The 57671-nt window shown below is 54.5% G+C and carries 54 protein-coding genes (2 of these 54 cut by a window edge); 32 read left to right on the top strand and 22 right to left on the bottom strand.

Annotated features, from left to right (window positions below; genetic code table 11):
* The 5 genes in view from pilQ to H2508_RS12550 are tightly spaced (at most 18 nt apart) and all read right to left on the bottom strand, a layout consistent with a single transcriptional unit that may run on beyond the window.
* Positions 1-1086 carry the 5' portion of a type IV pilus secretin PilQ gene (gene pilQ, locus H2508_RS12570; RefSeq protein WP_182174279.1) on the bottom strand. Its footprint begins 1077 nt before the window's first position, so the window shows 1086 of its 2163 coding nt (coding positions 1-1086); it begins with the start codon at positions 1084-1086; its stop codon lies beyond the left edge, outside the window.
* A gap of 18 nt (positions 1087-1104) precedes the next feature.
* Complete coding sequence (locus H2508_RS12565) at positions 1105-1638, bottom strand: pilus assembly protein PilP (RefSeq protein ID WP_182174276.1); 534 nt, start codon at positions 1636-1638, stop codon at positions 1105-1107.
* Between the two features lies 1 nt (position 1639).
* The gene (locus H2508_RS12560; RefSeq protein WP_182174274.1) at positions 1640-2254 is read right to left on the bottom strand and encodes a type IV pilus inner membrane component PilO; all 615 of its coding nucleotides are present in this window, start codon (positions 2252-2254) and stop codon (positions 1640-1642) included.
* 3 nt (positions 2255-2257) lie between these two features.
* Positions 2258-2824 carry a PilN domain-containing protein gene (locus H2508_RS12555; protein WP_182174271.1) on the bottom strand — a complete coding sequence of 189 codons (567 nt, stop codon included), beginning with the start codon at positions 2822-2824 and terminating at the stop codon, positions 2258-2260.
* Positions 2824-3888 (bottom strand): pilus assembly protein PilM, encoded by a 1065-nt coding sequence (locus tag H2508_RS12550; RefSeq protein ID WP_182174268.1) that lies wholly within the window; start codon positions 3886-3888, stop codon positions 2824-2826. The genes H2508_RS12555 and H2508_RS12550 overlap by 1 nt, the downstream gene beginning before the upstream one ends.
* A gap of 177 nt (positions 3889-4065) precedes the next feature.
* On the opposite strand from H2508_RS12550, the gene H2508_RS12545 reads away from it, so the two are divergent.
* Positions 4066-6513, top strand: a complete 2448-nt coding sequence (locus H2508_RS12545) for a penicillin-binding protein 1A (protein WP_182174265.1) — start codon at positions 4066-4068, stop codon at positions 6511-6513.
* Positions 6514-6568: 55 nt separating this feature from the next.
* Here H2508_RS12545 and H2508_RS12540 read toward each other — a convergent pair whose 3' ends face one another.
* Both H2508_RS12540 and rpmE read right to left on the bottom strand, forming a co-directional pair.
* Positions 6569-7819, bottom strand: a complete 1251-nt coding sequence (locus H2508_RS12540) for a malic enzyme-like NAD(P)-binding protein (protein ID WP_182174262.1) — start codon at positions 7817-7819, stop codon at positions 6569-6571.
* Between the two features lie 314 nt (positions 7820-8133).
* A complete protein-coding gene (gene rpmE / locus H2508_RS12535; protein WP_182174259.1) occupies positions 8134-8349 on the bottom strand; it encodes a 50S ribosomal protein L31 in 216 nt (71 codons plus the stop codon).
* 199 nt (positions 8350-8548) lie between these two features.
* Here rpmE and H2508_RS12530 point away from each other — a divergent pair, with 199 nt between their 5' ends.
* From H2508_RS12530 to H2508_RS12460, 15 genes are all read left to right on the top strand, one after another.
* Positions 8549-10747 carry a primosomal protein N' gene (locus H2508_RS12530; protein WP_182174256.1) on the top strand — a complete coding sequence of 733 codons (2199 nt, stop codon included), beginning with the start codon at positions 8549-8551 and terminating at the stop codon, positions 10745-10747.
* 110 nt (positions 10748-10857) lie between these two features.
* On the top strand, positions 10858-12543 hold the full coding sequence (argS, locus tag H2508_RS12525) for an arginine--tRNA ligase (protein ID WP_182174253.1): 1686 nt from the start codon (positions 10858-10860) through the stop codon (positions 12541-12543).
* A 2-nt stretch (positions 12544-12545) separates the two neighbouring features.
* Positions 12546-13145 (top strand): SPOR domain-containing protein, encoded by a 600-nt coding sequence (locus H2508_RS12520; protein WP_182174250.1) that lies wholly within the window; start codon positions 12546-12548, stop codon positions 13143-13145.
* 75 nt (positions 13146-13220) lie between these two features.
* Positions 13221-13760, top strand: a complete 540-nt coding sequence (gene hslV / locus H2508_RS12515) for an ATP-dependent protease subunit HslV (protein WP_182174247.1) — start codon at positions 13221-13223, stop codon at positions 13758-13760.
* An 8-nt stretch (positions 13761-13768) separates the two neighbouring features.
* The gene (gene hslU, locus H2508_RS12510; protein ID WP_182174244.1) at positions 13769-15097 is read left to right on the top strand and encodes an ATP-dependent protease ATPase subunit HslU; all 1329 of its coding nucleotides are present in this window, start codon (positions 13769-13771) and stop codon (positions 15095-15097) included.
* Between the two features lie 3 nt (positions 15098-15100).
* Positions 15101-15493 carry a gamma-butyrobetaine hydroxylase-like domain-containing protein gene (locus H2508_RS12505; RefSeq protein ID WP_182174241.1) on the top strand — a complete coding sequence of 131 codons (393 nt, stop codon included), beginning with the start codon at positions 15101-15103 and terminating at the stop codon, positions 15491-15493.
* 115 nt (positions 15494-15608) lie between these two features.
* A complete protein-coding gene (ubiE, locus tag H2508_RS12500; protein WP_182174238.1) occupies positions 15609-16358 on the top strand; it encodes a bifunctional demethylmenaquinone methyltransferase/2-methoxy-6-polyprenyl-1,4-benzoquinol methylase UbiE in 750 nt (249 codons plus the stop codon).
* Position 16359: 1 nt separating this feature from the next.
* Positions 16360-16995, top strand: a complete 636-nt coding sequence (locus tag H2508_RS12495) for a ubiquinone biosynthesis accessory factor UbiJ (RefSeq protein WP_182174234.1) — start codon at positions 16360-16362, stop codon at positions 16993-16995.
* Positions 16992-18653, top strand: coding sequence for a ubiquinone biosynthesis regulatory protein kinase UbiB (gene ubiB / locus H2508_RS12490; protein WP_182174231.1), 1662 nt, complete (start codon positions 16992-16994; stop codon positions 18651-18653). The genes H2508_RS12495 and ubiB overlap by 4 nt, the downstream gene beginning before the upstream one ends.
* A 62-nt stretch (positions 18654-18715) precedes the next feature.
* Entirely contained in the window at positions 18716-19108 is a 393-nt protein-coding gene (gene hisI, locus H2508_RS12485; protein WP_182174228.1) for a phosphoribosyl-AMP cyclohydrolase, read from the top strand.
* Complete coding sequence (locus H2508_RS12480; protein WP_182174226.1) at positions 19105-19449, top strand: phosphoribosyl-ATP diphosphatase; 345 nt, start codon at positions 19105-19107, stop codon at positions 19447-19449. Before hisI ends, H2508_RS12480 begins: the two co-directional genes overlap by 4 nt.
* A gap of 50 nt (positions 19450-19499) precedes the next feature.
* Positions 19500-19733, top strand: a complete 234-nt coding sequence (gene tatA / locus H2508_RS12475; RefSeq protein ID WP_182174223.1) for a twin-arginine translocase TatA/TatE family subunit — start codon at positions 19500-19502, stop codon at positions 19731-19733.
* A 3-nt stretch (positions 19734-19736) separates the two neighbouring features.
* On the top strand, positions 19737-20075 hold the full coding sequence (gene tatB, locus H2508_RS12470; RefSeq protein ID WP_182174220.1) for a Sec-independent protein translocase protein TatB: 339 nt from the start codon (positions 19737-19739) through the stop codon (positions 20073-20075).
* Positions 20072-20815 carry a twin-arginine translocase subunit TatC gene (gene tatC, locus H2508_RS12465; protein WP_182174217.1) on the top strand — a complete coding sequence of 248 codons (744 nt, stop codon included), beginning with the start codon at positions 20072-20074 and terminating at the stop codon, positions 20813-20815. The genes tatB and tatC overlap by 4 nt, the downstream gene beginning before the upstream one ends.
* Positions 20812-22572, top strand: a complete 1761-nt coding sequence (locus H2508_RS12460) for an ABC transporter transmembrane domain-containing protein (RefSeq protein WP_182174214.1) — start codon at positions 20812-20814, stop codon at positions 22570-22572. The genes tatC and H2508_RS12460 overlap by 4 nt, the downstream gene beginning before the upstream one ends.
* A gap of 111 nt (positions 22573-22683) precedes the next feature.
* Here H2508_RS12460 and H2508_RS12455 read toward each other — a convergent pair whose 3' ends face one another.
* The 4 genes from H2508_RS12455 to H2508_RS12440 form a co-directional block, all read right to left on the bottom strand.
* Complete coding sequence (locus tag H2508_RS12455; protein ID WP_182174211.1) at positions 22684-24048, bottom strand: NAD(P)(+) transhydrogenase (Re/Si-specific) subunit beta; 1365 nt, start codon at positions 24046-24048, stop codon at positions 22684-22686.
* Positions 24049-24050: 2 nt separating this feature from the next.
* Positions 24051-24332, bottom strand: coding sequence for an NAD(P) transhydrogenase subunit alpha (locus H2508_RS12450; protein WP_182174208.1), 282 nt, complete (start codon positions 24330-24332; stop codon positions 24051-24053).
* Position 24333: 1 nt separating this feature from the next.
* A complete protein-coding gene (locus H2508_RS12445) occupies positions 24334-25476 on the bottom strand; it encodes a Re/Si-specific NAD(P)(+) transhydrogenase subunit alpha (protein ID WP_182174205.1) in 1143 nt (380 codons plus the stop codon).
* Between the two features lie 439 nt (positions 25477-25915).
* Positions 25916-27088, bottom strand: a complete 1173-nt coding sequence (locus tag H2508_RS12440) for a PQQ-dependent sugar dehydrogenase (RefSeq protein WP_182174202.1) — start codon at positions 27086-27088, stop codon at positions 25916-25918.
* A gap of 169 nt (positions 27089-27257) precedes the next feature.
* Here H2508_RS12440 and nhaC point away from each other — a divergent pair, with 169 nt between their 5' ends.
* Positions 27258-28727, top strand: coding sequence for a Na+/H+ antiporter NhaC (gene nhaC / locus H2508_RS12435; RefSeq protein WP_182174199.1), 1470 nt, complete (start codon positions 27258-27260; stop codon positions 28725-28727).
* The gene (locus H2508_RS12430; RefSeq protein ID WP_182174196.1) at positions 28724-29173 is read left to right on the top strand and encodes an acyl-CoA thioesterase; all 450 of its coding nucleotides are present in this window, start codon (positions 28724-28726) and stop codon (positions 29171-29173) included. Before nhaC ends, H2508_RS12430 begins: the two co-directional genes overlap by 4 nt.
* A gap of 19 nt (positions 29174-29192) precedes the next feature.
* Here the strand turns inward: H2508_RS12430 and epmA are convergent, their stop codons facing one another.
* From epmA to serB, 3 genes are all read right to left on the bottom strand, one after another.
* Positions 29193-30152 (bottom strand): EF-P lysine aminoacylase EpmA, encoded by a 960-nt coding sequence (gene epmA / locus H2508_RS12425; RefSeq protein WP_182174193.1) that lies wholly within the window; start codon positions 30150-30152, stop codon positions 29193-29195.
* A gap of 3 nt (positions 30153-30155) precedes the next feature.
* The gene (gene efp, locus H2508_RS12420) at positions 30156-30728 is read right to left on the bottom strand and encodes an elongation factor P (protein WP_182174189.1); all 573 of its coding nucleotides are present in this window, start codon (positions 30726-30728) and stop codon (positions 30156-30158) included.
* 159 nt (positions 30729-30887) lie between these two features.
* The gene (gene serB / locus H2508_RS12415; RefSeq protein ID WP_182174186.1) at positions 30888-32105 is read right to left on the bottom strand and encodes a phosphoserine phosphatase SerB; all 1218 of its coding nucleotides are present in this window, start codon (positions 32103-32105) and stop codon (positions 30888-30890) included.
* Between the two features lie 216 nt (positions 32106-32321).
* Between serB and H2508_RS12410 the strand changes: the two genes are divergently transcribed.
* On the top strand, positions 32322-33494 hold the full coding sequence (locus H2508_RS12410) for a hypothetical protein (RefSeq protein WP_182174183.1): 1173 nt from the start codon (positions 32322-32324) through the stop codon (positions 33492-33494).
* 56 nt (positions 33495-33550) lie between these two features.
* Here H2508_RS12410 and parC read toward each other — a convergent pair whose 3' ends face one another.
* The gene (gene parC / locus H2508_RS12405) at positions 33551-35809 is read right to left on the bottom strand and encodes a DNA topoisomerase IV subunit A (protein WP_182174180.1); all 2259 of its coding nucleotides are present in this window, start codon (positions 35807-35809) and stop codon (positions 33551-33553) included.
* A gap of 351 nt (positions 35810-36160) precedes the next feature.
* Here parC and H2508_RS12400 point away from each other — a divergent pair, with 351 nt between their 5' ends.
* The gene (locus tag H2508_RS12400; RefSeq protein WP_182174177.1) at positions 36161-36643 is read left to right on the top strand and encodes an FKBP-type peptidyl-prolyl cis-trans isomerase; all 483 of its coding nucleotides are present in this window, start codon (positions 36161-36163) and stop codon (positions 36641-36643) included.
* Positions 36640-37098: a GNAT family N-acetyltransferase gene (locus H2508_RS12395; RefSeq protein WP_235965340.1), complete on the top strand. Its 459-nt coding sequence runs from the start codon at positions 36640-36642 to the stop codon at positions 37096-37098. Before H2508_RS12400 ends, H2508_RS12395 begins: the two co-directional genes overlap by 4 nt.
* 17 nt (positions 37099-37115) lie before the next feature.
* Here the strand turns inward: H2508_RS12395 and dtd are convergent, their stop codons facing one another.
* From dtd to thiI, 3 genes are all read right to left on the bottom strand, one after another.
* On the bottom strand, positions 37116-37559 hold the full coding sequence (gene dtd / locus H2508_RS12390) for a D-aminoacyl-tRNA deacylase (RefSeq protein WP_182174174.1): 444 nt from the start codon (positions 37557-37559) through the stop codon (positions 37116-37118).
* Between the two features lie 18 nt (positions 37560-37577).
* Positions 37578-39389 (bottom strand): translational GTPase TypA, encoded by a 1812-nt coding sequence (gene typA / locus H2508_RS12385; protein WP_182174171.1) that lies wholly within the window; start codon positions 39387-39389, stop codon positions 37578-37580.
* A 94-nt stretch (positions 39390-39483) separates the two neighbouring features.
* Positions 39484-40938 carry a tRNA uracil 4-sulfurtransferase ThiI gene (thiI, locus tag H2508_RS12380; RefSeq protein WP_182174168.1) on the bottom strand — a complete coding sequence of 485 codons (1455 nt, stop codon included), beginning with the start codon at positions 40936-40938 and terminating at the stop codon, positions 39484-39486.
* Positions 40939-41296: 358 nt separating this feature from the next.
* On the opposite strand from thiI, the gene glnA reads away from it, so the two are divergent.
* From glnA to trmL, 6 genes are all read left to right on the top strand, one after another.
* The gene (glnA, locus tag H2508_RS12375; RefSeq protein WP_182174165.1) at positions 41297-42703 is read left to right on the top strand and encodes a glutamate--ammonia ligase; all 1407 of its coding nucleotides are present in this window, start codon (positions 41297-41299) and stop codon (positions 42701-42703) included.
* Between the two features lie 92 nt (positions 42704-42795).
* Entirely contained in the window at positions 42796-43341 is a 546-nt protein-coding gene (locus H2508_RS15325) for a DUF4124 domain-containing protein (protein ID WP_182174162.1), read from the top strand.
* Between the two features lie 70 nt (positions 43342-43411).
* Positions 43412-43951, top strand: coding sequence for a DUF4124 domain-containing protein (locus tag H2508_RS12365; protein WP_182174159.1), 540 nt, complete (start codon positions 43412-43414; stop codon positions 43949-43951).
* Between the two features lie 66 nt (positions 43952-44017).
* The gene (gene glnL / locus H2508_RS12360; RefSeq protein WP_182174156.1) at positions 44018-45088 is read left to right on the top strand and encodes a nitrogen regulation protein NR(II); all 1071 of its coding nucleotides are present in this window, start codon (positions 44018-44020) and stop codon (positions 45086-45088) included.
* Positions 45072-46475 (top strand): nitrogen regulation protein NR(I), encoded by a 1404-nt coding sequence (gene glnG / locus H2508_RS12355; protein ID WP_182174153.1) that lies wholly within the window; start codon positions 45072-45074, stop codon positions 46473-46475. The genes glnL and glnG overlap by 17 nt, the downstream gene beginning before the upstream one ends.
* A 17-nt stretch (positions 46476-46492) precedes the next feature.
* Entirely contained in the window at positions 46493-46972 is a 480-nt protein-coding gene (gene trmL, locus H2508_RS12350) for a tRNA (uridine(34)/cytosine(34)/5-carboxymethylaminomethyluridine(34)-2'-O)-methyltransferase TrmL (RefSeq protein ID WP_182174150.1), read from the top strand.
* An 85-nt stretch (positions 46973-47057) separates the two neighbouring features.
* Here the strand turns inward: trmL and secB are convergent, their stop codons facing one another.
* From secB to H2508_RS12335, 3 genes are read right to left on the bottom strand one after another with little or no spacing between them, the layout of a single operon-like run.
* Positions 47058-47567 (bottom strand): protein-export chaperone SecB, encoded by a 510-nt coding sequence (secB, locus tag H2508_RS12345; RefSeq protein ID WP_182174147.1) that lies wholly within the window; start codon positions 47565-47567, stop codon positions 47058-47060.
* A gap of 47 nt (positions 47568-47614) precedes the next feature.
* Positions 47615-47878 (bottom strand): glutaredoxin 3, encoded by a 264-nt coding sequence (gene grxC / locus H2508_RS12340; protein WP_182174144.1) that lies wholly within the window; start codon positions 47876-47878, stop codon positions 47615-47617.
* Positions 47879-47893: 15 nt separating this feature from the next.
* On the bottom strand, positions 47894-48307 hold the full coding sequence (locus tag H2508_RS12335; protein ID WP_182174141.1) for a rhodanese-like domain-containing protein: 414 nt from the start codon (positions 48305-48307) through the stop codon (positions 47894-47896).
* Positions 48308-48554: 247 nt separating this feature from the next.
* Here H2508_RS12335 and gpmI point away from each other — a divergent pair, with 247 nt between their 5' ends.
* From gpmI to H2508_RS12310, 5 genes are all read left to right on the top strand, one after another.
* Positions 48555-50102 (top strand): 2,3-bisphosphoglycerate-independent phosphoglycerate mutase, encoded by a 1548-nt coding sequence (gene gpmI, locus H2508_RS12330; protein ID WP_182174138.1) that lies wholly within the window; start codon positions 48555-48557, stop codon positions 50100-50102.
* 43 nt (positions 50103-50145) lie between these two features.
* Positions 50146-51267: a murein hydrolase activator EnvC family protein gene (locus tag H2508_RS12325; RefSeq protein ID WP_182174135.1), complete on the top strand. Its 1122-nt coding sequence runs from the start codon at positions 50146-50148 to the stop codon at positions 51265-51267.
* A 99-nt stretch (positions 51268-51366) separates the two neighbouring features.
* Positions 51367-52680 (top strand): S41 family peptidase, encoded by a 1314-nt coding sequence (locus H2508_RS12320; protein ID WP_182174132.1) that lies wholly within the window; start codon positions 51367-51369, stop codon positions 52678-52680.
* Positions 52681-52952: 272 nt separating this feature from the next.
* Positions 52953-54080, top strand: coding sequence for an efflux RND transporter periplasmic adaptor subunit (locus H2508_RS12315; RefSeq protein WP_182174129.1), 1128 nt, complete (start codon positions 52953-52955; stop codon positions 54078-54080).
* 1 nt (position 54081) lies between these two features.
* Positions 54082-57198 carry an efflux RND transporter permease subunit gene (locus H2508_RS12310; protein WP_182174126.1) on the top strand — a complete coding sequence of 1039 codons (3117 nt, stop codon included), beginning with the start codon at positions 54082-54084 and terminating at the stop codon, positions 57196-57198.
* On the opposite strand, the gene hisF is transcribed toward H2508_RS12310, so the two are convergent.
* Positions 57195-57671, bottom strand: the 3' portion of a protein-coding gene (hisF, locus tag H2508_RS12305; RefSeq protein WP_182174123.1) for an imidazole glycerol phosphate synthase subunit HisF. The gene runs 297 nt beyond the window's last position; 477 of the gene's 774 nt are visible here — the last part of the coding sequence; its start codon lies off the right edge, out of view; its stop codon occupies positions 57195-57197. The two genes, H2508_RS12310 and hisF, sit on opposite strands and share 4 nt — an antisense overlap.

The following is a 57671-nucleotide window of genomic DNA, read 5'->3' as shown; positions in this document are numbered from 1 at the left end:
CACCATCAAGACGTTGCCAATCATACGCTTATCTAGGCCCTTGGTTTTCAGCACTAACTCTAGGGCCTGGTCCCAAGGCACGTTCTGCAAGCGCAGCGTAATACGGCCACTGACCGTATCACTGGCCACCAAGTTAAGCTCCGTAAAGTCCGCTATCAACTGCAGCACGGCGCGAATCTCAATATCTTGGAAGTTCAGCGAGATGCGCTCACCGACGTAGTTGAATTGGTCCCGGCGCTCCTCAACTTCTTTCTTGCTTAATGGCTTCACACTCAGCACATACTGACCATCTGTCTGATAAGCCAGATAATCCGACTCACCCTGGGTTTTCAGGGTCAGACTGGCACCGCGCTCACTGGTATTAACCACCAAGCTGGTGACCGGCGTAGCAAAATCAGTCACATCAAAGCGGCGCATTAAGTGCTCAGGTACCGAAGTATTGAGGAACTCGACTTTGATATCTCCGCGTTCGCTGAATACGTTCACATCCACAGCGGGATCTGTCAGCTGCAAGGTCAGCCGCCCTTCGCCATCGGCCGTGCGCTGGAATTGCAGGTCAGTGATTTGAGAGTCCACTCGCTGCACCTGTTCTACTTGAGTTGGCAGCCGAGTCGAGTCTGAGGTTTGCTTGACGTACTCCTCACCAGCGTCCTGCCCCACTACCAAATATAGGCTGTTGCCATCTACACGCGTTTCGTAGGGCACCAAGGTGACCAAATTGACCACCATGCGGGTGCGACCGCCAGACTCCAGTACCACCACCCCCGTGGCATTACCGTAGTTCAAGGTATAGCGCTTACGCTCTAGAGCACTCTTAGTGTCAGGAAAATCAATCGCAATTCGAGCCGGCCTCTCAATGGTGTAGGCCTTCATCTCCGGCGGCGCTTGATCGAAACCCAGCCGCACTTCAAACTTGCTGCCAGGGCGCGAACTGAACTCAATATCAGTGACAGTCGGGGCGGCATAAGCCACCTGGGCAAGCAGGCCCAGCAAAACAGTCGCCACTGCGCTGCGCAGCCAGCTCACTGCCCCATTTGTTCGATCTTTCACGGCTCTCTTCCCTAAATCCACTGTTTTTATCTTCATGGCCACTATCATTGCCCGCTATAAGCCGCTCAATTCTATCGTCCTGGGACGTTCAACCCAGCCATCGGTCGTTCCATCCGGAACGATCTCGACCACCGCCACATAAGTCTCGGTCATCTCTACTACCTTGCCGTGATTGCGGCCCAGGTAGTTCCCCAGACCCACTCGATGAATCCCCCCCTCAGGGTCCCTCACCAGAGCCCACTCATCACCGCCACGCTCTAGTGTGCCAACCATCGCCAAGGAATCGAAGGTAAATTGCTCCAAAAATTCCTTAGCTCGGCTATCATCTGGCTTTACCGCAGAAATTGCCTGCAGACGCTGGATGTCACGCACTTCTATCGGCCGATCGAAAGGACTGCGCATAGTTGCAGCGCTGTAAGCAAAAGCCTCATAAGTTTTGAAAGTCGGTATCGGCGCAATCACACCGCCCGGGCGGGCTCGCTTTTCGGCCATAAAAGCATCGAGGTCAGCAAAGCTATCGCCACCACAAGCACTTAACAATACGCTACTGAACACTAGCGCCCCTGCTGTTTTCAATATCCGCAGCATCCTAGGCCTCTCCGTTTTTATAGCGGTAGGTCTTGGCGATAATTCTCAGATTCAAAGCATTAGTATTGTCAGAGGGCGCAGTGATCGTAAAGTCATGCAGCGTCACAATTCTCGGCAATCCAGCCATGCCGCTGATAAACGCGCCCAGATCATGATAGGAGCCCGAGGCAACAATCGAAATCGGCAGCTCAACATAAAACTCTTGAGCCCGCTCATTTTGCAGGTCAATCTGAGTGATTTCTAGGCCATTTTGCAGACCTTTGTTGGTGATATCTTCCAACAGGCCTGGCACTTCAGTATCACTAGGCAGCTGACTAACCAGAGCTCCAAATGACTCTTCCATCTCAACCATCTGCTGCCGGTAAGCCTCGAGATTAACCGCCCTGAAGGCTTTGTTCTCAAACTCCTGCTTTAATTTCTGCTCTTTCTCAGTTTCTTGAGCAAGCTGAGCCTGTAAATCATTGATGTGGTAGTAGTAGCCACCCACTAGAACTAAAACCAGTAGCAATATGCTGGCTATCGCTTTTACCGGAGTCGGCCACGAACCAACATTCTCAAAATCTAGATCATTGATATCAAATTCGCGCAGACTGCGCAGGGTATCTTCAATCGCCACAGCCTAGCTCCCCGACCCATTGCCAGAGTCCGGCAACTGTACTTTAACTTTCAGTTGAAAGGTGGTGGCTTGATCGCCGTATTGGGGCGCCGCACGCACTGAATCGAGATTCGGCTCAGTCAACCAATCTGAAGCATCGAGTCGTCGCATCAAGCTCGACACACGATTATTAGACTCTGCTACTCCGGTGATAGATATATCCTTAGCCTGACTAATCAAGCGGGTATAAAACACCCCGTCGGGAACAGTGCGCACCAACTGATCAAGAATCCGCACAATAACCGGCCGGTTACCCTGCAACTCCTGGATCACCTGCATCCGGTCCAGCAACTGATCGCGCTTGCGCTCCAGCTCAGCAATCTCGGCAACCTTTTTATCCAACACCTTAATGTTCTGACTGAGGTGGTTATTGCGCGCTCGCTGGTGGTCAATTTGAGCGTTGACATAGCGATCGCCTAAAATCAGTAAGGCCACTGCTAGCAATAGCATCATACCTAGCAGCATCAAGAACTCTTTTTTCTGTTCTTCGCGCCGCTCATCACGCCAGGGGAGTAGGTTAATTTTCGCCATCAGTCGAAACTCCGTAAGGCTAGCCCACAGGCGATCATCATCGCCGGAGCGTCCTTCTTCAGAGCGACCTCATTAACCCGAGGGGAAATACTCATATCAGCGAAGGGATTAGCCACTGAGCTTGGCGTAGCTAGTTTAGTCTGCACCACTTGCGCCAAGCCTTCCATAACGGCAACGCCCCCCGCTAGGATAATGTGATCAACGCCATTGTAGTGACTAGATGAGAAGAAAAACTGCAGCGAGCGGGCCACCTGCTGCACTACCGCATCCTTAAAGGGCTCAAGTACCTCTGTGTCATAATCATCCGGCAAGCCACCTTTCTTTTTAGCTAAGCCAGCTTCTTCTACCGGCAGGCCATAACGGCGCATAATTTCATCGGTCAGCTGTTTACCACCGAACAGTTGTTCTCGCGTGTAAATAGTATGTCCATCTTTCAGCACACTCAGCGTGGTCATGGTCGCACCGATGTCGACTACTGCCACTAGGCTTTCATCATCCAGATCCAACTGATGCTGGATCAGGGTGTAAGCCCGCTCCATGGCATAGGCTTCAACATCCATGATACGAGCCGTGAGTCCCGCAGTTTCTATCGCCTCTACCCGTGCATCGATAGTTTCACGGCGACAGGCCGCGAGTAACACTTCCACATGATCCGAGCGCTCTGAGGAGGGGCCTTGCACCTCAAAGTCGATAGCAACTTCTTCGAGTGGGTAAGGAATGTACTGGTCTGCCTCCAGCGTGAGTTGAGTTTCCATATCGTCCTCACTCAAGCCCGCTGGCATATCAATCATCTTGGTAATCACCGATGAACCTGCCACTGCGGCAGCAGCCATCTTAAGCTTGCTGCGAGACTGAGCGACCACACTGCGTATAGCCGTGGCAAGCCCCTCTATGTCGTTGACGTTTTTCTCAACAACAACATCGGCGGGCATAGAGCTCACGGCATAGCTCTCTACTCGGTAGCGCCCCCCCGAATAACTCAGCTCCAACAACTTAACCGTTGTCGAGCTAATATCCAGCCCTAAAACGGCTGTCGTTTTTTTCTTCCCCAGAATACCGAACAAGTTTTTTCCCTATTAGTATCATCAACTTAGCTTTTTATTTTGTGCAGATACATTATCGATGTGCACATATACCATAGTCACCTGTGCAACCAAAAGCCAAAAAAAGCTTATAATTACCCTTACGCCACCCCATACTCCAACCAAACTAATACAAGCTACTGTTTTCTTAAGGGAAAGATGAAAATCATCAGCTTTTTATTTCGTGCTTTTGTGCTCGCTTCACTGGGAATGGTCTGGGTTCTCGCTGGTGTTTTTTTACACCTTAGCCCGAAACTACCTAATGTTGAAACCTTGCGCGACGTGCAATTGCAAACACCGATGCGCGTTTACACCCAAAGCGGCGACCTAATTGGCCAATTTGGCGAGCAAAAGCGCAGCCCCTTACCCTTTGATGAGATTCCCGAACAATTCATCAACGCCCTACTCTCAGCTGAAGACGACGGTTTTTTTCGACACCAAGGCATTGATTTGATGGGCCTCATGCGGGCGGTATCAGAGCTGGTACTGACCGGACAAAAAGGCTCGGGCGGCAGCACACTCACCATGCAAGTTGCACGCAACTATTTTCTCACCCTCGAACAGACCTTCCTACGCAAATTTAACGAAATACTCTTAGCCCTAGAAATAGAGCGCAGCCTGAACAAGCAGGAAATTTTTGAGCTCTATTTTAACCGCGTTTTCTTAGGTCATCGCGCTTACGGCTTTGAGGCTGCAGCCCAAGTCTACTATGGCAAGTCAATCAAGGAGCTAAACCTAGCCCAACATGCCATGCTGGCCGGCATACCTAAGGCCCCCTCACGAAACAACCCCATCAGCGGCCCAGAAGCAGGCAAAGACCGACGCAACTGGATTTTAGGGCGCATGCTTCAGCTCGGCTATATTAACGATGAAGCTTACCGTGAAGCCAGCGCGCAGCCGGTCACCGCACAGGCGCACGGCGCACAACTCAGTTTTGCCGCCCACTATGCCGCCGAGATGGCCCGCCAGGAAATGCTTAAGCGCTACGGTATGGCAGCCTATGATGAGGGGCTGCAGGTCTATACCACTATCGACTCAAGATTGCAGAAAGCCGCGCAAGCAGCACTAATCAACGGCCTGATTACCTACGATAAGCGCCACGGCTATCGCGGCCCAGAGCGCCAACTGCCACCTAACACTGACGACCAGGACAACCCAGAAGCCAGTCATGAAAGCTGGCTCAGAGCGCTAACAGACACGCCAATTGTTGCGGGGCTCAGCCCGGCCATTGTCAGCGCTGTTGGCGAGGACAGCGTTGATATATTGCTGAAAGATGGCAGCAGCGCCCAAATCCTCTGGCAGAATGGTTTGCGCCAAGCCAATCCCTATCTGACAGAAAACTCCAGAGGCCGCGCCCCACAGAGCCCAGAAGAGGTGCTGGCAGTGGGCGACCTAATCCGCAGCAAACAGGACGAGGAGGGCGCTTGGCATCTAGCACAAGTGCCTGCTGTGCAAGGTGCCTTAGTATCGCTAAACCCAGATAATGGCGCCATTGTCAGCCTAGTGGGCGGCATGGGCTTTGAAGACAGTAAATTTAATCGAGCCACGCAGGCCCAGCGCCAACCGGGCTCTAACTTCAAACCCTTCCTCTACAGTGCCGCCTTAGAGGGCGGCTTCACTGCTGCCAGCCTGATCAACGATGCACCGGTGGTGGTAGAGGACAGCTCGCTAGAGGGTATGTGGCGCCCCGAAAATGACGGCGGCAGATTCTATGGCCCGACCCGGCTACGCTGGGCCCTCACCAAGTCGCGCAACTTGGTGTCCATTCGCCTGCTGCAGCAGCTAGGGGTCAATCAGCTACTGGACTACATTGGCCGCTTTGGTTTTGACCCCAGCCAATACTCACCAAATTTGTCCCTGGCCCTGGGCACCCAAACTGTCACTCCGCTGCAACTTGCCGGCGCCTACGCCGTCCTAGCTAACGGTGGCTATTCAGTCGAGCCCTATTTGATCCAGCGTATTGAAGACTTAAATGGCAAGACTATTTTTGAAGCCCGACCAGCCACGGTGTGCCGCGACTGCAGTGCTGAAGTGGCGCCGCCGGCTATCACCGAAGAACTGAGCATGGAGGAAATTCTCAATCAGCAAGAGCCTGCCGAGGCCCCGCTACCCCGAGCTGAACGCGTCATGGATGAGCGGGTCAACTTCATCATCAACAGTATTCTGCAAGACGTTATCACGCAGGGCACTGGTCGCCGAGCTCTAGCCCTAAAACGCAAAGACTTAGGCGGCAAAACTGGTACCACCAACGGCCCTATGGATGCATGGTTTGCTGGCTTTAATCGCGATGTAGTCACTACCACATGGGTCGGCTTTGATGAATACACCCCGCTGGGGCGACGCGAGTTTGGCGGCACCGCAGCGCTACCCATCTGGATTGAGTATATGGAGCAAGCTCTTAAGGACAGTCCAGACCTACCTCGCCCCCTACCGCCGGGCATCGTGCGGGTACGCATTGATCCCGATAGCGGGCTGTTGGCCCAACCCGGTCAGGCTGGCGCAATCTTTGAATACTTTAGAGAAGAGAAGGTCCCTGCATTCGGCGGTAGTGGCCAGTCCGGCACAGGCATCAGGGACACTGACGACTTGATCAGGGATATCTTTTAAAGGGAAGTGGAAAGCTTGCCGAGCTACAACCTTATGCTGCAGCCCGGCAGGATACTCAAGCGCCTGGAGCGTAAGCCTCGGACAGCGCTATGCGAGCAACGCCGCTGTCAACGGCAGCCTTTGCCACCGCAATAGACAAGCGACTTAACAGGCGATGGTCCATCGGCTTGGGAATGATGTAATCGGGGCCAAATGACAACTCTTCCAGCCCACAAGCAGCCAACACCTCGTCTGTGACCGGCTCGCGAGCCAGTTGACTCAGGGCATTCACTGCAGCAATTTTCATTTCCTCATTAATTTCACTGGCACGTACATCCAATGCACCACGGAAAATAAAAGGAAAGCCCAGCACATTATTCACTTGGTTGGGGTAATCCGAGCGCCCCGTTGCGATAATCAGGTCATCGCGGGCAGCTAGCGCCAGCTCGGGCTTGATTTCCGGGTCGGGGTTAGAGCAGGCAAATACCACCGGGCGAGGCGCCATCGACAAGAGCATCTCTTCGCTCAAGAGGTTAGCTCCAGACAGCCCGACAAATACGTCCGCACCTTTAATGGCGTCGCTGAGGCTGCGCTTGTCAGTGTGATTGGCAAACTCGCGCTTAAAGGTATTGAGACCCTCGCGGCCCGCGTAGATCACACCGCGACGGTCCAGCATATAGATATTTTCTCGGCGCGCGCCCATGCTGACCAAAAGTCGCATACAGGCAATAGCTGCCGCGCCAGCGCCAAGGCAGGTAATCACAGCGTCTTCAAGACGCTTACCCTGTATTTCAAGCGCATTAACCATACCCGCCGCGGTCACAATCGCCGTGCCGTGCTGGTCATCATGGAACACTGGAATATTACAGCGCTCAATCAAAGCGGATTCAATTTCAAAGCACTCCGGTGCTTTAATATCTTCCAAGTTAATGCCGCCAAAGGTATCGGCGATGCGCGCTACGGTATCGATAAACTCCTGAGCATCTTCGGTGTCGACTTCGATATCTACGGCATTGATGCCGGCAAAACGCTTAAACAACAGCGCTTTACCTTCCATCACCGGCTTGCTCGCCTGCGCACCGAGGTTGCCCAGACCTAGTACTGCGGTGCCATTACTGATTACCGCGACAAGGTTGCCCTTGCCTGTATACAAATAGGCATTATCTAGGTTTTCTGCTATTTCACGGCAGGGCTCGGCGACTCCAGGGCTGTAAGCCAGCGCTAAGTCGTAGGGTGTTTCCGCAGGCTTGCTGAGCTCAACGCTGATCTTACCCGGTACGGGCTCCGCGTGATAATCAAGTGCGGCTTGTCTGAATTCATAGGTCATAGGCTGAATCCCGCTGCAATCTCGGCTGCCAGAAAGGGCTATCGAGAATATAGAAAAGGGCAACGCGCCACAAGGTGGCTATCTTGTGGGCCGGATAATTACAGCTTTGCGTTTAAATTCTTGCGCTGACAAATCCCGGAACACCCCACCTAATGACGCGGGGCAGGAACTGCTTAGCACTCGCGAGCTTGCATATTTCCTGCACATTGATCACTACCGCCGTCCATAGCTTTTTATAATATTCTGTACATCCTGTACATAGAAAAACGCCGACCACTAAGGCCGGCGCTTTATCGCGATTAGCTACGCTGAGCTTAGCGCTTAGTGCCGCGACTGCCAAAACGCTTCTTAAAGCGATCTACACGGCCGCCGCTGTCAACAATCTTCTGTTTGCCAGTGAAGAATGGGTGACACTCAGAGCATACATCAATGTGAAAGTCTTCACACAGAGTGGAGCGCGTTTGGATTTGGTTGCCACAGCTGCATGTTGCTGTAACCGCCTCGTATTTAGGGTGAATATCTGCTTTCATGGGCTTGCTCCTGATTAGCGGCACCGCCACCCGATCCCTGTCGGGCACCGCACCTAAAGTTGTGGAGTCGGCGTTAGCCGGTCAAAAAATAGGCGGGCATCTTACCAGAAGCATCGCGATAAGCAAGCATTGCAACAGTTTTGTTACAATGTAGCGTTAATTAAATTCTTCCACTTCCTTGGCACTATTAAGGGGCGCAATGTCTGTTCTTCGTCTGGCTGTTCCCACGCCACTGCGTCGCCTGTTCGACTACCTCCCCCCGGCGGAACTCAGCGAGCAGGAGCTGGCCGGACTCAAGCCCGGTATTCGGGTGCGAGTGCCCTTTGGCCGCCGGGAGCTGATAGCCATACTCGTCGACGTCGCCGAACAATCCACCGTGCCAACAGAGCAGCTTAAAGCTGCTTTAGAGATACTCGACAGCGAAGCCCTGCTACCGCAGTCCCTACAGACTCTCTGTCACTGGTCCTCAGACTACTACCAGCACCCCATTGGCGAGGTCTTCAGTGCTGCCCTACCTAAGCGCCTGCGCAAAGGTTTGCCAGTACAAGAGCAGGGCGAAGCTGCCTGGCAACTGAGTGATCGCGGCAAAGGCCTACCTGAAGGAGCGCTGCCGCGCTCCCCCAAACAGGCAGCTGCCCTAGCGCTTTTGCAGCAACAAACTCAGGTCAGCACTGCGACCATGAAAGCCCAGGGCATCAGCACCGCGGTACTGCGCAGTTTGCGCGAAAAATCGCTGATCGAAGCCTGCACTATGCCCATTGCCCCTCAAGCAGGTATCAGTCGCGAAGGCTTGCCACTCAACGACGACCAGCGCCAAGCCGTCGAAGGCATTGCCGCCACCCTCGGCGAGTTCCAGTGCCATCTACTGGAGGGGGTCACTGGCAGCGGTAAGACTGAAGTCTACTTACAACTGATCTCACATTGCCTTGCACAAGGGCTGCAAGCCTTGGTGCTGGTGCCAGAAATTGGTCTTAGCCCACAAACCCTCGATCGCTTTCGCGAACGCTTCGATGCCCATATTGTGGTGCTTCATTCGGGACTCGCTGAAGGTCAACGCTACCGCGCATGGGAGGCTGCCCGCAGTGGAGCTGCGCATATTGTCATCGGCACCCGCTCAGCCGTTTTCACCCCGCTAGCCAAGCCTGGCTTAATCGTTGTCGATGAAGAACACGATAGTTCATACAAACAGCAGGATGGCTTTCGCTATTCCGCTCGCGACCTCTCAATTAAACGCGGCCAACTGCACAACTGCCCTGTGGTACTGGGCAGCGCCACGCCAGCGCTCGAATCACTACACAACGCACAGCAGGGCCGCTACTGGCACTTTCAACTGCCACAGCGAGCAGGCGGCGCAACACTGCCACAAATTCAGTGTTTAGATATTCGCCGCGAGCCCTTGCAAGCCGGTTTCTCAGCAACTCTATTAGCGCGTATCGCTGAGGTTTTGCAGCAAGGTGACCAGGTGCTACTGTTCCTCAACCGCCGCGGCTATGCTCCCAGCCTGCAATGCCACGACTGCGGCTGGGTTGCGGAGTGCCAGTCCTGTGACGCCCGCTTAACACTCCACCTGCGGCAGCGCCAACTGCGCTGCCACCACTGCGCCGCCTATCGAGCGCTGCCCAACCGCTGTCCTGATTGTCACAGCTCTCAGCTGCTCACCACTGGAGTGGGCACCGAACAAGCTGAACGGCTTTTGCAGCAACACTTCACTCAGTGGCCCACTTACCGAGTAGACAGCGACTCGATGCGCGGCCGTTACGCCATGGAAGAACTGGCCGCACAGGTCAATCTCGGCGAGCCTTGCCTGCTTTTGGGTACGCAAATGCTAACTAAAGGCCACCATTTCCCTAAAGTTAGTCTTGTCGCAGTGATGGATGCCGATGCCCTACTGTTTAGCGCCGACTTTCGCGGCGAGGAGCGCATGGCACAGCTACTCACCCAGGTCGCTGGGCGCGCTGGACGCGCCGGCCGCCCGGGGCAGGTCATCTTGCAAACTCACCACCCAGACCACCCGGCGGTACAGGCCATGCTGCACCAAAGCTATGCCGAACAAGCCGAGCGACTGCTTGCCCAGCGCAAAGCCAACGGCCTGCCGCCTGCCGGCCAATTGATTATGCTGCGCAGTGACTGCGTCGACGCCGCAACTGGAGAAGAGTTTTTACTGCAGCTGCGTCGTCAGTTCGAAGCAGAGCCCATCAGCGGCTGTCAGCTAATCGGCCCCCTGCCCTCCCCCATGCCGAGACGACAGGGCCGCCACCGAAGCCAACTAATGCTCAGCGCCACCGGCCGCCCTGCTGCCCTGCGCGCCGCCCCGCGACTGGTAGCATTAGCCGAAGCACTGCCCAAAGCCCGCGGGTTAAACTGGACAATTGACGTCGATCCTAGCGAACTTAGCTAGAGACTGCGTGCAGATCACTGGTCATCGCCGACCGATACGGCGATAATAGCCGGCTTCCATGCGCGCAGTGCGCAACTGTCATCCGCGACCAAGCAGGTACTTCCACTCACATGAAGCAACAACTCTCTGAGCTTATCCAACAAGCACTGAATTCGCTGATCGCTCAAGGCGTGCTGCCCGCAGACAGCTCCCCCAACATCCAAATTGATCGCACCCGCGACCCCAGCCACGGGGACTTAGCCAGCAATATTGCTTTGACCCTTGCCAAGGCTGCCGGCAAGAAACCCCGGCAACTCGCCGAAGAAATTTGCGCGGCGCTGCCAGAGAGCAATTTCGTGGCCTCAACTGAGGTCGCCGGCCCCGGCTTTATTAATTTCTTTTTATCCAGCGACAGCAGTCAAGCGGTCGTCAAGCGGATACTGGAACAGGGCACAGCCTTTGGCACTAACCAAGACGGTGGCGGTCGCAAAGTACAGGTTGAATTTGTATCGGCTAACCCGACCGGGCCACTGCACGTCGGCCACGGCCGCGGCGCCGCTGTCGGCGACAGTCTGTGCCGACTGCTCAGGGCAAGTGGCTGGGATGTTGCCAGTGAGTTTTACTACAACGATGCCGGCGCCCAGATCAGCAATCTCGCCCTCTCGGTACAAGCCCGCTGCAAGGGCTTAGAGCCCGACAGTGAGCACTGGCCTGCTGATGGCTACCGCGGCGATTATATTAAGGATGTTGCCCAAGCCTATATGGCTGGCAGCAGTGTTGCCGCTGAGGATCGCCAAGTGGTCGGCGCCGCCGATAGCGATGATTTAGATGCTATCCGCGATTTTGCCGTTGCCTATCTGCGCCGCGAGCAAGACCTCGATCTAAAGGCCTTTGCGGTGCATTTTGACCGCTACTTTCTTGAGTCTTCTCTATACGACTCAGGGGAAGTGGAGGCGACTGTTGAGCACTTAGTTGCCAATGGTCACACCTACGAACAGGACGGCGCACTGTGGCTGCGCACCACCGATTTTGGCGACGATAAAGATCGCGTGATGCGCAAGCGAGAAGGCGGCTACACCTACTTTTTACCCGACGTGGCCTACCACCTCAACAAATGGCAGCGCGGTTTTGAGCGCGTCATCAACGAGCAAGGCGCCGACCACCACAGCACCGTAACCCGTGTACGAGCCGGCCTGCAGGCTCTGCAAAAAGGGATTCCTGAGGGCTGGCCTGATTACGTACTGCATCAAATGGTCACTGTGATGCGCGATGGCGAGGAAGTGAAGCTATCCAAGCGGGCCGGCAGCTACCTCACCCTGCGCGACTTAATTGACGAAGTCGGCCGCGATGCTACGCGCTATTTCCTCGTCGCTCGCGGCGCCAGCTCACAAATCACTTTTGACATTGATTTAGCGCTGTCACAGAGCAACGACAACCCGGTGTATTACATTCAGTACGCCCATGCTCGGGTTTGCAGCATGCTGCGCAAGCTAGAAGAGAGCGGCGAGCAATGGCAAATGGAAGCTGGCCTAGCACAACTAGAGCTGCTCACCGAAGAGCACGAGACAGCGCTGCTGCGACAACTAGACCGCTACCCCGAAATAGTCGCTGCCGCCGCCCGCAATAGCGAGCCGCACACCGTTGCTACCTACCTGCGTGAGCTGGCTGCCGACTTCCACACTTATTACAACGCCCACAAAATGCTGATCGACGACAGTAACTTGCGCAATGCCCGCTTGGCCTTGAGCGCTGCAGTCAAGCAAGTGATCCACAACGGCCTTGATCTGCTAGGTGTTTCTGCTCCGGAGTCCATGTAGCCATGGCACGAGATTACGCCAGCAGCTCGCGCAGTAAATCGCGCAGCAAACGCAGTCCCGCGGCGGCGCGCAAACCCAGTGCCAGCCGCCGCAGCAATAGCCCGCAGGCACCTGTTCGGGTATGGCGCTGGTACGGCTCCGGCGTCGCTACGGGTGTCTTTTTGAGCCTGCTGTTGTATCTAGTGACCCTGCCGCCAACTATTGAAGAGGGCAGCCAAGCTGTCGCTGAAACTGCTGCCAGCAAAGAGCGAGAAGCGCCCCCTAAGCCGCGCTTTGATTTCTATACCATGTTGCCAGAGCAAAGCATTGACGTGGATGTAGAGCCAGCCGATATTGCTCAGCCAAGAGCTAGCAGCAACGCCAGCAATGAGATTTACATTCTACAGGCCGGCTCTTTTCGCCAGCGCCAAGACGCTGACCGCCGCCGCGCCGAACTACTGTTACTCGGTCTAGAGCCTAAGATCGAGGAATCGCGCACTGACAACGGCCGCTGGTTCCGGGTCTTTATCGGGCCCTATGATTCACGCGCTCAAATGGCCAAAGCGCGCAGTCTAACCGCCGGACAGAACATCGACACATTGCTGCTCAAGCGCTCCCGCTGAGCACAGCAGGCGCTGGACGCTTGAAATCCGCCTCCAGCGCCCCCATCACAGACACAAGCTTGCAGGAGACTACACGTGGAACAATATAGAGGCACGACCATTCTCTCCGTGCGCCGAGGCAACTCGGTAGTTATCGGCGGGGACGGCCAAGTATCGATGGGTAACACCGTCATGAAAGGCAATGCGCGCAAAGTGCGCCGCTTGCACAAAAATCAAGTGATCGCTGGCTTCGCTGGCGGTACTGCGGACGCGTTCACCCTATTTGAATTATTTGAAGCGCAGCTCGACAAACACCAAGGGCACCTAGTGCGCGCCGCCGTGGAACTAGCCAAAGCCTGGCGCACCGAGCGCGCCCTGCGCCGCCTTGAAGCGCTACTGGCAGTGGCCGACAAAGAAACATCGCTGGTCATCACTGGCAATGGTGATGTCATTGAACCAGAAGACAATCTGATTGCGATTGGTTCCGGCGGCCCCTTTGCCCAATCAGCAGCCCGGGCCCTGTTAGATAACACCGACCTAGATGCGCGCAGCATCGTTGAAAAAGGCTTGGCCATTGCCGGCGATATTTGCATCTACACCAACCACAACCAGACCATCGAACAACTCGACTTTTAGGCTCCCGAATGTCCAATATGACTCCCCGTGAAATTGTTCACGAGCTCGACAAACACATTATCGGCCAGCAAGATGCCAAGCGCGCGGTAGCCATCGCCCTGCGCAACCGCTGGCGTCGCATGCAGCTCGGCGAAGAGCTGCGCGCAGAAATCACCCCAAAAAATATTCTGATGATCGGCCCCACCGGGGTCGGTAAAACCGAAATCGCCCGGCGCCTGGCTAAACTGGCCAACGCGCCCTTCATCAAAGTTGAAGCCACTAAGTTCACCGAAGTGGGCTATGTTGGTCGGGATGTGGAATCCATTATCCGTGACCTGGTAGAGGTCTCGATCAAACTCTATCGCGAACAGGAAAAAGCTCGGGTACGTTTCCGCGCCGAAGAAGCCGCTGAAGAACGCATTTTAGATATTCTTTTGCCTCCGGCCCGTGACAGCGACGAAGCCGAAACTAGCGGCAACAACACGCGTCAACTGTTACGCAAAAAACTGCGGGAAGGTGCGCTGGACGACAAAGAAATCGAGGTTCAACTGAGTGGACACTCAGCTGGCGTCGAGATTATGGCACCGCCCGGTATGGAAGAGATGACCAGCCAGCTGCAAAGCATGTTCTCCAACATGTCTAAGCAACAGAAAAAGACCCGTCGCATGCCGGTTAAAGCCGCCTTTGAAGCACTGTGCGACGAAGAAGCAGCCAAATTGGTCAATGAAGAAGAGCTTAAGCAAAAAGCCATTGAAGCGGCTGAGCAGAACGGCATCGTTTTCATCGACGAACTCGATAAAGTCGCCAAACGCTCCGAGAGCGGTGGTGCAGACATCTCGCGCGAAGGGGTACAGCGGGACTTGCTGCCCCTCATTGAAGGTAGTACGGTAAGCACCAAACACGGCATGATCAAAACCGATCACATCTTGTTTATAGCCTCCGGCGCCTTCCACCTTGCCAGACCCTCAGACCTAATCCCTGAGCTGCAGGGCCGCCTGCCCATTCGCGTCGAACTAGATGCGCTGACTGCGGATGATTTCGAGCGCATCTTGACCGAGCCCAATGCTTCGCTGACCGAGCAATACCAGGCGCTGCTGAGGACTGAAGGTTTGAATGTCAGCTTCACCGCGGACGGTTTGCGTCGCATAGCCGAAACCGCCTGGCAGGTGAACGAAAAAACTGAAAACATCGGTGCCCGCCGTTTACACACAGTGATGGAGCGCCTGCTGGAAGATGCCTCCTTCAACGCTGCTGATGCTGGCCTCAATACCGCCGAACTGAGCATCGACTCAGACTACGTAGATCAACAGCTGCAGGCGCTATCCTCTGACGAAGACCTGTCACGGTTTATACTCTAGGCCATGACCAACACTCTGCGACCGCAAGATATTAAGCTCCACCGCCGGTCTCGGGAACTGGAGCTTTGCTACGCCGATGGCAGTAGTTACCGCTTGAGCTGTGAGTTCCTGCGGGTACACTCGCCATCGGCGGAGGTGAGGGGCCACGGTGAAGGCCAAGAGGTGCTGCAAACTGGCAAACAAAAAGTGAACATCACCGGCATCAAAGCGGTGGGCCACTACGCCATCCAGCTGATCTTCGACGATGGCCACGATACCGGGCTCTACGCCTGGGATTACCTCTACAAACTTGCAACCCAGCGAGACAGCTACTGGAACAAGTATCTCGAGCGTCTCAAAGCCGAAGGTGGCAGCCGAGACCCCGATGTACAAGTGGTGCGTTTCGACCCGTCTTAAGCGCAGCTAGCAGCTGATTAATTTGCCCGCTCGGGCCCTGCGGCAATTCGATTTACGAAGGCGTGGCACATCGCGCTACAATGGGCCCTCAGTGAGATACCGGGCGGAGGGCCCCATGAGCGATAAGGACACAACCCATTTCGGTTTCAAAGAAGTCGAAACCGAGGCCAAAGCAGGGCTAGTGGCAAATGTATTTCACTCGGTAGCAGCGCGCTACGATGTTATGAATGACCTGATGTCCGGCGGCATTCATCGCATCTGGAAGCGCTTCACCATCGAGCTATCAGGAGTGCGCAAAGGCCATTCAGTACTGGATATTGCCGGTGGCACCGGCGACCTCGCCGCCCGCTTCAGCCGCATCGTTGGCAGTGAAGGCCGTGTCGTACTGGCCGATATCAACGAGTCTATGCTGCATGTCGGCCGCGATAAATTGATCGATCACGGTCACCATGGCAACATCGAATTCGTCCAGGCCGATGCCCAGTACCTGCCCTTCCCTGACGACAGCTTTGACTGCATCACCATAGCTTTCGGCCTGCGCAATGTCACCGACAAGGATCGCGCATTGCGCTCCATGCTTAGGGTGCTCAAGCCCGGCGGACGCCTGCTAGTGTTAGAGTTTTCCAAACCCAAAAACGAACTACTGAGCAAAGCCTACGATGGCTACTCCTTCCGCGTCATTCCGCTGATAGGAAAGCTTGTCGCCAACGACAGTGAGAGCTATCAATACCTGTCCGAGTCAATTCGCATGCACCCGGATCAGGAAACGCTCAAACAGATGATGGAAGATGCGGGCTTTGCCCAATGTGATTACCACAACATGACCGGCGGCATCGTCGCGCTACACCGCGGTGTCAAAGCCTGACATGAACACCTCCCCCACTCTGCACACCGCTGCTCTGGCAGCGCTGGAACAAGTGCTTAACCGCGCCCTTGAGCTGGACCCCAACAGCCACCGCGTTTTGGCCCCGCTGTCTGGCAGCGTATTTGCACTGCACTGTAGTGCTCCCCCCTTCCAGGTATTTTTGCTACCTGAGGACAAGGGAATACGCCTGGCAGGGCAGCATGTCGGCACTGTCACCACCCGAGTCAGCGGGGAGGCCTCGGACTTTGCCGAGCTGGCCACCGCCGCCGACCCAACAGCCGCTCTGATCAATGGCAAGCTGTCACTGGAAGGTGATAGTGGCCCACTCATTGAGCTGCAAAAGGCTCTCTCCGGGCTAGACTTGGACTGGGAGGCGCCGCTGGTCAATCAATTGGGGGATGTGATCGGCCACCAGGTGGCGCAGAGCTTTCGCGGCTTATTCAGCTTTAGTAAACAAGCGCACAGCAGCCTAGAGCGGCAGCTTGAAGAATTTATTCACGAGGAAGCGCGACTCTGCCCTCCTCGGCTTGAGCTGGAAGACTTCTATCGCGATGTGGCAGAACTGGCAGAACGCAGCGAGCGTCTAGCCTCCCGCACTGAGCGGCTGCGCGCCCGTATTCGGCGACTCAAATCATGAGTGGCGCATTTTCTCGGGCCCGACGCCTGGCCAAAATCATGCGCATCGCGGGCCGCTACCGCCTCGATACCTTTTTTGACAATGAACAACTGCCTAAGTGGCTGCGTCTGAGCTTCAGGCTTTCACCCTGGCGCCTAGGCCCAGAACCTGAACTATCCCCCGGTGTGCGCTTGCGCAAGACCCTCGAGGAACTCGGTCCAGTATTTATTAAGTTTGGCCAAGTACTCTCCACTCGGCGCGACCTCTTGCCGCCGGAGCTAGCCGATGAGCTAGCTCAGCTCCAAGACAAAGTGCCGCCCTTTCCACAGCAGGAATCGATCGCCATCATCGAAAAGGCGCTCGGCGCGCCGGTGCATGAAGTCTTTGCCCACTTTGAAGCTACACCACTAGCATCGGCGTCGGTGGCCCAAGTTCACGCCGCCAGGCTACAGAGCGGCGAACAAGTCGTGGTCAAAGTGCTGCGCCCCGGAATCGAGGCGACTATCCGCCAAGACCTCGCCTTGCTCTACACCCTCGCCAAACTCGTCGCACGCTACCTTCCCGATGGGCCTCGCTTACGCCCCGTGGAAGTGGTTGCCGACTATGAGATCACTATCCTTGACGAACTAGACCTAGCGCGTGAAGCGGCCAATGCCTCTCAGCTGCGGCGCAACTTTGAACACAGCCCACTGCTCTATGTGCCACAGGTCTACTGGGATTACACCAGCCGAGATGTGTTCGTGATGGAGCGCATTAGCGGCATTCCGGTCACCGACATGGAGACTCTGCGCGCCAAAGGTACCGACCTTAAACTCCTTGCGGAGCGCGGTGTAGAAATTTTCTTTACCCAGGTCTTTCGCGACAGTTTTTTTCATGCCGACATGCATCCGGGCAATATTTTTGTCGATGCCACAGACCCCGCTGACCCCAGCTATATTGCCGTGGACTGCGCAATCATCGGCAGCCTGAGCGACTCCGATCAGTATTATCTGGCCCGCAACTTACTCGCCATTTTTCAACGCAATTATCACGAATGTGCCCAGTTGCACGTCGAGTGCGGCTGGGTGCCACCCAGCACTCGTGTACAGGACTTCGAATCCGCTATGCGCGCGGTCTGCGAACCGGTGTTTGAGCGGCCACTGAGCGAAATCTCTTTCGGCCAGATGCTGATCTATCTGTTTCGCACCGCCCGCCGCTTTGACATGGAGGTGCAGCCCTCTCTGGTCTTGCTACAGAAAACCCTACTCAATATCGAAGGTTTAGGGCGCCAACTCTATCCCGACCTCAACCTCTGGGATACCGCCCAACCCTATCTCGAGCAGTGGGTGCAAGAGCGCTACTCGCCGCAAGCGATGCTGAAGCGCCTGCAGCGCCACGCCCCTTCTTGGCTCGAGCAACTGCCAGCGCTACCCGACGCGGTCTTTGAAAATTTGCAGCAGGCCCGTGACGCGGATCGCCAGCTATCACAACAACAGCGGCGCATGGAGGAACTACAGCGCCAGCAGCGCAGTCTTAGCAAGCGGCGCAAACGCCACTTGCTGGCAGCCATTGCCTGCCTGGCCGCTGCGGCCACAGCCTACCCCGGCGGCTGGCAACTACTGAGCCAAATACCGCCATTAAGCTGGGCGCTCGGCGCTGCAGCACTAGCCCTACTGTGGCCCCGAGAGCCAGACAGCTAAACGGCCCTGTGCCATAATGCCCGCCCACTCACAACGCAGCGAATGACGAATTTCACAAGCTTATGAATGACAGCACAATGCAGATACGCTGGAACGCGCAAGGCCTGATCCCTGCCATCGCACAGGACTGGCAGAGCGGCGAAGTCCTGATGCTGGCGTGGATGAACGAAGAAGCCCTCCGGCTGAGCCTAAAAGAAGGTCGCGCCATCTACTGGTCGCGCTCGCGCAGCGCTCTGTGGCGCAAAGGTGAGGAGTCAGGCCATGTGCAGAAGCTTCATGAGCTGCGCCTTGATTGTGACGCCGATACCGTACTGATGAAAGTTGAGCAAGTGGGCGACATTGCCTGTCATACTGGGCGCCGGAGCTGTTTTTATCACCGCTGGGCTGAGGATCACTGGGAAGTCAGCGAGCCGGTGTTAAAAAACCCAGCAGCGATCTATCAGGATAAATCATGAACGATACACTTCAGCAACTTGATGCCACTCTGGCGCAGCGCAAATCGGCGGACCCAGCTGAGTCCTATGTGGCCAGTTTGCACCACAAGGGCCTCAACAAGATTTTAGAAAAAGTCGGCGAAGAGGCCACTGAGGTGATCTTAGCGGCCAAAGACGCCGATCACAGCGGTGAGCGTCAAGAGCTAATTGCTGAAGTAGCTGACCTTTGGTTTCACTGTATGGTCATGCTCTCTCATTTGGATTGTAGCAGTGAGGATGTATTAACCCGCCTGCGCCAGCGCTTTGATTTGTCTGGGCTGGAAGAAAAAGCCAATAGGCAACGTAGCACTACGAACAAGTAGCAATGACAGAGCTACCCATCGACAATATGCGAATTAAGTAGGAGATCACCATGGGATTAGGCGGCATCAGTATTTGGCAATTGCTGATCATATTGGCAATTGTCATCATGCTTTTCGGCACTAAACGCTTGCGCAACCTCGGCAGCGACCTCGGCACTGCGGTCAAAGGCTTCCGCAAGAGCATTCAGGATGATGATAATGGCAGCGTTGAGCCCCCTGCAGCTAGTGACACCGAGGCCAAAGACAAAGATCAAACACGCCAGGACGACAGCAAAGAGAAATAAGCGATGTTCGACATCGGCTTCACTGAACTAGTTACTATCGCCGTTGTGGCGCTGTTGGTAATTGGGCCCGAACGCCTACCCGGCGCAGTGCGCACCGGGGCGGGTTACTTGCGGCGCATTAAACGGGGCTTTAATGAGATCCGCCAGGAGGTCGAGCAGGAGCTACACAATGACGCGATTATGCAGGAGCTGAAAAAAACGCGGGACCAAGTCAGCGATCAAGCGGAACAATTGCAGCGCGATATCAGGCAAAGCGAGGCGCAGCTCAACACAGAGTTAACAGCAGCTACAACAGAGCCAAAGCAAAACAGCTCGCAAGATAGTGGGAAGCCCAGCGAATGAGCGCCCCAGAGACAGATCAAGCGCTACCTTTAGTAGCCCACCTCACCGAGCTGCGCGACAAGCTTCTGCGCGCCTTGCTGGCGATATTGATTATCTTTATTGCCCTGTTTCCCTTCGCCAACGAAATTTACGCTTTTGTCTCTGAGCCACTGCGAGCCATACTGCCAGAAGGTGCCGGTATGATCGCTACTGAGGTGGCCTCACCTTTCTTGACGCCTTTCAAATTGACCTTGGTCGCGGCAATATTTTTGGCCATGCCTTACGTGCTGTATCAGGCTTGGAGCTTTATCGCACCGGGTATGTACCGCCATGAAAAGCGTTTAGCTATCCCATTATTAGTGTCCAGCATCATCCTGTTTTACGCTGGCGCAGCCTTCGCCTACTTTGTGGTGTTCCCACTAATTTTTGCCTTCTTCACCACCGTCGCCCCGGAAGGCATCACCATCATGACCGATATCAACAGCTATCTGGATTTTGTACTGAAGCTGTTTTTTGCCTTTGGTATTGCCTTTGAAATTCCAATCGCTGCAGTGCTACTGATCGCAGCAGGCATCACTACGCCCGAGGCCCTGATCAGCAAGCGCCCCTACATCATCGTAGGCTGCTTTGTTTTTGGCATGTTACTCACGCCACCAGACATCATCTCACAGTCACTACTGGCGCTACCGATGTGGTTACTGTTTGAAATCGGCGTACTATTTGGTCGTATGGTGCAGAAGCGCCGTCCTAAAACAGAGTGAAGCATTCAAACAAGGGCAAAGGTTTATCACCACTGATTAGCGTCCTTGGCTTTCTGCGACCCTATCGCTGGCGGCTAATCGCTGCCGGCCTAGCCCTATTATTCACCGCAGCAGCTACTCTTACGCTCGGCCGCGGCATACAAGTGCTGATCGACGATGGCTTTGGCGGCAGCAGCAGTGCCGATCTACAACAAGCGATTTCCTTCCTATTGATTATCGCTGCAGCTATGTCCCTTGGCACATTTATCCGTTTTTACCTAGTGTCTTGGCTCGGTGAAAGGGTCAGTGCCGACCTGCGTAAGGCCGTGTTCGACAATTTGATTAGCTTACACCCGGGCTTTTTTGAGACTAACCGCTCCGGCGAGATCATGTCGCGCCTGACCACAGACACCAGCCTCTTACAGACTATTATCGGCTCCTCTTTCAGCATGGCGCTACGCAGCAGCCTGACTCTCATTGGCGCCTTAGTGATGATGTTTATCACTAACCTAAAACTCAGCCTGATTATTACTGCCAGTGTGCCCTTGGTGTTACTGCCAATCCTATTTTACGGCCGGCGTGTGCGGACTTTATCCAATCGCAGCCAAGACAGTATTGCCAATGTTGGCAGCTATGCCGGCGAGATCATCCAACATATTAAAGTCGTGCAAAGCTATACCCAGGAAGCTTTTGAATCGAAGGCCTTTGCAGCCGAAGTTGAAAAGGCCTTTGCTATTGCTCGCAAACGCATTGGCCAACGAGCCCTACTGATTGGCGCCGCTATCATGCTGATGTTTAGCGGCATGGCGGCAATGATGTGGAGCGGCGGACAGGATGTTATCTCCGGCCAAATGAGCGCCGGCGAACTAGGCGCCTTTGTGTTTTACGCCATTATGGTAGGCAGTGGTTTTGCCACAGTCTCCGAAGTCTGGGGGGAGTTACAACGTGCCGCCGGGGCTGCCGAACGCTTGCTGGAGCTACTGGCAACACGCAGCGCTATTATCCAGCGCCCAAGTCTGCCCCAACAAGCCCTGAAAGAGCCCAGCATGCGCCTTGAAGGGGTCTACTTTGCCTACCCAGCTCGACCGCAGCAGGCGGCATTAAAAGACTTCAGCCTCGATATCAAGGCGGGCCAAAGCCTAGCTCTGGTCGGCCCTTCCGGCGCGGGTAAGTCCACGGTATTTGAATTATTGCAGCGCTTTTACGACCCCCAACAAGGCCGTATCACCTTGGACGGAATCGACCTGCGGGATTTATCACTACAGCAGCTGCGCTCACAGATTGCCTTAGTACCACAACAAGCCGCGCTGTTCACCGGCGATGTGCGCTACAACATCGCCTATGGTCGGCCAGAGGCTTCAGATGCCGAAGTTATCGCTGCCGCGAAAGCGGCCTATGCCCATGAATTTATCGAACAGTTACCTGAGGGCTATCAAAGTCATCTGGGTGAACAAGGGGTGCGCCTCTCAGGCGGTCAGCGCCAGCGCATCTCGCTGGCCCGCGCCATCTTAAATAAGGCCGAGATTCTACTGCTCGATGAAGCGACCAGCGCACTGGATGCCGACAGTGAACACAAAGTCCAACAGGCACTGGAAGAGCTGATGCATAAGCGCACTACGGTCATCATTGCCCATCGACTATCGACAATCCTACACGCGGATACAATCGCCGTAATGGATCACGGTCGCTTAATCGCCACTGGTACGCACCAGAGTCTACTTGAGACCTGCCCGCTGTATGCGCGCTTGGCCTCTTTACAGTTTAAAGATAATCCCTAGCGATCAGCTTTCAATCAGCGCAGCCGGGAGCCGAACGCTGAGCAGCCCGCGACAATAAAAAACGCCGGCATCGAGCCGGCGTTTTTTATTCACTTAGTAGCAAACGGAGTCTTAGTTGCTCAACTCTCGGATCAAACCGCTAATAGACTCTTTAGCATCGCCAAATAACATCCGCGTGTTCTCTTTGTAGAACAGCGGGTTTTCGATACCGGCAAAGCCTGAAGCCATGGAACGCTTGAGAACAAACACGGTGCGCGCTTGGTCCACATTAATCACCGGCATGCCGTAAATTGGGCTGGACTCAACTTCACGGGCGGCGGGGTTCACCACGTCGTTTGCACCGATCACAATCGCCACATCGACAGTTTCCATGCGTGGGTTGATGTCGTCCATTTCCAGCAACTGATCGTAAGGTACATCAGCTTCAGCCAACAGAACGTTCATGTGCCCGGGCATACGACCGGCTACTGGGTGGATACCGAAATTCACTTCGGCGCCCTTTTTCTCTAGCAGCTGAGTGAGCTCTTTTACTACGTGCTGGGCTTGCGCTACCGCCATACCGTAACCAGGAATAATAGCCACATTAGTTGCTGCTTCCAGAATGTAATAAGCATCCTCAACCGAGATCGGCTTGATTTCACCCTCGATCACCGTTTCTTCGCTGCTCACACTGCCAAAGCCAGAGAACAACACGTTGCTGAGTGAACGGTTCATCGCCTTACACATGATCTGGGTCAAAATAATGCCCGAGGCACCAACCAGCGATCCAGCGACAATCAAGATGTTGTTGTTCACGGCAAAACCGGCGGCACAAGCGGCCAGACCCGAGTAAGAGTTCAGCAGTGAAATCACCACCGGCATATCAGCCCCACCAATCGGGATCACAGCCATCACACCAAACAGCAGAGACAGGGCGATGACAGCGTAAAGCCAAATGCTGTTTTCTGGTTGCAGGCAGAACATCACCGCACTGAACAGAATAGCCAGTACAATCAAGCTGTTTACAATCTGCTGGCCGCGGAACATAACCGCGCCGCTGCCAAGGGTCTCACTCAACTTACCCCAGGCGACCAGCGAGCCGGTGAAGGTCAAGCCACCGATCAGGATCGACAAGACGATAGTGACCAAAGTAAAGGTGTTACTACTGCCAGACAGTGCTGCCGCACCCACTAAGAGACTGGCCATACCCCCAAAGCCGTTAAACAGTGCCACCATTTCAGGCATGGCGGTCATTTGCACCAAACGCGCGGCCGCAGCACCGATGGCGCCACCGACCACAAAGCCTAGCAAAATCCACTGGTACTCAACGATACCCTGGTCCAATAGTGCTGCGACAATAGCCAACAGCATACCCACTGAGGACAGGAGATTACCTTTACGGGCTGAGTCAGCCGAACCCAGCAGCTTCAGGCCATAGATAAATAGCGCAGCGGCGGCTACATAGGCCAACTGGATAGTCAATTGTGTCGATTCCATGCTCAGCTTCCCCTCTTCTTAAACATTGCCAGCATGCGGTCAGTTACCAAGTAACCACCCACTACGTTAATCGAGGCAAAAGCAACAGCGGCAGCACCGAGCCAGTTAGCCATATCGTGCTGGCCATTCCCGGCAAGACTAATAGCCCCGACCACTGTGATGCCGGAAATCGCGTTCGCGCCCGACATCAGCGGAGTGTGCAGAGTCGCAGGTACCTTGGTGATCAGTTCGAAGCCCAAAAAGATGGACAGCATCAGAATAAAGGTTAGAAATACAACTTCCATATCAGTTACCCCCGGCCAAAATGTTTTTAATGGTTTCGTTGGTGACTTCACCGCCGTGGGTAATAATGCAGCCGGGCAGGATGTCGTGTTCAAAATCAATCACGAAGCGCTTGCTCTCTTTATCCCAGGCATCTTCCACCAAGTTAAATAAGTTGCTGGAGTACATCTGACTGGCATCGCGACATACCTCATTCGGCAAGTTAGCTTGGCCGATGACCGTCACGCCATTAATTTCCACAGTTTCATTAGGCACTGAGCCCTCGACGTTACCGCCAGTTTCAGCTGCCATATCGACGACTACCGAGCCAGGGCGCATGCCCTCAACCATATCGCGAGTGACAATGACTGGCGGTTTGCGGCCAAATACCTGCGCCGTAGTAATCACTACATCAGAGTCAGCAATCACGTCTTTCTGCGCCTGACGCTGTTTCTCAATCTGCTCTGCTGTCAGCTCTTTAGCGTAGCCGCCTGCGGTCTCCCCGGTGTCACCTAGGTCGATGTCGAGGAAGGTGGCGCCCAGTGAGCGGACCTGCTCGGCAACCACTGGACGGGTATCGAAGGCCGTCACCTTAGCACCTAGTCGCTTGGCAGTCGCAATGGCCTGTAAACCCGCCACACCGGCACCAATAATGAAGACCTTGGCCGGCTTTAAGGTACCAGCAGGGGTCATCATCATGGGGAAGATGCTGGGCAAACGAGTCGCAGCCAACAGCACCATGACATAGCCCGCCAAGTTAGCCTGAGAGCTCAAAGCATCCATTTTTTGGCTACGCGTAGTGCGGGGAATCATTTCCATGCTGATTGAGGTCACGCCCTGCTTTTGCAGCGCCCGTACCAGCTCATGCTCATTGAAAGGGTCGAGATAGCTGATGTGAATACAGCCAGAGCTCATCAAAGCGACCTCTTCCAGCGTTGGTTTGCGCAAGCGCAGTAAAATTTCTGCTTCCGAGAATAGCTTATTGCGATCTGGCTCGATGCTCGCGCCAGCCTCAGTGTATTGTTCATCAGTGAAGCCCGAGCCTTCGCCCATACCCGGTTCAATTGTGACTTCCGCGCCGAGCAGGCAAAGTTTCTTTACCGTACCTGGAACGACCGGCACCCGGTTTTCACCCGGATGTGTCTCCTTGGGAATTGCAATGCGCATAGTATCGTTACCCCATACCTGTATGTCATAAGCTGTTGGGCTTGGTTTTTTCTGTCGCAAGCTCTTTGGGCCATTTCAGCGTAGCGCCGAAAAAAGCGGCGGGAGACTGTAGCACAGCGCAGAGCAAGCAGGAACCATAGCGATTATTTGAAAATCGGCCTACCCACCTGCAAATAATCGCGGGCTAGGATGGCGTCAGATCAATGAAATTTGAAACAAAAGCTAATATCGCAGGCCTATAGTGTCGACCAAAGCGCTGTAAAACACTTCACCCATTCGGGGGATTTAACAGGCAAGCGTGTGTGTCCCCTCAGACAAGGCTTAGCTTAACTTAGTACTTGGTCAGACTTTAGTACCCTGATTTCTAGGTCATCGGCCCACTACCTGAGACGATTTGTTGGCAATAGCCGACATCTTGACACAAGCTCGCGGTCTGGGGCTACTGCTCCAGCTGCAAGCGTATAAGACGTGAACCGTCCGCCAGCGCATATAATCTACCATCGGGGCCTACTTGCAGGTCGCGGATACGCATATTCAGGTTAGCCAGTAAGCGGGTTTCCTCTCCCACCCCCTCACCTTCTAGCACTAAGCGGCTTATTCGGGTCAATTTAAGGCCGCCTACCAACACTGAATCTTGCCAGCCAGGATAGATATCCCCGGTATAGAAAGTCAGGTTTGAGGTACCAATTGATGGCAGCCAATACACTAAGGGCTGCTCGGTGCCATTTTTGTGCGTGCCCTGGCCAATTTTACCTCCGCCATACTCCTCACCGTAAGTCACTAAGGGCCAACCATAATTGCCGCCGCGCTTAAGTATATTGAGCTCATCCCCGCCCTGGGGTCCATGCTCAGCTAGCCAAATGCTGCCATTGTAGGGGTGCTGTGCTATCCCCTGGGGATTGCGATGACCGTAACTCCAGATCTCAGGAAGTGCCGTCGCGTTGCCTACAAAGGGATTATCTGCTGGCACCGCGCCATCCTCAGTTAAGCGGATGACTTTGCCATTATGGGTCTCTAGGCTTTGGGCTAAAGCACGATTGCCGCGATCGCCGACCGTGATATACAGATAGCCCTCACTGATCAGTAAGCGCGAGCCAAAATGGTGGCGCTCTTTAAAGTAAGGTGCGGCGCTAAACAGTACTTGATGCTCTGTGAGCTGGCCATCAATCAAGCGCGCTCGACTGACACGGGTAGTGTATTTCTCATCTCGAGCCACGGTGTAACTCAGATAGACCCAGTTATTGTCACTGAAGCGAGGGTGGACCAACACATCGAGCAGGCCGCCTTGCCCTACAGCAGCCGAGGCGGGCAGTCCCTGTATATCGCTCACTGCAAAACTGCGGCCATCAATGAGTTTTAGCTGACCACTTTTCTCGCTCACTAAAAGGTCGCCGCTGGGTAAAAAATCCATTCCCCAAGGATCATCTAGATTTTCTACCAGCGTTACCATCTGTATTTCACTGGCTGCAGCCAAACCTTCAGCATCTGCCGCTGCTTCGCGGGCAGGAGCAACTGACGGGGGCTCCGCTACCGAGGGGCTAAGGCAGCCAGCAAGCAGTACCGCCAAAGCCGCAGATATTAGCGTCTGTAGGGTGTTTTCAATCTTGATCATTTACGCTAGGTCCTACGGAATCGAGTGAAAGCGTATATTACGTGATCACCTGCACACTGTCAGATGCTCTAAGCCAATGCGCTGTAACTGTACCCTCAGCGGGTTTTGAGGCATTCTGCACAGATTCCTGTGCCTGCGCACCCAACCGTTATCAGAAGAGCAAGTTATTTTGAGCGTGTCCGCCCACGAAAATCCCCGTTTAACCCTAGCCCTTGCACTGACGCCAATACTTTTTCTTATCGCCTTACTGGCTTGTTCGGTGTACTTATTTAGCTCCGACTCCTCATACGGCGCCAACCAAATCGCTTTGGTGTTGGCCGCTGGTGTCACCGCATTAGTCGGCCAGCGCACCGGCATTAGCTGGAAGGACTGCCAGCAAGGCATTATCGACGGCATTGGAGTTGGCTTGGGCCCCACGCTAATTCTGTTATCTGTGGGTATGCTGATTGGCACTTGGATCCTCAGCGGAACTGTGCCCGCCATGATCTACTATGGTGTTCAGGTGCTAGAGCCATCAATTTTTTACGCCGCTAGCGCCGCCATTTGCGCCATTGTTGCCATCAGCATCGGCAGCTCCTGGACCGTTGCCGGCACCCTAGGTATCGGCTTGATGGGGATAGCCGGTAGCTTCGACTTATCCCCTGCAATCACTGCCGGCGCGATCATTTCTGGCGCTTATTTTGGCGATAAACTATCGCCTATGTCGGACACTACCAACCTTGCCGCCGCCGCGACTAGTGTTGATTTATTCGAGCATATTCGCCACATGCTGTGGACCACGGTACCGGCTTTTGTGATCGCTTTAGTCATCTTTGCTTTGATCGGCAGCTCCGATGCCGCCACCCCCGATGAAATTCAAGCACTGCAAAACAGCCTGCGGCAGGAATTTAATATCGGCCTACATCTACTGCTGCCGCTGGTGCTTATGCTGACTCTAGTCTACAAGCGCTTTCCGGCTTACCCAGCGATTATTATCAGTGCCTTGGTCGGCGCTGTATTTGCCGTAATTTTCCAGCCCGATGCGGTAATAAAACTCGCCGCCAGCGACAAAAGCCATGGCTTTGCCTTGCTGCAAGGGGTGTGGATGAGCCTGTTCGATGGCTACATCTCAGACAGCGGCAACGAATTTCTTGATGCCCTGCTAAGCAAAGGTGGTATGAGCAGTATGCTCAACACCGTGTGGCTGATTATTTCTGCGCTAGGCTTTGGCGGCATCCTCGAGCGCACCGGCATTTTACGTTACCTGCTCACCATTGCTTTGAAAGGTGTGCATAGCGTTGGTTCCCTGGTAACGACCACTGTATTCACCTGTATCGGCACCAATATTTTAGCGGCCGATCAGTTTATTTCAGTGGCACTGCCCGGGCGTATGTACAAGGATGAATACGAACGCTTCGGCCTATCGCGCCTCAACTTATCGCGCACACTAGAGGACTCCGCGACACTGACCTCAGCACTGATTCCCTGGAATACTTGTGGGGCTTATATGTCGGCAACCTTGGGCGTCGCTACACTCACCTATGCCCCCTTTGCCTTCTTCAACCTCCTGTGTCCCTTCATTGCAATTTTCTACGCCTTCTTCAACATTGCGATGAAGCCCTTAGAAAATCACCGTATTGCAGCGGATACAAGCCAGTGAAGGAATGGGATAAGCTCTGGGATCACCCCGATCCCTTTACCCTTGAGCTCAAGGTAGCCCCTGAAGATATCGATGAGCTATTGCACACTAACAACACCGTCTACGTACGGTGGTGCGAGCAGGTGGCCTGGGCCCATTCAGTTGCACTTGGTTTAGATCAAGATAGCTATCATGCGCTCGATCGAGCAATGGCCATTAGGCGTTCTGAGTTCGACTACTTACAAGCTTCGCGGGAGGGTGAAACTCTAGTGGCAGGCACCTGGATCACAGGCTGGGATGGCAAACTCAGCATGCAGCGCGCCTTTCAAATTATTCGCCCTAGCGACTGCGTAACCCTGCTGCGCGGCCTAATGCACTTTGTCTGCATTGAGATCAGTAGCGGCCGGCCGCGACGCATGCCGGTGGAGTTTATCGAGGGTTACGGGCCCGCGGTGCTATCAACATAAGGCAGCGCTACTGGGTCTCCTAGCTGCGACTCCAGTCAAAGGCTAAGACACGGCGGATGTCACTCTCGCCGCTGACCAGCATCAACAGTCGATCCAGCCCCAGTGCGACGCCACTACAGTGCGGCAGACCGGCTTCTAGCGCCGCCAATAAACGCTGATCGATTGGCCTTGCCGGCTGCCCAGAGGCTCTGCGACGCTGATTATCCGCCTCGAAACGCGCGCGCTGCTCCTCTGCGTTCCTCAGCTCATGGTAGCCATTGGCCAACTCCACGCCATCAACATAGAGCTCAAAGCGCTGCCCGACTGACACACCATCGACCTCAACGATCTTAGCTAGCGCCGCTTGTGAAGCCGGGTAGTCATAAACAAAGCACAACCCTTGCGTAGCTAGCCAAGGTTCCACTTCATGTGTCATCAACACATCGAGCCAAAAGTCCCGATTGCCCGACAGTGTGCCGAGATCGTGGCCGCTGCGGGCTATACGCTCGAGCTCATCAACACTGGCAGTATGCGGGTCGATGTTGAGGCTGCGCTGGAACAGCTCTCGATAGCTAAACTTTTGCCACCCTCTCCGGCCGAGACACTCGCCGACCAAGTCCGCCACCTCCTCCATCAGCGCATGGTGATCAAAGTCCGTTCGATACCACTCCAACATGCTGAACTCTGGGTTGTGGCGACTGCCTGCTTCGCCGTCGCGAAAGGCGCGGGTAAGCTGGTAAATAGAGCCACTGCCAGCGGCCAGAAGGCGCTTCATGGCGTATTCGGGGGAAGTTTGCAGATAGCGCTCAGCGCCGGGTAGCGAGGCTCCGCTAGCGACGATCAGAGGTTCGATGGATGGGTCAGTGATGCCACTGCTGCACAGCAATGGCGTTTCCACTTCGAGCACCTCACGTTGAGCGAAAAAGCTACGGATGGTGCTCAGGAGTTTGGCGCGGGCCCGCAGTTGCGCTAAGCCTGCGCCTGGCTGCCAATCAGACATGCCTTAAGATTTACTAGCGCGCCCCTGGTATTCACCAGTGCGGGTATCAACCCGAATCACTTCGCCCTCAGCCAAGAACAAAGGCACTTTAACTACCGCTCCAGTACTTAACTTAGCCGGCTTGTTACCGCCTTGGGCAGTGTCGCCTTTGAGACCTGGGTCTGTTTCTACGATTTCCAGCTCCACGAAGTTCGGTGGCGCGACCGACAATGGCGTACCGTTGTATAAAGTGACTTCGCAGGGGTCCTGCTCTTTCAGCCAGATATGGGCATCGCCCACCGCTTTGGCATCTGCTTGATGCTGCTCAAAGGTGTCCGGCTCCATAAAGTAATAGAACTCACCATCGGTATAGAGGTACTCCATGGTGCGATCTACCACATCCGCCCCTTCGAGAGTCTCGCCGGATTTAAAGGTGCGGTCCCAGACCCGACCAGTCTTCAAGTTACGCAGACGAACTCGGTTAAAAGCCTGCCCTTTCCCGGGCTTGACAAACTCGTTGTCAAGAATGCTACAGGGGTCGCCGTCCAACATGACCTTGAGCCCAGAACGAAATTCATTAGTTGAGTAATTAGCCATGGTTTCCCGTGCCACTACAAAAATTGGGCGCTAATGATAACTCAAGCAGGCTCGTATTGGCAGGGCTGGGCGCCGCAGTTTGCGCTGGGCTCAAGGCAAAAGGAGCTTTGCGGCCCCCTCGCTGCGCTAAAGCTTTGGCCTAAGTGCCAGCCTGCGCTATTAATCGGCGTTCTGGTAGCGATCTGAAATACCCAGCAGATAGAGGATTGCATCCAAGCCCAAGGTGGAAATGGATTGCTCGGCTGACTGTTTCACCAGTGGTTTAGCTCTGAACGCCACCCCCAGCCCAGCAATACTCAGCATCGGCAAATCATTGGCGCCATCACCGACGGCGATCACCTGCTGCATATCAATGCCTTCGCGGCCCGCGATCTCACGCAGCAACTCAGCTTTACGCCGACCGTCCACTATTTCTCCGCGAACCTCGCCTGTCACAAAACCATCGACGATATCTAGCTCGTTAGCATAGACATGATCAATGCCCAGACGCTGCTGCAGTCGCTTGGCGAAATAAGTAAAGCCCCCGGACAATATGGCAGTGCGGTAGCCCAGCTGCCGCAGCGTGGCAATCAGGTGTTCCGCCCCCTCGGTTATTTGCAGGCGTTCGGCGATTTTTTCCAGAGCGGTTTCCGGCAGGCCTTTAAGCAGCGCCACCCGAGCTCGGAAGCTTTCATTAAAATCAATTTCGCCGCGCATGGCCCGCTCAGTGATCGCGCTGACCTGATCACCGACCCCGGCTTCGACAGCCAACTCATCGATAACCTCTGCCTCAATCAAGGTAGAGTCCATATCAAAGGCAACTAGGCGGCGGTTGCGACGGAACATATTGTCCTGCTGCAAAGCGAGATCGATTTCTAAACTACTGGTTAATTCCAGCAAGTCACGCCGAAACGCTTCGGGATCAGCCAAGGGGCCGCGCACCGAAAACTCCACACAAGCCTTGCTCAAGGGCGCTACCTCGCCGAGTGGCAAGCGGCCAGATAGCCGAGTAATGCCATCAATACCCAAACCGTGGGCAGCGAATACCGCGCTCACTCGCGACACTTGTGAGGCGGTAATTTTACGCGCCAATAAGGTAATGATGTAACGCGCCCGCCCCTGAGCATCAACCCAGCTGCTATAACTCTCGGCAGATACTGACTCACAGCCCAAGCGCAGACCTTTATCTGCAGCAAAAACTTGCAGCGCACTCAGCAGCTGCGGCCGATCGAGCTGCTGTGGTAGTTCAACCAACAAGCCCATCGACAAGGTGGAGTGAATCACAGCCTGCCCGATATCCAATACGCTAACCGTATGTTGCGCCAAAATATCGGTCACCGCAGTGGTAATACCCGCGCGGTCAGGGCCCGACAAAGTAATTAACAAAATCTCGTTCACAGGGGGGTCTCGTGGAAGCGAAGGTCGCTATTCTACCCGCCGAACATAGTGTATGAAACAGGCTGGGGAAAGCTGCAAATTGGGACTACAGCGCTGCGCCGGTGGTTTATACTGTGACTTTTTGCGAATTAAACGGCAGCCGGCGTGATTAAACGGATACAAAACTTAAGCCTAGGACAACAACTCGCTCTCACTGCAGCAAGTTGCTGCTTATTTGTGAGCCTTTCACTAGTGGTGCTAGCAACCACATCCAGCCAACACCTCTTGCAGTCTCAGCAAGCAGAACATGGCACAGCACTCGCACAACAGATTGCCAGTCGCCTTGGTTCCGCCATGGAGACCGGTGACTTACTGAGCATGGGCGCCACACTACAGCGTTTTGTCAGCACCTCACCGGCAGAGCAAGTGACTGTATTTGATGTTGAAGGCAAGGCACTCGGTCAAGCTGGCAAGGCCACCAGCGCGGAATTGCGTGAATACCGCGCACCCGTGCGCATCGCTTCCGATATCGCCGGTGAAGTGGTCATTTCACTCAGCGCCGACTCAGCTCAAGCCGCCCGCTGGCGCTTTATTCTAAGCCTGCTGGGTCTGGCGATTCTGCTTAGCATTGCGGTCTACGGCCTGAGCCTGCACCTCGGACAGCGTCTGGGCAAACGACTGCTACAGCTCAAACGCTCGGTTGCTTTAGAGGAAAACAGCGCTAGTGCAGCGCCAGAAAACGAAGTCCAGGCCCTGAGCCAGGCCATCAAAGCCTTGCCCATGGACCTGCTGCGCGCACGCAGCAATACCGAAGCCCGCGATGAAAACTACGACAGCAGCGCGATCTTATACCTGCACCTGACCAGCTTAATGGGCTACGTCGACACCTTGGACGAGCAGTCACTACACCGCTATACCGACCGCCTGCACCAAATTGTATACGCCGCAGCAGGGTTTTACGGCGGCAAGATCCAGGTAATGCGCCAGTTTGGACTAGCGGTCTATTTCAGCGGAGAAAGCAGCGCTGGCAGTAGCGCTTTCCGCGCCGCCTCTTGTGCCTGGCTGGTTCATGCAGTATCCCGTGAACTGGAAAAACAAATGTCACTGTCCTTGGGCATTGCCATGGCGGTGGCCCATAGCGAACTCGGCCTAGGCGACGAAAGGGATATTTACCCCGGCCTGTACATGCAGCACACCCTGGATGAATTACAGGCAGTCTGTGCCAGTAAACCACCCCGGGTCATGCTCTCACCAGGTGTTTGCGAGGACGTCGACATCAGCGGCCGCTTAGAACAGCAGCCTAGCGAGTTGAGTGACTATGCAATTTTAGACCGCTTTGAAGGGCCTTATCAGGACCTCCTAGAACGGCAGTTACAGCTGATATTGCGGCGTTTAAGCGCGCCACTATAGCTTATACCCTGCTAACTGAGAACTGGCCGAGCCACGGCTCGGCCTTGGCGCTAGCTCTAGCCTTCTACCGCGATACTATCAACTTTCTGGAAGCCGCGAGGCAGCTTATTGCCGCGCCGCCCGCGCTCGCCGCGGTAGTGCTCAAGCTCACTAAACTTCAGACTCAGGTGGCGTTTACCAGCGTACACCACCAGCGATTGCTTCTCGCTGAGCACCTGAACACCCAGCATGAACTCCTCTCGAGCCTGTAACCGGGCCGTGGGGATGCCAATAATCTTATTGCCCTTACCGCGAGCCATTTGCGGCAAATCAGCTAGGGGGAATACCAGCAAGCGCCCCTCATTGGACAGCGCCGCCACCCAGCCATCTTCACCCTCTTCCAGCATGATTGGCGCCGGCTGCAAAACTTGCGCCCCTTTGGGGAGAGTCAAAGCCGCTTTGCCGGCACGGTTTTTGGACTGCAAGTCGCTAAACTTAGCGACAAAACCGTAACCCGCATCACTCGCCAGCAGATAGAGCTGCTCTTCTACCCCCATCATCATGCCACTAAAAGTAACCCCAGATGGCGGGTTAATACGCCCGGTCACTGGCTCGCCCTGTCCCCGAGCTGAGGGCAAATTATGCGAGGCAAGACTATAGGCCCGACCGGTGGAATCTAGCAGTACCACAGGCTGGTTACTGCGGCCTATGACCGACATACTGAATGCATCACCAGACTTATAGCTCAGGGCGCTAGCGTCAATATCATGGCCCTTGGCGGAACGAATCCAACCTTTCTCTGATATCACTACTGTAATCGGATCGGCGCTCATTAACTCCAAGGCGCTAAAGGCCCGTGCCTCTTCCCGCTCAGCCAGCGGCGAGCGGCGCTCGTCACCATAGGCTTCAGCTGCAGCCAATAGCTCCTTTTTAATCAAAGTTTTTAAGCGCGCTTCACTACCCAGTGTTTTCTCCAAGCCTTCACGCTCTTTATTGAGCTCATCCTGCTCGCCGCGGATTTTCATTTCTTCGAGTTTAGCTAGATTGCGCAGCTTCAACTCTAAAATGGCTTCGGCCTGCAGCTCGGTAATCCCAAAGCGCTCCATCAGAGCGGCCTTCGGCTTGTCCTCAGTGCGGATAATATGAATCACCTCATCGATATTGAGGTAGGCCACCAAGTAACCTTCTAGCAAATGCAGGCGGCGCAACACGCGCTCTAAGCGATACTCCAAGCGGCGTCGGACAGTGCTAGTGCGAAAAGTGATCCACTCTTTAAGAATGACATCGAGGGCTTTGACTGCCGGACGGCCATCAATACCAATCATGTTGAGGTTGACCCGGTAGGTCTTTTCAAGATCGGTAGTGGCAAACAAATGGCTCATCAATGCATCGACATCCACCCGGTTAGAGCGCGGGATAATGACTAGCCGAGTCGGGTTTTCGTGATCCGACTCATCGCGCAGGTCGGCCACCATAGGTAGCTTTTTAGCCTGCATCTGCTGGGCAATTTGCTCCAACACTCGGGAACCTGAAACCTGGAAAGGCAGCGCCCGCACCACGATATCGCCGCCCTCGCGCTCCCACACTGCACGCACGCGCATGCCGCCACGCCCAGTCTCATACATCGAAATAATATCTTCTTGAGGCGTGATAATTTCCGCAGCTGTGGGGTAATCAGGACCCTGAATATGCTGACAGAGATCGGCCACCGTAGACTTAGGCGAATCCAGCATCTGCACCGTCGCCATCACGACTTCGCGCAGGTTATGCGGCGGCACATCGGTTGCCATGCCCACAGCAATACCGGTGATGCCGTTGAGCAAGACATTGGGGACTTGGGCCGGCAGTACCGCAGGCTCATCCATGGTGCCATCAAAGTTTGGCAACCAATCCACGGTGCCTTGACCCAGTTCACCCAGCAGAGCCTCAGAATAAGGCGTCAAACGCGATTCAGTGTAACGCATCGCAGCAAAGGACTTAGGATCATCGGGGGAGCCCCAGTTGCCCTGCCCATCAATCAATGGATAGCGGTAGCTGAAGTCCTGTGCCATCAACACCATGGCCTCATAGGCCGCACTGTCGCCATGAGGGTGGAATTTACCTATGACATCACCGACGGTGCGCGCGGACTTTTTGAATTTGGCTGTCGCCTTTAGGCCCAGCTCACTCATGGCATAGATAATTCGCCGCTGAACTGGCTTCAAACCATCACCGATGTTGGGCAGCGCCCGATCGAGGATGACGTACATCGAGTAATCTAGATAAGCTTTTTCTGTGTACTGCCGCATTGACACGTTTTCTGTGCCATCGGCATCCATTTCCAATATATCGGACATGATTTCGCCCTGTATTTAATAGCCTGTGAAGCCGCTGCCTGAAAGAACAGCGGAGCGGGCGCCGCTAGCGCCCGTAAATTTAACTCGGCGGGGTATGGTGCAAGCCTATAAGCTGCTGAATTTAGCCCCATCTAAGCATCGATGACCGCGCGAAGAAACTCCGAAGGTTTCCTGTAGCACTAAGCCTGCAACTCAGCACCAATCTTGGCCACGAGCTGTGTTGGTGGCACATAGTAACAAGCGTGAAGGGCGGGGAGAATCAATAAACCCGCTTTTCTCTGTATCTACAGTATTCAGGGCGACTCATTTGCCATGCTAGAATCTGCATCCCTTTACTGGAGCCCAAGCATCGTGAATATCACCAAACATCATGTCGTCACCTTTCATTACACGCTCAGCAATGACCAGGGCGAGCAACTAGAGAGCTCCCGAGACGCTGAGCCTAGCTTATATTTGCACGGCGCCAATAACATCATTAAAGGCTTAGAAGAAGCGCTAGAAGGACACCGTGTCGGCGACACTCTGCAAGTCAGCTTAAGTCCGCAGCAAGCTTATGGCCTGCGCAATGCTGAGCGAGTGCAGAAGGTACCGGTGAAGCACCTGCTATTTCAGGGCAAGCTGCGCCCAGGCTTGGTCGTCCAAATGAATACTGAGCAAGGTCGACACCCGGTCACTGTGGTCAAAGTTGGTCGCCACTCCGCGACTGTGGATACCAACCACCCATTAGCTGGACAGACCCTACACTTCGATATTGAAGTGGTCGATATCCGCCAGGCCAACTCAGAAGAAATCGCCCATGGCCACGCCCACGGTCCCGGCGGCCATCAGCATTGAGCAAAGCGTCCTACCACTGGCAGCAGCTCGCCTTTAGCGAATTCAGCCTAGCTGAACTCTACTCTATGCTGCAGCTGCGCCAAGCAGTGTTTGTCGTAGAGCAAAACTGCCCCTATCTGGATATGGATGGGCTTGATCAGGAGTCGCTGCACATTTTGTGTTGGCAGGGGAATGACTTGCTGGCTTCCCAGCGCTGCCTGCCGCCGGGACTGAGTTACCCGCAGAGCTCTATCGGCCGTATTGTTGTGTCACCTAAAGCCCGCGGTTTACAGCTCGGACGGGAGTTGGTGCAGCGCGGCATCGATTACAACCTCAAAACCTGGCCCAACAAAGGTATCCGCATCGGTGCTCAAGCACACTTGCAGCACTTTTATGCCAGTTTAGGCTTTGTTCGCGATGGTGATGAATATCTGGAGGATGGGATAGCTCATATCCACATGAACTACCAAGCTTAAAGAAGCTGCTCTGACAGCTAGTCGAGCAGCTCTAACAAAAAGGTCACTGGCCCGTCATTGACTAAGGACACCTGCATATCTGCGCCAAACTCACCAGCAGCCACCGGCGCATGACGCTGACGGAGTTGCTCCAAGCTGTAGTGGTAAAGCTGTTCGGCCTCTGCCGGCGGCAGCGCTGTGGAGAAACTCGGGCGCAGCCCCTTGCGGGTATCTGCCGATAAGGTGAACTGAGAGACCAGCAAAACACCGCCGCCAGCCTCAGCCACATTACAATTCATGCGCCCACTTTCATCGGCAAAGACTCGATAACGCAACAACTTATCAAGCATGCGATCGGCACGCGCCTCATCGTCGCCTTTATCCAAACCCAGCAGCACCAGCAAGCCCGGGCCAATCTCGCCAATGCAGCGGCCATCGACCTCCACACTGGCTCGGCTCACTCGTTGCAGCAGTGCTCTCATCGCAGCAAAAGCCCAGACTTAAGCACGGCTTGCGCGGCGGCGCTCGTGCTCTTGCAGCATTTTTTTGCGCAGGCGAATCGACTCGGGAGTAACTTCTACCAGCTCGTCGTCTTCAATGAACTCCAGCGCCTGCTCCAGGGTATGAGTCACCGCAGGAGTCAGGGTCAAAGCCTCATCAGTACCAGACGCGCGCACGTTGGTCAGCTGCTTAGCCTTGGTCGGGTTAACCGTGAGATCGTTGCCGCGGCTGTGCAAGCCAATAATCTGGCCTTCATAGACATCCACGTTAGGACCAATAAACAGGCGGCCGCGATCCTGCAGGTTATAGAGCGCATAGGCGAGGGTTTTACCCTTGACCATCGATACCAATACACCGTTAGTGCGGTGGATGATTTCAGCGGTCTTAACTGGGCCGTAATGATCAAAAATATGCGTCATCACACCAGTACCAGAGGTCATAGTCATGAACTGCGAACGGAAGCCAATCAGGCCCCGAGCTGGAACGATAAACTCCAAGCGGACCCTGCCGTTGCCGTCTGGGACCATGTTTTCCAGCTCCGCGCGACGCAAGCCCAGCTCTTCCATCAAAGATCCCTGATGGGGCTCTTCACAGTCAATCACAAGCTGCTCGTAGGGCTCGTGTAGCACGCCATCAATTTCGCGCTGAATCACTTCCGGACGCGATACGCCCATCTCAAAGCCTTCGCGACGCATGGTTTCAATCAACACCGAAAGGTGCAACTCACCGCGCCCAGAGACCTTGAACTTATCCGGTGTATCACCTGGCTCTACTCGCAGCGCCACGTTGTGAATCAATTCACGCTCCAAGCGCTCCTTGATATTACGCGTGGTGACAAACTTGCCTTCTTTACCGGCAAAGGGAGAGTCATTCACCTGGAATGTCATGCTCACAGTGGGCTCATCCACCGACAAAGCCGGCATGGCTTCGACACTGGATGGGTCACAAATCGTATCGGATATATTGAGGCCTTCGATACCAGTAATACAGACAATATCGCCAGCTTCAGCGTTATCTACGTCAACGCGATCCAAGCCGTGATAGCCCATCACCTGAAGAATTTTACCGTTGCGTTTTTTGCCCTCGTGATCAACTACGACCACCTGGGTATTAGGCCTTAACTTGCCGCGAGTAATACGGCCAACACCTATGACACCAACATAGCTGTTGTAATCCAAGGCGGAAACTTGCAGCTGCAAAGGACCATCGGCATTTACCTTTGGCGCAGGCACTTTATCCACGATGGTTTGAAACAAGGGCTCCATGTCGCTGGCCATGTTTTCGTGCTCAAGACCAGCAATACCCTCGATCGCCGAGGCGTAAATAATTGGAAAGTCTAACTGCTCCTCATTGGCACCTAAGCGATCAAAGAGATCAAACACCTGATCAACCACCCAGTCGGGGCGGGCACTGGGACGATCCACCTTGTTGATCACGACTACTGGGTTCAAACCCTGCTCGAAGGCCTTGGCTGTCACAAAGCGCGTCTGGGGCATGGGGCCGTCAACTGCATCGACCACCAGCAGTACCGAGTCAACCATCGACAGGACGCGCTCTACTTCGCCGCCGAAGTCAGCGTGCCCAGGGGTGTCTACGATATTAATGCGGTAATCGTTCCACTTGATTGCGGTGTTCTTGGCCAGAATAGTAATGCCGCGCTCGCGCTCCTGGTCGCTGGAGTCCATGACCCGCTCAGCGCCCTCAGAGCGTCGACCTAGTGTTCCTGACTGCTGCAACAGGCAGTCCACTAAGGTGGTTTTACCGTGGTCAACGTGGGCAATAATGGCAATGTTGCGAAGTTTATCTATCAATGAAATTCCTGAGGCCGGCGAACCGGTATGCGAAAAAAAGGTCGCATATTATAGCTCATTGTGAAAATTTCCGCAGCGAGAAATAACGGTCATATTACAGCGTACGCGGCGCGTATACCTTCACTGTCAAATTCGTGCTGTCGATCAAATGACTGGCGTGCAGGCGGCTCATCACCCCTTTGCCGCAATACAGCATGTAGGTTTGATCGGCAGCTAGCGTGGCAGCCTTGCTATGCAGCTCAAAGAAAGGAATCTTCAATACCTCTTCATGCACCCTCAGCGGTGCGAGCTGCTCTTCATCCGGATGGCGGATATCAATTATCGTGGCGCCCGACAGCGGCACAGTCAGCACTTCGACCTCGCTGCGCTCTAAATCCTGCTCCGCCAATCGGTCGATCCGCGTCTGGGTGGCATTGGCAATCGCCCGATCCAGAATGCTCATATCAAAGCGCTGCTCTTGCGCCTCTACCCGCCCTAGCTTTGCCCGCGTAGTGGGGTTAACCGAGATGACGCCACAGTATTCAGGCATATTAGCGGCAAACTCTTGGGTGCCAATCTGACTTGCCATGCGCACGATATCTTCTTTGTCTGTGGCAATTAGTGGCCGCAAGACCAGCTTGGATGTCACTTGGTCAATCACTGAGAGGTTGCGCAAGGTCTGACTGCTGACTTGCGCAACGCACTCGCCAGTCACAAGCGCATCGACTTCCAACTGATCGGCAATGCGCTCAGCCACGCGCAGCATCATCCGCTTGAGAATCACCCCCATATGGCTGTCCTCAATTTGCCCCAGCAACTCCGCAACCACTTCTTCAAAGGGCACACTGATAAACAGAACGCGCTGATTGCAGCCATACTTCTGCCACAAGTACAGTGCCACCTCTTTAACACCTACCTCATGATCGCGCCCGCCTAAATTAAAAAACAGAAAATGCGTGCGCATACCTCGCTTCATTGTCAGGTAGCTGGCGACTGGGGAATCGAAACCGCCCGATATTAAGGACACTACCGGATCCAAGCTGCCCACGGGGTAGCCACCAATGCCACGATAGCGCTCAGCGACAACATAAAGCGACTTCTTACTGATCTCCAGATCAACCGTCACCTCCGGCTGTGACAGGTTCACCCCCGCCGCTTCAGTCTGCCTTAGTAAGGCGGCGCCCACTTCGCGCTCCACATCGAGGGAGGAGAAAGAGTGCTGCCCGGAGCGCTTACAGCGCACAGCAAAGCTTTTCCCCGCCAAGCGCTCAGCGTAAACTGGCATCACTTTCTCGATGATACCGGCCAGATCCGGCAGCGGATGGGACTGCACCTCAAGGATATAAGTGATACCCGACATATGCTGCAAGGCATCGACAATCTGCCTTTGCAGTGACTCATCAGCCTCAGATTCTATTTCCAGCTTATCCCAGTGCCGGCGCACCACCACCTGAGGGTCCAACTCCACCAACACCGCCCGCGCGTTACTGGCCAGTTTGTCGACAAAGCGGCGGCGTACCGGCGTGCTCTTGATGGCGATCTCGGAGAAGAACTTGACAACATATTTCATAGCGGCGATAAGGGTAGGAAGAGTATGAGCCGCGCATTATACGGGCAGAAACCCGGCTTGTGTGACGCAATAAAGATATACAGGACAATGAATAAAGGCTTCGCAAGCACTCGCCGTGCACCAAAAGTGCGCAACAGCGCTCAAATTTGGTGCAAGACGGATACTGCGCTGGCTAGTCACTTTCTTTTCTCTTTATATTTCAATCAATTAGCCACAACCCAGCTTTGGCACGACTTTTGCTAACTGTAATACTGTCAAAACACTTTCTGGCCGCGCTCGGTGCCTAGGCCCCACACACCAGAACCCGACATACGCGCCACTCAAAACGGCACGACTTACACCCGATGGAGGAATACCGATGTCAGAGCAGACTCTGAATCTAATTAAAGAAAGCGAAGCGACCTGGGTCGATCTGCGCTTTACAGATACCTGTGGCAAAGAACATCACGTCACTATCCCCGCCTCAGAGGTCGATGAAGACTTCTTTGAAAGCGGCCAAATGTTTGACGGCTCTTCCATCGCCGGCTGGAAAGGCATCAACGAGTCTGACATGCTGCTCAAGCCCGATGACTCGACCTCAGTATTAGACCCTTTTACTGACGACACCACCATCATCTTGCGCTGTGACATTGTCGAACCGACCACCCTGCAGGGTTACGAGCGCGACCCGCGCTCTATCGCGCTTCGTGCCGAGGAATATTTACGCTCAACCGGTATCGGTGACACGGCATTTTTCGGCCCCGAGCCTGAGTTTTTCATATTTGACGACATCAAGTGGTACTGCGACATCAGCGGCTCTGGCTACTCCATCAGCTCTGACGAAGCGGCCTGGTCTTCCAATGCCAGCTTTGAAGATGGCAACACCGGCCACCGCCCGCGGGTCAAAGGCGGCTATTTCCCAGTACCACCAGTTGACTCCCTACACGACATTCGCGGCGCGATGTGTAATGCCATGGAGCAAATGGGGCTTTCAATTGAAGTGCATCACCACGAGGTGGCTACAGCTGGCCAGTGTGAAATTGGTGTTCGCTTCAACACCATGATCAAGAAAGCCGACGAAGTGCAGATTCTCAAGTACTGTGTACACAACGTCGCTCACGCCTACGGCAAAACCGCCACCTTCATGCCTAAACCACTCGTAGGTGATAACGGCTCTGGTATGCATGTACACCAGTCAATCTCGAAAGATGGCGAAAATATCTTTGCCGGTGACGGCTATGCTGGCTTGTCAGAAACTGCTCTGTATTACATCGGTGGCATTATCAAACACGCCCGCGCTCTAAATGCCTTTACCAATGCTTCGACGAACTCCTACAAGCGTCTAGTGCCCGGCTTTGAAGCACCGGTTATGCTGGCTTATTCGGCCCGTAACCGCTCGGCATCAATTCGCATTCCCTACGAACCAAGCCCCAAAGGTAAGCGCGTGGAAGTGCGCTTCCCCGACCCGACCGCCAACCCCTATCTGTCCTTCGCCGCCATGCTGATGGCTGGCTTAGACGGCATTAAAAACAAGATTCACCCAGGCGATCCGGCCGACAAAGATCTTTACGACTTGCCCCCAGAGGAAGGTAAAGCCATCCCCACGGTGGCCTCCAGCCTGACTATGGCGCTGGAAGCACTGGATGCGGATCGCAGCTTCCTGACCGAAGGCGGCGTGTTCACTGACGACATGATTGACGGCTATATTGCTCTGAAGCAAAAAGACGTACAGCGCCTAGATATGAGCACTCACCCCGTTGAGTTTGATATGTACTACTCACTGTAAACTCAGTGCTCACAGGCCCGCACTGCGCCAAGCACAATGATCGGCGCAGTGCGGCCCCCCTCCCAGGAAAGGCTTTCAGCTATACTCCCAGTATGGTCACGATCGCTAACAACAGGGCACTACTTTACTTACTGACGCTAGGCCTTAGCACAATAGCCACGCAAGGCCTATCTCAAAGTACCACCGTTTACAAAACGGTGGATCCACAGGGTCATGTCAGCTTCTCGGACATAGCACCTACTGACTCAAGTGATACTGAGATCATAAAACTCAAGCTCATCGCCCCGAGCAGCTCCACCGACGCTCAACAAAGGCTAGAAGAAATGCGCCAAAGCACCGATCGCATGGCTTCTGCTCGCCGTGAGCGGGAGCAGGCACGCGCTGCCTTACAGCAGCAACAGTCAAAACATGAACCCAGCGTCAATGTCTATAGAGAAGTAATCTATCAACCCTATATCCTCCCCTTGCTGCCAAGGCCGCAGCACCAGCAGCCTCCACACACTCGCCCACCGCTCATGTCCGGACCCCAAAGCAGCAGTCAAAGGGAGCGTCTGCGTCACAATTTGCGCCATAACTCACAGCTTATGCGCCCGATACTTTCTCCTAATCGGCCACCAAGAATGCAAAGCGGAGGCTGAATTGAGAATTCGCCCAGTGATTGGATTCTGCTAAAGTGAGCGCTATTGGAGATGCCCCGAGGCAACCTGAATGAAGCGAAAAATTTTGCCATGGATAGTGGCCTGCAGCGCAGTATTTTTTATCAGCGCCAGCTTTGCCCAAATCTATCGTGTTATCGATGAGCACGGCCATGTCACTTTCACTGATAAAGCGCCTGACGCTTCGAGCGAAGCGATCACACTAAAGCCACTTAACACCAGCTCTGCGGTGGAGCCCGCCTCTCAGCAAACGGCCCCGCAACAAGGCCCTGCAAGTCCAGCTGAGGAATACTCTTTATCGATCACCTCTCCCAGCCACGAAACAACAATTCCTATGGGGCCGGGTAATTTCTCTGTAGTGGCCAGCACTTCTCCAGCACTGAACGCAGATGAAACATTACAGCTAAAAATCGATGGAGAGAATCGTGGACCCGCCCAAAGCGCGACCACCTGGAACCTCACTAACGTATTCCGCGGCGAGCACCAGCTGAGCATTGAACGCCTCTCCGCCCAGGGTGAAGTTTTGGCGCGCTCTGAAACAATCACCGTTTACGTTTTCCGCCCCTCAATTAACTTTCGCAACAGAAACTAATCGCCCACACAGGGCGGGCCGGGCTGTTAAAGTCAGCTTGGCAATACAGCCAACGCTAAGGCAAACATGGCCAGCCAGCAGGACATTCTCAACAACATCAACACCGGGGTAATCGCCCTCGATAGCCGCCTGCAGCTTAGCTTTATCAATGCCTCGGCCCAGGCTCTACTAGAGGCTTCACGGGCCCGAGTACAAAACCAGCACATCAGCCTATTGGTGATGAATCCCGATGAATTGCTCGCCACCCTGCAGCAATGCATTGATGCGCACACGGCTCTTGCACAGCGCGGCATGGCCCTATTGCTGCACTCTGGCAAGCTTATTCACATAGACCTGTTCGCCAGCCCAATTACTGCTGAAGGCGCTGCACCTGGCTTACTGCTAGAGCTGCAGCGAGTTGACCGCCTGCAACGCATCAGCCGAAAAGAGGGGATGCAACAGGCGCAGGACACCACTCGCACAGTGATCCGAGGTCTAGCCCATGAAATTAAAAACCCTCTAGGTGGCGTGCGTGGCGCAGCACAGCTGCTAGCCAGAGAGCTGCCTGACAGCAGCTTGTGCGAGTACACCGACATCATTATTAGAGAGGCAGATCGTTTACGTGACCTGGTTGACCGACTGCTCGGACCCAATCAGCAACTGGAATTCGCAGCGCTTAATGTGCATGAGATTTTAGAGCAGGTACGCCAGCTGCTGAATGCTGAAACAAACAAGCAAATCACCATCACTCGCGACTATGACCCGAGCCTGCCAGAGCTCTGGGCTGACCGCAGCCAGCTAGTGCAGGCAGTACTGAATATTATGCGCAATGCCTTGCAGGCTGCCCGCTCACTCAGCGACTGCCACATTACTCTGCGCACTCGTTCCCAGCGTCAATTCACTATCGGCGCACAGCGACACCGCCTAGTGTGCCGCGTCGACATCATCGACAATGGGCCGGGGATCCCCGAAGAACTACAAGGGCTTATCTTTGTGCCTATGGTCACCGGCCGCGCCAAGGGTACCGGTTTGGGACTGTCGATAGCCCAATCCATAATTAATCGCCATGGCGGCCTGCTCGAGTGCCAAAGCGAGCCAGGGCACACCCAATTCACTATTTACCTACCACTGGATCACCGCAATGACACAACTCGCTGAGGTTTGGATCGCCGATGACGACAGCTCGATCCGCTGGGTGCTGGAGCATGCCCTCAGCCAAGCCTCCATCAGCCACCGCAGTTTTGAAAGTGCTGATGAGTTACTCGAGCAACTCCGGCTCGAGCAGCCCAGCGTCATCATCAGTGATATTCGCATGCCCGGCACCGACGGCCTTAACCTGCTGACACAATTGAGCCAGCAGCACCCAGAAATACCTGTAATTATTACTACCGCCCACTCAGACCTCGACAGCGCAGTGGAGTCCTATCAACGAGGGGCTTTTGAGTACCTGCCCAAGCCCTTTGATATCGATGACTTACTGAACATTACGGAGCGAGCCCTAGGGCAAGCAAAGGAAAAGCGCCGGCACCTCGCGCCTGCCGACGCACTGCCAGAAACAGGTATTATCGGTGAAGCACCGGCCATGCAAGATGTATTTCGAGCTATTGGGCGCCTAGCACAGAGCCATATCACAGTATTAATTAATGGCGAGTCCGGCACCGGCAAGGAGTTAGTTGCCAGAGCACTGCAGCGCCACAGCCCTCGAGCCAAACAGCCTTTTATCGCCTTAAATATGGCCGCGATCCCAAAAGACTTGATTGAGTCAGAGCTTTTCGGCCATGAAAAAGGTGCTTTTACCGGTGCAGACAAACGACGTGAAGGACGCTTCGAGCAAGCCAATGGCGGCACTTTATTTTTGGACGAAATTGGCGACATGCCAGCAGAAACACAAACGCGCTTATTGCGGGTGCTAGCCGATGGCGAATTTTATCGCGTGGGCGGACATACCCCGGTCAGCGTTGATGTGCGCATTATTGCCGCCACCCATCAAAAATTAGAAAAGTTAGTGCACAGCGGCGCCTTTCGAGAAGATCTCTTCCACCGGCTCAATGTCATTCGCATCCATCTGCCCAAACTCTCCGAGCGGCGCGAAGACATCCCTCAGCTGATGCAATACTTTTTTCAACAAGCAGCACAGGAGCTAGGCGGAGAATGTAAAATCTTATTGCCAGAAACTCAGCAGTTTCTATGCCAGCTGGACTGGCCGGGCAATGTACGGCAACTAGAAAACACCTGCCGCTGGATCACCGTGATGGCTTCGGGTCGAGAAGTTCACTTGCGCGATTTGCCGCCCGAGTTACGCGATCCGGATGCGGCTCAGAGTGAGCCCAAAACCCAAGACTGGCAAACTCAACTTCAGCACTGGGCCCAGCAGGAGCTCAAGCAAGGTCGCCGAGATATCCTGCGCCATACCCTGCCAAGCTTTGAGAAGATCATGATCGAAGTTGCCCTAGAACACAGCAAGGGTCACAAGCAAGAAGCTGCAGAATTACTCGGCTGGGGCCGCAACACCCTGAGCCGAAAAATGAAAGATTTGAATCTCTAGCGAGCAGTAGTATGCCCATGCCCACATCCAGCGCCCCTTGCATTGTCTTGTACCAGCCAGAAATACCTCCCAATACGGGAAATATTATCCGACTCTGTGCCAATAGCGGCTGCCAACTGCACTTAATAGAGCCATTAGGCTTTGATTTAGACGACAAAAAGTTGCGCCGTGCGGGCCTGGATTACCGCGAATTTGCCGAGTTACAGCTCCACGCCAGCCTAGATGACTTTCTGCAGGCCAGGCCTGACACTCGCCTACTGGCAATCACCACTCACGGCAGCACCCCCTATCATCAAATCCGCTATAGCAGCCGTGATGCCCTGCTATTTGGCCCTGAAACCCGCGGCCTACCTGCAGCCATCCGCGACAGCCTGCCTAGCGAGCAGCGCATTCGTATCCCCATGCACAAGGACAGTCGCAGCCTTAATCTAAGCAATGCCGCTGCATTAGTTTGCTACGAAGCACTGCGACAGCTGGACTTCCCCGGCCTAGAGTGAAAATCAAAAGTAAGTACTTACACACCTTGTAGAGCTTAAAAAAAAGGGGCCTCAGGCCCCTTTAATACGCTAATCTAATGCTGATTTAGTGCGTTGCGTTCTCGCCACCTTCAGTGCCGGCACCCTGTACTTGGGCTTGGGCTTGCGCTAGGGCCTGCTGGTACAGTGCATCAAAGTTGACCGGAGCCAACATCACTGGAGGGAATCCACCTTTGACACATACCGCATCGATATTCTCACGGGCATAGGGGAACAAAATATTGGGCGCAGCCGTTCCAAGTACTCGACGTAGATCTTCACCTTCAATGCCAGTGATAAAGAAAATACCGGCCTGCTGTACTTCTACCAAAAAAGCAGTGTCTTCTTCGATTTTGGCCGTTAGGGTAATGGTTAACACCACCTCAAAGTTGCCATTATCATCCAACTTATCGCTCTTGGTATTGAGGTCGACGTTAACCTTGGGCTGCCACTGCTTTTTAAAGACTTCCGGGCTGCTAGGCGACTCAAAAGACAGGTCTTTTGTGTAGATGCGCTGCATAGAAAACTGCTGCTGGGGCTGTTCTTGTTGAGTTGCTGCTGCTTGTTCTTCGGCCATGGAGCCGTCCTCCGCTAGTAATAATCAATTCAAAATGAGTTTGGCGCTTAATGTGTCACGTTAAGCATTTCGTCCAGCTGCCCCGCACGCTCTAGGGCAAAGAGCTCATCGCAGCCCCCTACGTGGGTCTCACCTATCCAAATCTGCGGTACCGTGCGGCGCTGACTCAGGCGCATCATTTCCTGCCGCAGCTCGGGATCGCGATCTACCGCAAACTCGGTATAACTCACTTGCTTGCTATCAAGTAAGTGCTTGGCACGAACACAGAAAGGGCAATAGGCAGTGGTATAAAGGGTAACTTTAGCTGTCATAATTCGGCGTTTCTATTATTTGGTGGTCGGCAACTGCAGGCTGCCCCACTCCATCATACCGCCAGTCATCTTGTAGACTTGTTCAAAACCGTTCGCTTTGAGCTTTTTGCCCACTGCGCCAGCCTGCTGGCCCATTTTACATACTAATACAATGGGCCTGGACTTATATTTTTCAAGCTCCGACATGCGACTGTCGATTTTAGCTGTGGGAATATGTAGCGCGCCGACAATATGGCCCTGCTTAAAATCAGCGGCCTCGCGCAAATCTAAGAATACGCCCTGCTGATTATTGACAATATTGATGGCCTGCTGCGGCGATACCGACGGCCCTGCTTTGCGTGACTCATGGTAAATAAGCAAAAACACTACCGTTATTAAGGCAGCGACCAATATCCATTGCTGGGCGATGAACTCTAAAATCAGGGCCATGTGCGTCGTTTACTGTCCATTGTTTGATGCGGGAGCTGAGCAATCTGGCCGCTTTCGCAAGCCCAAATAGGGTTACTCTTGCTCAAAAAGGCGCCAAGTATACAGCCTGCCGCCAGCCCCGGCCAACTCTAGTTCCGCAGCTTGCACAGCAACTACGGAGCCAAGAGAAGACCGCTAGCCGCTGCTATCCCCGCCCAGACAATGTAAAATAAGCCACTTTATCTCTGTAACTCTAGTTGGACCCCTCATGAGTAAAGCTGCCAAACAAACCACTCTATTGATTGTCTTGGATGGCTGGGGCTACCGCGAAGACCCTCGCGACAACGCCATTGCCAACGCCAACACCCCCGTTTGGGATCGCCTTTGGGCCAATTTGCCACACACCCTAGTGTCTGGCTCGGGCCTTGACGTAGGCTTACCAGCGGGACAAATGGGCAACTCTGAAGTAGGCCACATGAGCCTCGGTTCGGGTCGGGTCGTCTATCAAAACATTACTCGCATCGACCAAGCGATAGCCGATGGCAGCTTTAATACCAACTTGGCTTACACCGAAGCTATTGACCGCGCCATGGATAGAGGGGGTGCAGTGCACATCCTAGGCTTATTATCACCGGGCGGTGTACACAGCCACGAAGATCAAGTGCTAGCTGCTGTACGCCTAGCGGCTAAACGCGGCGCCACCCGTGTTTACCTACACGCATTTTTAGATGGTCGCGACACCCCGCCACGCAGCGCGGCCGACTCTCTGGCCAAAGCCGATGCACTGTTTAAAGAACTCGACTGTGGCCGCGTTGCCAGCATTGTTGGCCGCTACTACGCCATGGACCGGGACAACCGCTGGGAGCGCATCGAAGAAGCCTGGAAACTGCTGACCCGCGCCGAAGCGCCTTTCCACGCTGAAAGCAGCGAAGCTGCCCTAGCCGCCGCCTATGAACGCGGTGAAAACGACGAATTTGTACAAGCGACACTAGTTGGCGGCAGTAACGCTGCCATTAGTGACGGCGATGCGGTGCTATTTATGAACTTCCGCGCCGACCGCGCGCGCCAACTCAGCCGCGCCTTTGTCGACGCAGATTTCAATGACTTCGATCGCCGCTCAGTGCCCCAGCTGGCGGACTTTGTCTGCACCACGGAATACGATGCCAGCCTGAACACGGCTTGCGCATTCCCTCCTGAGTCACTCGATAATGTGCTGGGCGACTACCTCGCCCAGCAGGGCAAAACACAGCTGCGAATTGCCGAAACAGAGAAATACGCCCACGTCACCTTTTTCTTCAGTGGCGGCCGAGAAGAGCTCTTCGAAGGGGAGGAGCGAATCATGATCCCCTCTCCTGATGTGGCTACTTATGACCTCAAACCAGAGATGTCAGCACCAGAGCTGACCGACAAATTGGTGGAGGCAATCGCATCAAAACGCTTCGACCTGATCGTGTGTAACTACGCTAACGGTGACATGGTCGGCCATACCGGCGTATATGAAGCAGCTATAAAAGCCGTTGAAGCCCTCGATGCTTGCCTGGGCCGTATTGAGGCAGCGCTGCTTGAACATGGTGGCCAAGCGCTCATCACCGCTGACCACGGCAACTGCGAGCAAATGCTGGACTACGAGTCCGGCCAACTGCACACACAGCACACCACTGAACATGTACCACTGGTTTATATCGGTGAGCGGGTCAGCGCGCTGGACCCCAAAGGGGGTATTTTGGCGGATATTGCCCCGACGCTGCTAGCACTAATGGACTTAGAGCAGCCCAAGGAAATGACCGGCCGCAATCTCGCCCAGCTGTCTAACTAAGCCCTTGAGCCAAGTCCTGACACGCCGTTTCAGCCTCTGGCTTGTGCTGGCTAGCCTATGGCTGTCAGCTTTGCCGGTGAAGGCACAGCAGGACGAAGCTCAGACTCAGCAGCAACTGAAGCATTTACAGGGCGAAATCCAGCAGCTGAACCGCGAACTGAATCGCGCTAAGTCGCAGCGCAGTCAGCTACAAGAGCAAGTCAAAGAAGCCGATCTCGCACTGGATAAGCTGCAGAGCCAACTGCGCGATACCCAGCAAGAGATCGCCGCTGCAGAGCAAGAACTCGACGCACTGCAGGCCCAACAAAGTAGTTTAGAGTTGCAGCGCCAAGCGCAGCAGTCGCGTATCGCCAGTGAGCTGGAACGGGCTTGGAAGATGGGCCGCCAGGAGCAAATCAAGGTCCTACTCAACCAAGAGAGCCCGCATACTGTGGCCCGCGCACTGGCCTACTACCGTTATTTCTTTGCCGCCCGCAGTGAGCTGATCGAGCACTATCGCGGCACCCTAGAACAACTTAAAACTCTGGCGCAAAACATTGAGGACTCACGTGCACAGCTCAGCGCACGTCATGCAGAGCTAGCCCTACAGCGCGAAGGACTTGAAGCCAAGCGCAGTGAACGCCAACAAGCCGTTGCTTCCTTAGCAGCTGATATCGCCGCCAAGGGCGATGAACTACAGCAGCTCCAGCAGGATCAGAAAAAACTAGAGCAGTTACTAGAGACCATCCGCGCTGCAGTCATCGAAATGCAGCTGCCAGACAGCGATCTGCCTTTTGCCAAAGCTAAAGGCAAGATGCCCTGGCCGGTGGCGGGCAAGCCCAGCAACCACTTTGGTCGCACTCGCAACGCAGGAAAAATGCGCTGGCAAGGGATCAACATTCCGGCACCAGCGGGCACCCCGGTGCGAGCAATTCACAGTGGACGCGTGGTCTATGCCGACTGGTTCCGTGGTTCTGGCCTACTCTTAATCATTGATCACGGCGATGGCTATATGTCGCTTTACGCACACAACCAAAGCCTTATGCGAGAAGTTGGCGAATGGGTTAAAGGCGGCTCTGAAATAGCCGCCGTTGGCGCTAGCGGTGGACTAGAAAAGCCCGCGCTGTACTTTGAGATACGGCACAAAGGCAAGCCCACTAATCCTGCTAGCTGGTGCCAACCTTGAGCTATGCCCAGCTCCCCTGAGCTTACCCTTCAGCTACGACTTTGGGTTACACTGATAGCCTCTGTCTTTCAACAGTCTCTAGCCACATTGGCGGTAATCATGCGTGTAGTAAAACTCAGTCTTTTCCTTCTGGGCACAGCCCTACTTAGCCTATCTTTTAGTGCCCGCACGGCAGCTAATGAGGAAGCACTGTTACCACTGGATGAGCTGCGCACTTTCGCCGATGTCTACAACCAGATCCGCATTGGCTATGTCGAGAGTATCGATGACTCCACTCTTTTAGAGTTCGCCATCCAAGGCATGCTGAGCAGTCTCGATCCGCACTCGGTCTACCTCACCAAAGACGCCTTTGAAGACCTACAAAGCAACACCACTGGTGAGTTCAGTGGCCTGGGCTTAGAGGTCGGCATGGAAAATGGCTACGTGACTATTATTTCGCCAATTGACGGCTCACCCGCAGCGGCAGCAGGGCTACTAAGTGGTGACGTCATACTCAAGCTCGACGGGGAGTCAACCAAAGGCTTGAGCCTTGGCGAGGCTATTGAATTGATGCGAGGCCCTAAAGGTAGTGACATTGAGCTAAGCATCGGTCGCCCCGGTGACAGTGAGCCTTTCGATGTCACCCTAACCCGCGACACCATCAAAGTAGCCAGCGTGCGCCAGCGCTCACTGGAGCCTGGCTACGGCTACATCCGCATTGCCCAGTTTCAAAACCAAACTGGACGCGATGTCAAAAACGCACTGAGCAAGCTGCAGGACAAGGAGCAGCTCAAGGGCTTAGTCCTCGATCTGCGTAACAACCCCGGCGGTGTACTGCAAGCGAGTGTCGAAGTAGCTGGCTTGTTTTTAGATGGCGACTTGGTCGTTTACACCGAAGGCCGCTTGCCCAACTCCGACGTGCATTACGAAGCCGAGCCCGGTGATGCCACTGGCGGCATACCCATTATTGTGCTGATCAACGGCGGCTCCGCCAGTGCCTCGGAAATTGTCGCTGGCGCGCTTCAAGATCACAGCCGGGCCGTCATCATGGGCAGCAAAAGCTTTGGTAAAGGCTCGGTGCAAACAGTGTTGCCGATTTCCGAGTCCCGTGCGGTCAAACTGACCACCGCGCTGTACTTCACTCCCAAGGGTCGCTCTATTCAAGCCTCCGGCATTGAACCGGATATTTTAGTGGAGCGAGCGAAAGTCACTGCTTACGACACCTCCCGCCAATTGAGCGAGGCCGACCTCAGCGGACACCTCAACAATGCAAAGCCTGCTGCACAAAGCAGCGCGCGTAAGGAAGCCAAGGCGCTGCTGACCACAGACAACCAGCTCTACGAAGCTCTCACCTTGCTTAAAGGTGTTAATATTCTAAGCGCGCGTGAAAAAGCAGAAAAAACTGATCGTAAAACTGCGACAGCAGAGAGCTAGCCTTGTAAGCCAAGCCTTGGCAGGGCGATGACTATTAGCGCCCCGCGAGCTTTTAAACGACTGAGCCTCCCACTAACTAAGCGAAAGCGCTAAAGACCGCGCTTTGTACAGTTTTTCGGCAGCTTTTCAAGCGAACAATGGCCCCTGCCTTTGTTTCACAGAAGCGACAGGCACAGGTATCATTACGCCACCAATAATTTACGGCTCTGTGCCAGCACCACGGCATGCAGCCACCTCTGCCCGTCAATAAAGCCTGACCAGACTGAGCAATTATGAAAAAAACTCTTTTTAGCAAACGGATGTGGCTGATGCTAATCGCCACACTACTCATTTTTGGCGGTGTACTCGGCATGCAATGGTACGGCGGCAAAAAAATGAATGAATTCATGGATAATATGCCGGTACAAACCGTCACGGTAACTGCTGCCGAGGCCGGCAGTGCGCAGTGGCGATCAGAACTCAACTCGGTCGGCACTTTGGTAGCCATTCGAGGCGCCGAATTAGCCACTGAGGTTCCCGGCACTGTAGAAAACATCTTATTTGATAACGGCGCGATGGTGCAGGCCGGCGATATTATTATGACCCTCAATTCGGCTCCCGATCGCGCGGAACTGAAAGCGCTAGAGGCAGCCCAAGAGCTAGCTGCTATTGAAATGCGCCGAGCCAAAAAACTGCTTGATCAACGCAACATCTCCAAATCGGAGCTCGACCAACGAGCCAGCCAACTCGATCAGGCTCGCGCTAGAGTCGCAGCACAACAGGCCCGCATTGACCAAAAAACGCTTCGCGCGCCCTACTCCGGCCGCCTTGGTATTCGCCGTTTCAACGTCGGTGACTATGTGCGCACTGGCGATACCATCATAGAGCTTCAGGCTTTAGACCGCCTGTATGTCAATTTCTCCCTGCCAGAACAGTACAGCCGCCAAATCAAAGTTGGCATGACAGTCACCACGCGCGTGCAAGCACTCGACAACGAAGCCTTTGAGGGCGTTATCACCGCAATCTCACCAATCATTGACCGTGATACGCGCAACGTTTCCCTGCAAGCCACACTCGACAACCGCGAGGACATGCTGCGCCCCGGTATGTTTGCCAGGCTATCGCTGCCCTTGGGTGACGCGACAGAACAGGTCGTGGTGCCGCAAACCGCCATTGCCTACCGTCCCTATGGTAACTCGGTTTATGTCATCCAAGGTGAAGGCGAGCAGCTCAGCGTGTCCCAGCGTTTTGTCACCCTCGGTGACACGCGCGGCGACATGATAGCCATCGAAAAAGGTCTCGAGCCCGGCGAACGCATAGTCACCAGCGCCTTATTAAAACTCGATTCCGGCGTGCCGATCAAAATCGATAACACCATTCAGCCCAACTCAAGCTTGACACCACAACCGGATAACGGCTGATATGAAATTCACTGACATATTTATCAATAAGCCGGTGCTCGCCACCGTGGTTAGCCTGTTCCTAGTGGTACTAGGGCTGCGGGCCGCCAGCGAACTCAACGTGCGTGAATATCCGATGATTCAAACCGCGGTGATCACTGTATCAACCGCTTATATCGGCGCTGATGCAGAGTTGATCAGAGGTTTTATCACCACGCCCTTAGAGCAAGAAATTGCCACTGCCGAGGGTATCGACTACATCACCTCCAATAGCACCCGCGGCATGAGCATCATCACTGCCAATGTACGCAGTGATGCCAACGCCGACGAAGTTTTGACCCAGGTCGTCACCAAGGTCAATAAACTGCGCAACCAGTTACCGCGCGAATCAGAAGACCCGGTGATTAATCTCGCCGTCGGTGAACAGGTTGGCAGCATGTACATCTCCTTTACCAGTGATGAACTGCCTATTAACCGTGTTGCAGACTACGTGATCCGCGAAGTAGAGCCCAAGCTTTCCACACTGCCCGGCGTACAGAGCGCCAAAGCTGAAACCAATGCCATTTTTGCTATGCGCATCTGGCTCGACCAAGAGCGCATGACCGCACTGAATGTCACCGCCAGTGATGTCCGCGCCGCACTGCTAGCCAACAACGTGCTCTCCGCGGTCGGAGCAAGCAAAGGCAGCATGATCCAAATCGACCTCAAAGCCAACACCGACATCAGTAGCATCGAAAGCTTCGAACAGTTGGTACTGCGCGAGCAGGGTGGAGCCATAGTGCGGCTGGGCGATATTGCCGAAGTTGAGCTAGGCAACGAAGGCTACGACACCTCTTCGATGTTTATTGATGAAGAGGCTGTATTCGTGCAAATCGATGTGGCCACCGATGCCAACGCCTTAGAGGTCATCGCCGGGGTGCGTAAAGTGTACTCAGAGATGATTGAGCCGCGCTTACCAGAAGGGATCAAAGGCGATATTAACTACGATGCCACGGTCTATATTCAAAACGCTATCGATGATGTGCAGGCCACCATTATTGAAGCGATGATCATTGTCATCGTGGTGATATTTTTGTTCCTTGGCTCGATGCGCTCAGTGCTTATTCCAGCAGTCGCCGTACCCCTGTCATTGATCGGCGGCTTGTTTTTGATGCAGTTGATGGGCTTTAGTATCAATCTGCTGACCCTGCTCGCCATCGTTCTGGCGATCGGGATCGTGGTCGACGACGCCATTATCGTGCTAGAAAATATCCACCGGCACATCGAGCACGGCATGTCGCCTAGAGACGCCTCAATAAAAGGTGCCAGGGAGCTAGCCTGGCCAATTGTGGCAATGACCACCACTTTGATCGCGGTCTATATCCCGATCGGCTTTGTCGGCGGGCTCACTGGCACACTGTTTACCGAGTTTGCCTTTACTCTGGCAGGCGCTGTGTTGATCTCAGGGGTTGTGGCACTCACCCTCTCCCCGATGATGTGCGCCAAGTTGCTCAGTAAGGACAGTGCGGAGAATGGCAGTCGCCTAGAGCACTGGCTCGACCAGCGTTTTGAAGCACTGCGCGGTGTATACCAGCGCGATATCAACCGAGTGCTTGATGACCGCACCGGTATCCTTGTATTTGGCGCCATTGTCATTGCCTCCTGCTATTTTCTGTTCCTGCGCGCGCCGAGTGAACTGGCTCCACCAGAGGATCTTGGGCTCATTTTCTACCTCGCTGAAGGTGACCCCTATGTCACCCGTGAGTACATGGAAATGTACACTGCTGAGATTGGCCAAATTACCCGCGACACACCGGAAATTTCCGTCAACTTCCTGTTTAACGGCACCAGTCCCGACGGGCCGGGCTCCAATAACGGCGCATTTGGTGGCTATATCTTTGAGCCCTGGGCGGAGCGTGAGCGCAGTGCCGCACAGACCCTAGAAGAAACTATTATGCCGCGCGCGCAGGCCATTGCCGGCCTGCAAATGAATGCCATCAACCCACCGCCCTTGCCTAGCAGCGGAGTTTTCCCCGTGGAGTTTGTAATAAACACCACGCTGGATTTCCCACTGTTATATGAGAGTGCCGAGCGTGTTCTACAGAAGGCACGCGAGAGCGGTAGGTTTATTTTCATTAAGCAGAACTTACAAATCGACAAGCCCCGCGAACAGCTGCACATCGATCGCGATAAAGCAGCCCTGCTGGGGGTCGACATGCAGACCTTAAGCGCTGACCTGGGCTCACTGCTGTCGGGAGGCTTCGTCAATCGCTTTACCATGAGCGACCGCTCCTACAAGGTCATTCCGCAAATACGTCGCGACCAGCGCCTCAACCCTGATGATCTGAACAATTACTACACGCGAACTCGCAGCGGTAAACTGATCCCTTTAAGCACCCTGGTCACCCTAGAGCAAGAAGTCGTGCCCCGCTCATTAAAGGGCTTTCAGCAGCTCAACGCTGTCACTTTGAGCGCTCTTCCACGGCCGGGAGTCGCGTTGGGCGATGCCCTACAGACCCTGGAGAAAATTGCCAGTGAAGAACTGACTCGAGACTATAGTATTGATTACGCAGGACAGAGCCGTCAGTTCAAAACTGAGGGCAGCTCGCTACTGGTCACCTTCTTCTTTGCCTTGCTACTCATCTACTTAGTACTCGCTGCACAATTCGAGTCCTTCCGCGACCCGATCATTATGCTGGTGACAGTGCCGATGTCGATTAGCGGCGCGCTGCTCTGCCTGAACTTCTTATCCATGTTCCAGGTCACTGGCGCCACCCTGAACATCTATACCCAGGTTGGCCTAGTAACACTGATAGGGGTAATTTCTAAACACGGCATTTTGATTGTGGAGTTTGCCAACCGTCTGCAAGAAGAAGGCAAGAGCAAACGTGAAGCGATTGAAGAAGCGGCCTCTGTACGCCTGCGGCCAGTCTTGATGACCACGGCTGCGCTGGTGATTGCCATGCTGCCATTACTTACAGCCTCAGGCCCCGGCGCCTCAGCACGCTTCTCTATGGGCTTAGTGATCGCCTCGGGCATGACCATCGGTACGCTATTTACACTCTACGTACTGCCGGCGGTATATATGTTCTTAGGCCGCGACCTGCAGGCCAGACGGGCCCGCGCACAGGAAATGGCGGCAGCGGCTCAGCAGAGCTAGAGCCGCACCTCAATACCACGCGCCGCCAAGTAAGCTTTTGCTTCTGGCACGCTGTACTCACCGAAGTGGAAAATACTGGCGGCGAGTACAGCATCGGCGCCGCCCTTGATAATGCCATCGACTAGGTGGTCGAGGTTGCCCACGCCTCCGGATGCAATTACTGGGATACCGACTGCATCAGAGACTGCCCGGGTCACTCCCAGCTCAAAGCCATTTTTAGTGCCATCGCGGTCCATACTGGTCAGCAGGATTTCACCGGCACCCAAGCGCTCCATCTTTAGCGCCCAAGCTACCGCATCGATACCAGTGGCCTTGCGCCCACCGTGGGTAAAGATCTCCCAGCGCGGCTGGCCATCGACATCCTCTACTTGCTTGGCATCAATCGCCACCACAATACACTGGGAGCCAAAGCGATCTGCGGCCTGACGAATCAAATCCGGATTATGAATAGCAGCTGAATTAATGCTGACCTT

Origin of the sequence: Sediminihaliea albiluteola (genome assembly GCF_014077625.1) — a bacterium.
GTDB lineage: Bacteria > Pseudomonadota > Gammaproteobacteria > Pseudomonadales > Halieaceae > Sediminihaliea > Sediminihaliea albiluteola.
This window is presented reverse-complemented; position numbering and strand designations above follow the sequence as displayed.

Coding starts and splice junctions, on each gene's coding strand:
- glnA (WP_182174165.1), top strand. CDS start 41,297: ATGTCAGAGCAGACTCTGAATCTAATTAAAGAAAGCGAAGCGACCTGG.
- epmA (WP_182174193.1), bottom strand. CDS start 30,152: ATGTCTGATTGGCAGCCAGGCGCAGGCTTAGCGCAACTGCGGGCCCGC.
- H2508_RS12480 (WP_182174226.1), top strand. CDS start 19,105: ATGAACGATACACTTCAGCAACTTGATGCCACTCTGGCGCAGCGCAAA.
- glnL (WP_182174156.1), top strand. CDS start 44,018: ATGGCCAGCCAGCAGGACATTCTCAACAACATCAACACCGGGGTAATC.
- H2508_RS12320 (WP_182174132.1), top strand. CDS start 51,367: ATGCGTGTAGTAAAACTCAGTCTTTTCCTTCTGGGCACAGCCCTACTT.
- H2508_RS12540 (WP_182174262.1), bottom strand. CDS start 7,819: ATGACCTATGAATTCAGACAAGCCGCACTTGATTATCACGCGGAGCCC.
- H2508_RS12440 (WP_182174202.1), bottom strand. CDS start 27,088: ATGATCAAGATTGAAAACACCCTACAGACGCTAATATCTGCGGCTTTG.
- dtd (WP_182174174.1), bottom strand. CDS start 37,559: ATGAGAGCACTGCTGCAACGAGTGAGCCGAGCCAGTGTGGAGGTCGAT.
- H2508_RS12310 (WP_182174126.1), top strand. CDS start 54,082: ATGAAATTCACTGACATATTTATCAATAAGCCGGTGCTCGCCACCGTG.
- rpmE (WP_182174259.1), bottom strand. CDS start 8,349: ATGAAAGCAGATATTCACCCTAAATACGAGGCGGTTACAGCAACATGC.
- gpmI (WP_182174138.1), top strand. CDS start 48,555: ATGAGTAAAGCTGCCAAACAAACCACTCTATTGATTGTCTTGGATGGC.
- glnG (WP_182174153.1), top strand. CDS start 45,072: ATGACACAACTCGCTGAGGTTTGGATCGCCGATGACGACAGCTCGATC.
- H2508_RS12450 (WP_182174208.1), bottom strand. CDS start 24,332: ATGGAAGTTGTATTTCTAACCTTTATTCTGATGCTGTCCATCTTTTTG.
- H2508_RS12335 (WP_182174141.1), bottom strand. CDS start 48,307: ATGGCCCTGATTTTAGAGTTCATCGCCCAGCAATGGATATTGGTCGCT.
- grxC (WP_182174144.1), bottom strand. CDS start 47,878: ATGACAGCTAAAGTTACCCTTTATACCACTGCCTATTGCCCTTTCTGT.
- tatB (WP_182174220.1), top strand. CDS start 19,737: ATGTTCGACATCGGCTTCACTGAACTAGTTACTATCGCCGTTGTGGCG.
- hisI (WP_182174228.1), top strand. CDS start 18,716: ATGAATGACAGCACAATGCAGATACGCTGGAACGCGCAAGGCCTGATC.
- secB (WP_182174147.1), bottom strand. CDS start 47,567: ATGGCCGAAGAACAAGCAGCAGCAACTCAACAAGAACAGCCCCAGCAG.
- ubiE (WP_182174238.1), top strand. CDS start 15,609: ATGAGCGATAAGGACACAACCCATTTCGGTTTCAAAGAAGTCGAAACC.
- H2508_RS12565 (WP_182174276.1), bottom strand. CDS start 1,638: ATGCTGCGGATATTGAAAACAGCAGGGGCGCTAGTGTTCAGTAGCGTA.
- H2508_RS12505 (WP_182174241.1), top strand. CDS start 15,101: ATGACCAACACTCTGCGACCGCAAGATATTAAGCTCCACCGCCGGTCT.
- H2508_RS12520 (WP_182174250.1), top strand. CDS start 12,546: ATGGCACGAGATTACGCCAGCAGCTCGCGCAGTAAATCGCGCAGCAAA.
- thiI (WP_182174168.1), bottom strand. CDS start 40,938: ATGAAATATGTTGTCAAGTTCTTCTCCGAGATCGCCATCAAGAGCACG.
- tatA (WP_182174223.1), top strand. CDS start 19,500: ATGGGATTAGGCGGCATCAGTATTTGGCAATTGCTGATCATATTGGCA.
- ubiB (WP_182174231.1), top strand. CDS start 16,992: ATGAGTGGCGCATTTTCTCGGGCCCGACGCCTGGCCAAAATCATGCGC.
- H2508_RS12530 (WP_182174256.1), top strand. CDS start 8,549: ATGTCTGTTCTTCGTCTGGCTGTTCCCACGCCACTGCGTCGCCTGTTC.
- parC (WP_182174180.1), bottom strand. CDS start 35,809: ATGTCCGATATATTGGAAATGGATGCCGATGGCACAGAAAACGTGTCA.
- H2508_RS12455 (WP_182174211.1), bottom strand. CDS start 24,048: ATGGAATCGACACAATTGACTATCCAGTTGGCCTATGTAGCCGCCGCT.
- argS (WP_182174253.1), top strand. CDS start 10,858: ATGAAGCAACAACTCTCTGAGCTTATCCAACAAGCACTGAATTCGCTG.
- H2508_RS12555 (WP_182174271.1), bottom strand. CDS start 2,824: ATGGCGAAAATTAACCTACTCCCCTGGCGTGATGAGCGGCGCGAAGAA.
- tatC (WP_182174217.1), top strand. CDS start 20,072: ATGAGCGCCCCAGAGACAGATCAAGCGCTACCTTTAGTAGCCCACCTC.
- H2508_RS12445 (WP_182174205.1), bottom strand. CDS start 25,476: ATGCGCATTGCAATTCCCAAGGAGACACATCCGGGTGAAAACCGGGTG.
- H2508_RS12315 (WP_182174129.1), top strand. CDS start 52,953: ATGAAAAAAACTCTTTTTAGCAAACGGATGTGGCTGATGCTAATCGCC.
- H2508_RS12495 (WP_182174234.1), top strand. CDS start 16,360: ATGAACACCTCCCCCACTCTGCACACCGCTGCTCTGGCAGCGCTGGAA.
- trmL (WP_182174150.1), top strand. CDS start 46,493: ATGCCCACATCCAGCGCCCCTTGCATTGTCTTGTACCAGCCAGAAATA.
- efp (WP_182174189.1), bottom strand. CDS start 30,728: ATGGCTAATTACTCAACTAATGAATTTCGTTCTGGGCTCAAGGTCATG.
- H2508_RS15325 (WP_182174162.1), top strand. CDS start 42,796: ATGGTCACGATCGCTAACAACAGGGCACTACTTTACTTACTGACGCTA.
- H2508_RS12545 (WP_182174265.1), top strand. CDS start 4,066: ATGAAAATCATCAGCTTTTTATTTCGTGCTTTTGTGCTCGCTTCACTG.
- hslU (WP_182174244.1), top strand. CDS start 13,769: ATGTCCAATATGACTCCCCGTGAAATTGTTCACGAGCTCGACAAACAC.
- H2508_RS12365 (WP_182174159.1), top strand. CDS start 43,412: ATGAAGCGAAAAATTTTGCCATGGATAGTGGCCTGCAGCGCAGTATTT.